The organism is Alteromonas sp. ABD4_190 (genome assembly GCF_056160105.1).
The window spans coordinates 1,441,789-1,499,459 of record NZ_JBSWWN010000001.1 but is presented as its reverse complement, the minus strand read 5'-3'; the positions used below and the strand labels follow the sequence as shown (position 1 = coordinate 1,499,459).

Annotated in this window: 45 protein-coding genes (1 of these 45 running past the window's edge); 28 read left to right on the top strand and 17 right to left on the bottom strand. The window is 45.5% G+C overall.

Going from position 1 to position 57,671, the window contains the following annotated elements; all coding sequences use genetic code 11:
* The 6 genes from putA to ACXAFM_RS06495 form a co-directional block, all read left to right on the top strand.
* Positions 1-2,584, top strand: partial view of a bifunctional proline dehydrogenase/L-glutamate gamma-semialdehyde dehydrogenase PutA gene (putA, locus tag ACXAFM_RS06520; protein WP_474833867.1) — the 3' portion only. Its footprint begins 1,214 nt before the window's first position; 2,584 of the gene's 3,798 nt are visible here — the last part of the coding sequence; its start codon lies beyond the left edge, outside the window; the stop codon is at positions 2,582-2,584.
* Positions 2,585-2,837: 253 nt separating this feature from the next.
* On the top strand, positions 2,838-4,286 hold the full coding sequence (locus tag ACXAFM_RS06515) for a TolC family protein (protein ID WP_474833865.1): 1,449 nt from the start codon (positions 2,838-2,840) through the stop codon (positions 4,284-4,286).
* Positions 4,283-5,803: an efflux RND transporter periplasmic adaptor subunit gene (locus ACXAFM_RS06510; RefSeq protein WP_474833864.1), complete on the top strand. Its 1,521-nt coding sequence runs from the start codon at positions 4,283-4,285 to the stop codon at positions 5,801-5,803. Before ACXAFM_RS06515 ends, ACXAFM_RS06510 begins: the two co-directional genes overlap by 4 nt.
* Positions 5,793-9,020: an efflux RND transporter permease subunit gene (locus ACXAFM_RS06505; protein WP_474833862.1), complete on the top strand. Its 3,228-nt coding sequence runs from the start codon at positions 5,793-5,795 to the stop codon at positions 9,018-9,020. The genes ACXAFM_RS06510 and ACXAFM_RS06505 overlap by 11 nt, the downstream gene beginning before the upstream one ends.
* Positions 8,992-9,732: a response regulator transcription factor gene (locus ACXAFM_RS06500; RefSeq protein ID WP_474827965.1), complete on the top strand. Its 741-nt coding sequence runs from the start codon at positions 8,992-8,994 to the stop codon at positions 9,730-9,732. Before ACXAFM_RS06505 ends, ACXAFM_RS06500 begins: the two co-directional genes overlap by 29 nt.
* The gene (locus tag ACXAFM_RS06495; RefSeq protein WP_474833860.1) at positions 9,726-11,060 is read left to right on the top strand and encodes a sensor histidine kinase; all 1,335 of its coding nucleotides are present in this window, start codon (positions 9,726-9,728) and stop codon (positions 11,058-11,060) included. Before ACXAFM_RS06500 ends, ACXAFM_RS06495 begins: the two co-directional genes overlap by 7 nt.
* Before the next feature lie 171 nt (positions 11,061-11,231).
* Here ACXAFM_RS06495 and ACXAFM_RS06490 read toward each other — a convergent pair whose 3' ends face one another.
* Positions 11,232-11,834, bottom strand: a complete 603-nt coding sequence (locus ACXAFM_RS06490) for a TIGR04211 family SH3 domain-containing protein (RefSeq protein WP_474827961.1) — start codon at positions 11,832-11,834, stop codon at positions 11,232-11,234.
* 172 nt (positions 11,835-12,006) lie between these two features.
* On the opposite strand from ACXAFM_RS06490, the gene ACXAFM_RS06485 reads away from it, so the two are divergent.
* Both ACXAFM_RS06485 and ACXAFM_RS06480 read left to right on the top strand, forming a co-directional pair.
* A complete protein-coding gene (locus tag ACXAFM_RS06485; RefSeq protein ID WP_474833858.1) occupies positions 12,007-13,512 on the top strand; it encodes a CYTH domain-containing protein in 1,506 nt (501 codons plus the stop codon).
* Between the two features lie 59 nt (positions 13,513-13,571).
* Complete coding sequence (locus tag ACXAFM_RS06480; protein ID WP_474833856.1) at positions 13,572-14,645, top strand: helix-turn-helix domain-containing protein; 1,074 nt, start codon at positions 13,572-13,574, stop codon at positions 14,643-14,645.
* Positions 14,646-14,708: 63 nt separating this feature from the next.
* Here the strand turns inward: ACXAFM_RS06480 and mutH are convergent, their stop codons facing one another.
* Positions 14,709-15,386, bottom strand: a complete 678-nt coding sequence (gene mutH / locus ACXAFM_RS06475) for a DNA mismatch repair endonuclease MutH (protein ID WP_474827955.1) — start codon at positions 15,384-15,386, stop codon at positions 14,709-14,711.
* 113 nt (positions 15,387-15,499) lie between these two features.
* Here mutH and rppH point away from each other — a divergent pair, with 113 nt between their 5' ends.
* From rppH to ACXAFM_RS06440, 7 genes are all read left to right on the top strand, one after another.
* Entirely contained in the window at positions 15,500-16,042 is a 543-nt protein-coding gene (gene rppH, locus ACXAFM_RS06470) for an RNA pyrophosphohydrolase (protein WP_474830530.1), read from the top strand.
* Between the two features lie 133 nt (positions 16,043-16,175).
* Positions 16,176-18,467, top strand: a complete 2,292-nt coding sequence (ptsP, locus tag ACXAFM_RS06465) for a phosphoenolpyruvate--protein phosphotransferase (RefSeq protein ID WP_474835550.1) — start codon at positions 16,176-16,178, stop codon at positions 18,465-18,467.
* Between the two features lie 3 nt (positions 18,468-18,470).
* On the top strand, positions 18,471-19,277 hold the full coding sequence (locus ACXAFM_RS06460; protein WP_474833855.1) for a sulfite exporter TauE/SafE family protein: 807 nt from the start codon (positions 18,471-18,473) through the stop codon (positions 19,275-19,277).
* A gap of 4 nt (positions 19,278-19,281) precedes the next feature.
* Entirely contained in the window at positions 19,282-20,094 is an 813-nt protein-coding gene (lgt, locus tag ACXAFM_RS06455; RefSeq protein WP_474833853.1) for a prolipoprotein diacylglyceryl transferase, read from the top strand.
* Positions 20,095-20,102: 8 nt separating this feature from the next.
* Complete coding sequence (locus ACXAFM_RS06450; RefSeq protein WP_474833851.1) at positions 20,103-20,936, top strand: thymidylate synthase; 834 nt, start codon at positions 20,103-20,105, stop codon at positions 20,934-20,936.
* 9 nt (positions 20,937-20,945) lie between these two features.
* Positions 20,946-22,016 carry a response regulator gene (locus ACXAFM_RS06445; RefSeq protein ID WP_474833849.1) on the top strand — a complete coding sequence of 357 codons (1,071 nt, stop codon included), beginning with the start codon at positions 20,946-20,948 and terminating at the stop codon, positions 22,014-22,016.
* Entirely contained in the window at positions 22,013-23,005 is a 993-nt protein-coding gene (locus ACXAFM_RS06440; protein ID WP_474827946.1) for a GGDEF domain-containing protein, read from the top strand. The genes ACXAFM_RS06445 and ACXAFM_RS06440 overlap by 4 nt, the downstream gene beginning before the upstream one ends.
* Here ACXAFM_RS06440 and ACXAFM_RS06435 read toward each other — a convergent pair.
* The 7 genes from ACXAFM_RS06435 to ACXAFM_RS06405 all read right to left on the bottom strand — a co-directional run bounded on the left by ACXAFM_RS06435 (position 23,002) and on the right by ACXAFM_RS06405 (position 33,372).
* On the bottom strand, positions 23,002-25,179 hold the full coding sequence (locus ACXAFM_RS06435) for a response regulator (RefSeq protein WP_474833847.1): 2,178 nt from the start codon (positions 25,177-25,179) through the stop codon (positions 23,002-23,004). The genes ACXAFM_RS06440 and ACXAFM_RS06435 overlap by 4 nt on opposite strands.
* A gap of 105 nt (positions 25,180-25,284) precedes the next feature.
* Positions 25,285-26,631 carry an AmpG family muropeptide MFS transporter gene (locus ACXAFM_RS06430; protein WP_474827942.1) on the bottom strand — a complete coding sequence of 449 codons (1,347 nt, stop codon included), beginning with the start codon at positions 26,629-26,631 and terminating at the stop codon, positions 25,285-25,287.
* Between the two features lie 100 nt (positions 26,632-26,731).
* A complete protein-coding gene (locus ACXAFM_RS06425; RefSeq protein WP_474827940.1) occupies positions 26,732-27,055 on the bottom strand; it encodes a hypothetical protein in 324 nt (107 codons plus the stop codon).
* Between the two features lie 143 nt (positions 27,056-27,198).
* Positions 27,199-28,086 (bottom strand): DUF3530 family protein, encoded by an 888-nt coding sequence (locus ACXAFM_RS06420; RefSeq protein WP_474827938.1) that lies wholly within the window; start codon positions 28,084-28,086, stop codon positions 27,199-27,201.
* Between the two features lie 153 nt (positions 28,087-28,239).
* Positions 28,240-28,956 (bottom strand): bifunctional tRNA pseudouridine(32) synthase/23S rRNA pseudouridine(746) synthase RluA, encoded by a 717-nt coding sequence (gene rluA / locus ACXAFM_RS06415; protein ID WP_474833846.1) that lies wholly within the window; start codon positions 28,954-28,956, stop codon positions 28,240-28,242.
* Between the two features lie 50 nt (positions 28,957-29,006).
* On the bottom strand, positions 29,007-31,868 hold the full coding sequence (gene rapA, locus ACXAFM_RS06410; protein ID WP_474833844.1) for an RNA polymerase-associated protein RapA: 2,862 nt from the start codon (positions 31,866-31,868) through the stop codon (positions 29,007-29,009).
* A gap of 88 nt (positions 31,869-31,956) precedes the next feature.
* Complete coding sequence (locus ACXAFM_RS06405) at positions 31,957-33,372, bottom strand: gluzincin family metallopeptidase (protein ID WP_474833842.1); 1,416 nt, start codon at positions 33,370-33,372, stop codon at positions 31,957-31,959.
* Positions 33,373-33,893: 521 nt separating this feature from the next.
* Here ACXAFM_RS06405 and ACXAFM_RS06400 point away from each other — a divergent pair.
* Positions 33,894-35,291 carry a PhoH family protein gene (locus tag ACXAFM_RS06400; RefSeq protein ID WP_474808821.1) on the top strand — a complete coding sequence of 466 codons (1,398 nt, stop codon included), beginning with the start codon at positions 33,894-33,896 and terminating at the stop codon, positions 35,289-35,291.
* Positions 35,292-35,403: 112 nt separating this feature from the next.
* Here ACXAFM_RS06400 and ACXAFM_RS06395 read toward each other — a convergent pair whose 3' ends face one another.
* The 3 genes from ACXAFM_RS06395 to ACXAFM_RS06385 all read right to left on the bottom strand — a co-directional run bounded on the left by ACXAFM_RS06395 (position 35,404) and on the right by ACXAFM_RS06385 (position 39,959).
* Positions 35,404-36,447: a hypothetical protein gene (locus tag ACXAFM_RS06395; RefSeq protein WP_474827929.1), complete on the bottom strand. Its 1,044-nt coding sequence runs from the start codon at positions 36,445-36,447 to the stop codon at positions 35,404-35,406.
* Positions 36,448-36,653: 206 nt separating this feature from the next.
* Positions 36,654-38,039: a siroheme synthase CysG gene (gene cysG, locus ACXAFM_RS06390; protein ID WP_474827927.1), complete on the bottom strand. Its 1,386-nt coding sequence runs from the start codon at positions 38,037-38,039 to the stop codon at positions 36,654-36,656.
* A 129-nt stretch (positions 38,040-38,168) separates the two neighbouring features.
* The gene (locus tag ACXAFM_RS06385; protein ID WP_474827925.1) at positions 38,169-39,959 is read right to left on the bottom strand and encodes a DEAD/DEAH box helicase; all 1,791 of its coding nucleotides are present in this window, start codon (positions 39,957-39,959) and stop codon (positions 38,169-38,171) included.
* A gap of 305 nt (positions 39,960-40,264) precedes the next feature.
* Here ACXAFM_RS06385 and prsT point away from each other — a divergent pair, with 305 nt between their 5' ends.
* On the top strand, positions 40,265-43,039 hold the full coding sequence (gene prsT / locus ACXAFM_RS06380) for an XrtA/PEP-CTERM system TPR-repeat protein PrsT (RefSeq protein ID WP_474827923.1): 2,775 nt from the start codon (positions 40,265-40,267) through the stop codon (positions 43,037-43,039).
* A 127-nt stretch (positions 43,040-43,166) separates the two neighbouring features.
* Here prsT and ACXAFM_RS06375 read toward each other — a convergent pair whose 3' ends face one another.
* Positions 43,167-44,003 carry an ion transporter gene (locus ACXAFM_RS06375; protein ID WP_474827921.1) on the bottom strand — a complete coding sequence of 279 codons (837 nt, stop codon included), beginning with the start codon at positions 44,001-44,003 and terminating at the stop codon, positions 43,167-43,169.
* A 188-nt stretch (positions 44,004-44,191) separates the two neighbouring features.
* On the opposite strand from ACXAFM_RS06375, the gene ACXAFM_RS06370 reads away from it, so the two are divergent.
* Positions 44,192-44,344, top strand: a complete 153-nt coding sequence (locus tag ACXAFM_RS06370) for a hypothetical protein (RefSeq protein ID WP_474827919.1) — start codon at positions 44,192-44,194, stop codon at positions 44,342-44,344.
* A 117-nt stretch (positions 44,345-44,461) separates the two neighbouring features.
* Here ACXAFM_RS06370 and tolC read toward each other — a convergent pair whose 3' ends face one another.
* Positions 44,462-45,859, bottom strand: a complete 1,398-nt coding sequence (gene tolC / locus ACXAFM_RS06365; protein WP_474827918.1) for an outer membrane channel protein TolC — start codon at positions 45,857-45,859, stop codon at positions 44,462-44,464.
* 296 nt (positions 45,860-46,155) lie between these two features.
* Here tolC and nudF point away from each other — a divergent pair, with 296 nt between their 5' ends.
* The 5 genes from nudF to parE all read left to right on the top strand — a co-directional run bounded on the left by nudF (position 46,156) and on the right by parE (position 50,737).
* Positions 46,156-46,782 carry an ADP-ribose diphosphatase gene (gene nudF / locus ACXAFM_RS06360; RefSeq protein ID WP_474827916.1) on the top strand — a complete coding sequence of 209 codons (627 nt, stop codon included), beginning with the start codon at positions 46,156-46,158 and terminating at the stop codon, positions 46,780-46,782.
* Positions 46,779-47,219: a DUF1249 domain-containing protein gene (locus ACXAFM_RS06355; protein ID WP_474827914.1), complete on the top strand. Its 441-nt coding sequence runs from the start codon at positions 46,779-46,781 to the stop codon at positions 47,217-47,219. The genes nudF and ACXAFM_RS06355 overlap by 4 nt, the downstream gene beginning before the upstream one ends.
* Positions 47,216-48,019, top strand: coding sequence for a metallophosphoesterase family protein (locus tag ACXAFM_RS06350; RefSeq protein ID WP_474827912.1), 804 nt, complete (start codon positions 47,216-47,218; stop codon positions 48,017-48,019). The genes ACXAFM_RS06355 and ACXAFM_RS06350 overlap by 4 nt, the downstream gene beginning before the upstream one ends.
* A 127-nt stretch (positions 48,020-48,146) precedes the next feature.
* Positions 48,147-48,728, top strand: a complete 582-nt coding sequence (locus ACXAFM_RS06345) for a YqiA/YcfP family alpha/beta fold hydrolase (protein ID WP_474827910.1) — start codon at positions 48,147-48,149, stop codon at positions 48,726-48,728.
* A gap of 113 nt (positions 48,729-48,841) precedes the next feature.
* Complete coding sequence (gene parE / locus ACXAFM_RS06340) at positions 48,842-50,737, top strand: DNA topoisomerase IV subunit B (protein WP_474827908.1); 1,896 nt, start codon at positions 48,842-48,844, stop codon at positions 50,735-50,737.
* A gap of 110 nt (positions 50,738-50,847) precedes the next feature.
* Here parE and ACXAFM_RS06335 read toward each other — a convergent pair whose 3' ends face one another.
* Positions 50,848-51,522, bottom strand: coding sequence for a hypothetical protein (locus ACXAFM_RS06335; RefSeq protein WP_474827906.1), 675 nt, complete (start codon positions 51,520-51,522; stop codon positions 50,848-50,850).
* A 229-nt stretch (positions 51,523-51,751) separates the two neighbouring features.
* Between ACXAFM_RS06335 and ACXAFM_RS06330 the strand changes: the two genes are divergently transcribed.
* Positions 51,752-52,453, top strand: coding sequence for an HAD family hydrolase (locus ACXAFM_RS06330; RefSeq protein ID WP_474827904.1), 702 nt, complete (start codon positions 51,752-51,754; stop codon positions 52,451-52,453).
* Between the two features lie 177 nt (positions 52,454-52,630).
* Positions 52,631-53,926, top strand: coding sequence for a hypothetical protein (locus tag ACXAFM_RS06325; RefSeq protein WP_474827902.1), 1,296 nt, complete (start codon positions 52,631-52,633; stop codon positions 53,924-53,926).
* A gap of 97 nt (positions 53,927-54,023) precedes the next feature.
* Here the strand turns inward: ACXAFM_RS06325 and priC are convergent, their stop codons facing one another.
* Entirely contained in the window at positions 54,024-54,356 is a 333-nt protein-coding gene (gene priC, locus ACXAFM_RS06320; protein WP_474827900.1) for a primosomal replication protein PriC, read from the bottom strand.
* Between the two features lie 278 nt (positions 54,357-54,634).
* Between priC and ACXAFM_RS06315 the strand changes: the two genes are divergently transcribed.
* Positions 54,635-54,826 carry a hypothetical protein gene (locus ACXAFM_RS06315; RefSeq protein WP_474827898.1) on the top strand — a complete coding sequence of 64 codons (192 nt, stop codon included), beginning with the start codon at positions 54,635-54,637 and terminating at the stop codon, positions 54,824-54,826.
* Between the two features lies 1 nt (position 54,827).
* Here ACXAFM_RS06315 and epmB read toward each other — a convergent pair whose 3' ends face one another.
* Entirely contained in the window at positions 54,828-55,853 is a 1,026-nt protein-coding gene (gene epmB, locus ACXAFM_RS06310) for an EF-P beta-lysylation protein EpmB (protein ID WP_474827896.1), read from the bottom strand.
* A gap of 36 nt (positions 55,854-55,889) precedes the next feature.
* On the opposite strand from epmB, the gene efp reads away from it, so the two are divergent.
* Together efp and epmA are read left to right on the top strand one after the other, a co-directional pair.
* Entirely contained in the window at positions 55,890-56,459 is a 570-nt protein-coding gene (gene efp / locus ACXAFM_RS06305) for an elongation factor P (RefSeq protein ID WP_179982333.1), read from the top strand.
* 89 nt (positions 56,460-56,548) lie between these two features.
* Positions 56,549-57,517, top strand: a complete 969-nt coding sequence (epmA, locus tag ACXAFM_RS06300) for an elongation factor P--(R)-beta-lysine ligase (protein ID WP_474833840.1) — start codon at positions 56,549-56,551, stop codon at positions 57,515-57,517.
* Positions 57,518-57,671: the final 154 nt, after the last annotated feature.

Genomic DNA, 57,671 nt, shown 5'->3' with positions numbered 1-57,671 from the left:
TGCTACGCATAATGCTTACACAGCATCTGTTATTGTTGAGCTTGCTGGCGATGACAAAGAAGGCTTCGAGTTCCAGTGCCTGCACGGTATGGGCGATACCCTTTACGATCAGGTGGTGACCGAAGATAAAATTCAGTGTCGCGTGTACGCGCCAGTTGGTGAACACGAAGACCTCTTGGCCTACTTGGTGCGCCGTCTTCTTGAAAATGGTGCGAACTCATCATTCGTTAACGCGATTGTTGATGATGAGAAGCCAGTTGAAGCCTTGCTTGAAGATCCTGTAGAGAAAACGCAGCGCTTGAAGGTGCGTTATAACAAGTTAATTAAAACGCCACGTGGGCTGTATGCGCCTGAGCGCGATAACTCGCGTGGTTTAGACCTTACCGACACTAATTCGGTAACAGCACTTAAACATGAACTTGAACGCTGGCAGGATTACTACAAAGCGAAAGGCGATATTCCTGCAGGCGCTACACCTGTTGTAAACCCTCTAGATCACAACGACATTGTGGGCTACCACCACTACGCAACGCCCGATGAAATGCGTAAAGCGTTAGATGACACTGATGCAGGTTTTGATGCCTGGTCTAAGCGTGATGTGAGCGAACGTGCAGAGATCCTGAATCGTACGGCAGATGCGCTTGAGCGCCATATGGCTGAGCTTATTGCCATTTGTATGCGCGAAGCGGGTAAAGTTGCGCAAGACAGCATTGATGAAGTACGCGAAGCGGTAGACTTCTGTCGCTATTATGCAGTGCGCGCTGAAGAGCTTGCTGAAGACCAGCGCTTAAAGCCTCGTGGCGTAGTACTTTGTATCAGCCCATGGAACTTCCCATTGGCCATATTCCTTGGACAGGTTACAGCGGCCTTAGCAACGGGCAATACGGTTATTGCTAAACCTGCTGAGCAAACCAGCATTGTTGCACAGCGTGCAATCGACATTATGCACTCGGTAGGTTTACCGGAAGATGCATTAAAGCTTATCGTATCGCCAGGCAAAGAAGTGGGTGAAACCTTATTGCCTGATGAGCGGATTAAAGCGGTAATGTTTACGGGCTCAACGCAAACGGGTACGTTGATTTCACAAGTGCTTGCAGAGCGCGGAGGCGAACAGGTACCGCTTATTGCAGAAACGGGCGGTCAAAACTGTATGATTGTCGATTCGACGGCACTGCCAGAGCAGGTCGTTGACGATGTGATTCGCTCAGGTTTCCAGAGTGCTGGTCAGCGCTGTTCTGCACTTCGTGTGCTCTATGTACAGGAAGAGATTGCAGATGATCTTACTGAAATGCTTATTGGTGCAATGAAGGAGTTAACGGTAGGCGACCCCACGCAGCTAGCAACTGATGTAGGCCCTGTTATCGATGAGAAGGCACTTAAAAGCCTAACAGACCATCAAAAAGCAATGGAAGATAAAGCAAAGCTACTTTATCGCTCACCATTACCTGAGCAATTTGAAAACGGTACCTTCTTCCCACCGACCCTGTATGAAATCAAGAACATTGATGTGTTGGAAAAGGAAGTATTCGGCCCAGTGGTTCATATTGTGCGCTTTAAGTCGAAAGAGCTTGATGGCGTACTAGAGCAAATTAACGGCACGGGCTATGGCTTAACAATGGGTGTTCACTCGCGCATTGAAGAGCGTGCTAATGAAATTGCAGCAAAAAGTCGCGCAGGTAACGTTTATATTAACCGCGATATCATTGGCGCTATCGTTGGTGTTCAGCCGTTTGGTGGCCGAGGGCTATCTGGTACGGGTCCAAAAGCAGGTGGTCCTAATTATTTGTCTCGCTTGATGATGGAGCGCGCTACGCCTAAGCCTTCACATATTGATGATGTAGACGGCACTGATACTGCACTTGTAGGTGATGAAAAGATTGCCGAACGTGCTCACGTTATGATGGATAGAGCGAAAGCAGTGGAAGTGCAGTGGCGTCATACGCCGTTGAACGACCGCATCTCTATGGTACGCCAACTTCTAGCGAAAATTGCGAAAGTAGACATTGTTGACGAGCTAGCCGACGATCTAAACCGTACACTTGCGACGGCGCGTCAGCAGCTGATCAGCGTTGAGCGCAAGTTAGCAAAACCACAAGTTCTGCCGGGGCCAACAGGTGAGTCGAACAAACTTTACTTAGAGCCGCGCGGTATCTTGGTATGTTTTGCCGATAAAGAAGTAACCTTTGAATATTGGTTACTCTCTGTTGTAACAGCACTTTCAACCGGCAACCCAGTAGTGTCAGTTGTGTCTGAAATCTTTTATGATGAAGCCGTAGAAATTCAGAACAAGTTTGAATCGACAGGCGCACCAAAAGGCTTATTCCAAGTAGCGCGCCTTGCCCACTTAGATACCCTGTTGATGGATGAAGATTTATCGGGTGTTGTAGTGGATTCGAGTACTGAACGTACGGCGAGAATCTCGGCCATGCTGTCTTCTCGTGAAGGGGCTATTTTGCCGGTGATTACCGCGGAATATAACGATAACCTTATTCAGCGTTTGATGACCGAAAAAACTATCAGTATTGATACAACGGCATCAGGTGGCAACACGTCGTTGATGACCCTAGTTGAAGATGATGAATAAGCGGTAGCGTTTGCTTCAAATAGCTAATTAATTAAATAGCGATTGTATCAATATATTAGGCCAGCTTGACGCTGGCCTTTTTTATTTGACTTACTCCAGGCTTCATCTAAGCCTTTCCCCTCTTTTTCTTAGCTCTTTCTCATGCCTTAACCCTGCCTTAACCCCGCGTTTGAAATACTAGCGTCAGTTAATTTAAACAAGTTGCGTATAGGCCTTAAAAAGTAAGCTATGCGCCAAGTAATAGGCATAAGTAATGGGCAAGATAAAACTTACGGTAAATAGTATTACCCTTTGTATTTTATTGTCTGCATGCACAAGTACTGATGACAGAAGGTTGAGCGAATCAGCATCCCTTACAACGGGAAATGATGTTGTGTGGCAGTCCCAAGCGCAGCAACAAGTCTCAGCGCAAACCCTAGTGTTAAATTCAGACGCTGGGTTAACCGACGTAATAGATCTCAATCAGCTTCCGCATTTAGCAGACTATATTGATGAAGCTTTGTCTTCCAATGCAAGTCTGCAGCAGGCGTTAATCACGCTTCGAAAAGCACAAGTTGCTATCGATAGCGCAAAAGCAGACAGAAACGTGAATGTGGACACAAGTTTCTCAGCATCAAAAAGTGAAACTACAGGCAGCAGTTCATCTACTAATACGGACGTAAATACAAGTAATCAGCTAAACAACCCGAGCTATAGCGCAAGTTTAAACGTAAGTTGGGAGCTCGATTTGTGGCAGAAAATTAGCGACGGCATAAGTGCTGCAAACTTAGATGCCGCGAGCGCCAGAGCCAGCTATCAATCGGCCAGAGATTTATTGGTTGCTAGCGTAATAAGAAGCTATATCGATGTACTCACTCAACAGCAATTACTAAATATCGAACAGGCTCGGTTATCGGTACTAGAAAACAACGAAGCAGTGATCTTAACGCGCTATCGCACCGGGCTTGAAAGCCTAGACGATTTAGATACCGCGCGTACAAGCAGTGCAAATACCCGAGCTTCTATTGCCCAGTATGAATATGCTCTGTCATCAGCCAAGCGCACATTGGCAGTACTCCTAGGCAGACAAGACCAATCGCTAAGCGAGCTTGATACGCAGGTGAATTTTCCAGATATTTTGTTGCCGCTTACTAATCTGCCAAAACAAGACCTTGCCCGCAGACCCGACCTTCAGGCGGCCTTCTATACGATACAAGCAACAGAGTTTGAAGTTGATGTGGCCTATAAAGCTTTACTGCCCAGTATTAGTTTATCGGCATCGCTATCTGATTCTGCCTCTACACCCTCACAAGCTTTGTTTACAAACCCTGTATGGACATTGCTTGGACAGATGACGGCACCTCTTTTTCAGGGAGGCGCATTGAGGGCCCAAGTAGAAGACGCAAAACTTACCGCAGCAAATGCTTGGTGGCAGTATCGCGAAACGCTATTAACTGCGGTGCAGGAAACCCAAAACGCACTAGATAGTGAAACTGCCTACAGTGCGCGAATTGGCCATACAAATGTGGCGCTCGCCAATGCTGAGCGCAGTGTAGCTACCATTGAAGGTCAATATCGACAAGGTCTTGCTGATATCTTGGACTTACTTTCTGTGTATGACACGCGCTTTGACTTACAAGCTCAAGCTGTTGAGCTTCACGCCCAAAAATTACAAAACCGAATTGACTTAGGTCTGGCTCTTGGCCTTGGAGTGTCGCAATGAGAAATAAACGAATTATCGTAACCTTGATCGCGGCTGCGAGTATTGCGCTGGCAGTCATGTATACCATGATGAACATGGGGGCTCAGCATCCTGGCGCTCGGCCGCAAGGGGCCTCTGAATCAACCCCGCCAGCTTCACCATTACCAGATGATACTGAGCACTTACCCGATGATGCTGAGCAATTAAAAGATGACGCTTCAACAATGAGACCAGCAGGTGGTGGAAGACCGTCAAGAGGTGACACGGCTGAAGGCACTAAGCTTCGTCCATCTAGGGGAAATGAGAACGAAGTAGCTAAAGAATCAGGTAAAAGGCCATCTGCAGATAGCCCTTCTTACCGAAGCCAAAACGTAAAACAAAGTGCTGATTCTCAGCTAGCTCAAGTCGGGGTTATTAAGGTAACCGCCAACAGCTACAAGGCCAAAGTAAAGGGGTATGGTCAGGTAGTTCCTCAAGATAGCTTGAGCTTAGTCGCACAGGTTAGCGGGCAAGTTACTCACTTATCGCCAGCTTTTAAGACTGGCGCGTTAGTTGAAAGTAACACAGTTTTAGCGCGCATTGATGACACCAGCTATCAGCAGGCATTAGCAAGTGCCAATGCGACCTATCAGACAGCTGTAGTAAGCCTAGAAGAAGAGCGCTTACAGGGGATGCAAGCTAAAGACGAGTGGACACGTTCGGGGCTTGAAGGCGAGCCACTATCCGCGTTGGTTTTAAGAGAGCCACAGCTTAAAGCCGCGCAGGCGACCTTGGATGAAGCCGAGCAGTCGGTAAACTCAGCCAAGCGAGACTTAGCTTTTACAGCATTACGTTCACCTTTTAATGCTGTGGTGGTGAGCCGTGATATAGCGTTGGGAAGCTTTGTTCAGGCCGGCAGTGCTGTCGCAACACTTTATTCTACTGATGCTGCCGAAGTTGCTATAGGGCTCTCTCCGAGCCAATGGACTCAGTTACCTTCGGTTTCTGGAGCGCAGCTCTCTGATGATGCTATTAATTGGTCGGTCACGCTGACCGATACCACCACAGGCAATAAATGGGATGCCAACATCGCTCGCGCTGAATGGCATCAAAGCGATACAACGCGCCAGCGCAACGCTATTGCAGTTATTGAAAAGCCATTAGATCAAGCAAATCCGCTTTTATTCGGCAGCTTTGTGCAGGCAGAAATTGAAGGAAGACAGCTCGAAAATGTATGGAAGCTACCGGCTTCTGCCATTTCACAAAAACAAGAAGTATGGTTGGTAATGCCGGCCACCGGGCAGCTAGCGAAGTTTACTCCCTCAGTGCTTTTTGAAAGCGATGGCTATGCCTACATCACTCCACCTAAGGCGAGTGATATTACTGGCGACATTACCAATGAGTCTAGGAGCAATACGGGCAGTGAAGCCGTGCCAGAACGTGATGGGGAAATTCGCCAAGCGATGGTCGTTGCGCGCCCTTTAAACAGTTACCTGATCAACACGAAAGTTAAGCCTGTTGTGGAAGGACAAACGGGAGGGCAAGCCAATGACAAATAACCGAAACGGCGGGCCTTTTGATGGCAGCGAAGAGCCTAAAGGTAATAGAAATAACGGGAAAAGTCCTCGGGGAATTATCGCTTGGTTTGCACAAAATTCGGTGGCGGCCAATTTACTGATGGTCAGTCTTATCGTACTGGGTTTAGTTTCCATGAACGATATCCGCAAAGAGGCGTTTCCAAGTATGGAGCCACGCTTTGTTACCATATCGATGACATATGACAGCGGTGACCCCAAGCAAGCCGAAGAAGGCATTGCCATCAAAATTGAAACTGCGCTAGAGGCCATTCCCGGCATTAAGCGAATCACGTCTACCTCAAATGCCAGCGGCGCCAGTGTGCAGGTAGAAAAGGAAACCGAATACGATTTAGACACGCTTTTCAACGACATCAAAACCGAAGTAGACAGTATTTCTAACTTCCCGTCGGATGCTGAAAACCCGGTTATCAGCAAAGCGCGCCGCCAAGAGCATGCTATTTGGGTGCAGCTTTATGGTGATGTCGACCACGCTACGCTTCAGTACTTGGGCGAACAATTAGAGCGCGATTTGCTGGCAAAGGAAGACATTCGGGAGGTCAGCGCGGGTAGTTTTGTTGACCCCATGATGTCTATTGAAATAGACGAGGGCAAGCTTCAGGCCTATGGTTTAACGCTATCTGATGTGGCAGATGCGGTAAACCAAGAGTCTAATACCGCCCTTACAACCAGTTTGCGTAACAAAGAAAAAGTAATTCGATTAAAAGCCTCTGAGCAGTCTTATTGGGCGAAAGATTTTGCTGACATTCCCCTTATTGCCGATACCAGTGGTGTAATACTTTCCGTTGGCGATGTGGCGACGGTACGCGATATGTTTGCCGATGACAGCTATCACTTGTCTCGTTACAACGGAACCAATGGATATGGTATTCAGGTGCTAATGGATGAATATGGCGACGTAACGAAAATGGTGCAGCAGGCCCACGAGGTAGTGGATGCGTGGCATGATAAAGGTTTACTACCTCAAGGTGTCGAACTCGAAACCTGGTATGACAAAAGCACGCTCATTACCGAGCGCTTGGAATTGCTTACCAGTAACGCACTAATGGGCATAGTGTTGGTGTTTGTTACCCTTGCTGTGTTTCTTAATTTGCGTGTGGCATTTTGGGTGGCGGCTGGCTTGCCGTTTATTTTCTTCGGCACCTTGTACTTCATGACCGATAGCTACACGGGAATGACGCTAAACGAGATGACCACGTTCGGCTTTATAATGGCACTTGGCATAGTGGTAGACGATGCCGTAGTGGTAGGAGAGAGCGTTTACGCCACGCGAAAACAGCATGGCGATACGTTACATAATACCATTTTAGGTACGCATAAAGTGGCGGTGCCCACACTGTTTGGGGTATTGACAACGGTGGCAACCTTCTTCGCGCTATCGAACGTATCTGGCGGCTTAGGTACCTTGTACTCGCAGTTTGGCACTATTGTTACTTTGTGTTTACTGCTCTCGGTGGTGGAGTCAAAGCTCATTTTGCCCTCGCATTTAGCCCACTTGCCAACCAAACAGAAAACCCGAAAGGGAATAGGCGGCCTGTGGAATAAAGTGCAGCAAAAAGCGGATGGTGGACTTCAATGGTTTAACTACCGAGTCTATCAACGCTTGTTGAAGGTCACTGTAGCCTACCGCTATGCAGCCGTTTTATTGTTTATCGCGCTTTTTATCTTGGTTGTTAGTTTACCGCTAACGGGCGCTGTACGTGTAAGCTTTTTCCCCAGCATGCAAGATGATACTGTTTCGGCGAATATGTCCCTTTATAGTGATGCTAGCTATGGACAGAACGAACGTAACTTAATGCTGCTTGAGAAAAATGCGCTTGAAGCAGATCGGCAGTTATCGCAAGAAAACGGCACTAGTGAAAGCGGTATTAGTAGTTTACAAGTAACGGCGAGTGGCGACCAAAGTGGCACAATCACCATATCACTCGATGAAGACTCGCCTTATTCTTTGGATGAGTTGTCTGCACGCTGGAATGCCTTAACCGGCAGCTTAGAAGGCGTAAAAAGCTTAAAGATACGCTCTCGACGAGAAATGGTAGACGGGTTTAACGTTGAAATTAAAAGCATTAACGACGATACCCTGACAGCTGCTAACGATGCTTTTGTTGAGGTGCTTAACAATATTGATGGCGTCTATGCAGTAGAAAGCTCGCTTACACCCGGCGAAGCCATGATGCGCTTTGAACTTACCCCTGAAGGACGAGCCTTGGGGTTAAATACCCAAAGCCTATCGCAGCAGCTCTTAAAAGCGTTCGGTGGAGAAATTGTTCAGCGCTACCTGCGCGATAAAAACGAAGTGAAAGTGCGGGTACGTTACCCTGAAAAGGATAGGATGAACCCGTCAGATGTAATGAATACCCAGGTACGCCTGGATGATGGCACTGTGGTACCACTTTCCGTAGTGGCGAATGTTATTCAAGATGTACAAGAAAAACAGGTAGTGCGTATAGACGGTTTGCGCGCCTTAACGGTAAGTGCGTCGGTGGATAGCGATGTTATTACTTCTACAGAATTGGTTAACTATCTCAATAGTGAGTTTGTACCCCAGTTAGAACGTCAATACCAAGATTTATCGCTTTATTTTGCCGGTGAAGCCGAGCAGCAAGCGGAAACGCAAAGCTCAATGCAAAGCGTGTTCATACTCGCTTTATTGTCTATTTTTGCATTATTAGCGATACCGCTTAGATCCTATGTGCAGCCGCTCATTATAATGACTGCAATTCCCTTTGGTATCGTGGGAGCCATTCTTGGACACTGGTCAAATGACCTTATGATAAGCCTTCTGTCGTTAAACGGCATATTGGCGCTTAGCGGTGTAGTGGTAAACGATAGCTTGTTGTTAGTTTCACGATTCAACGCTTTACGCGAAGACGGAATGACTGTGAATGCGGCAGTAATTGAAGCGTGCACCAGTCGCTTACGTGCTGTGCTTTTAACTTCAATTACTACCTTTGTAGGTTTGTACCCCATATTAGGGGAAACCTCGGTACAGGCGCAGTTCCTAATTCCGGCAGCTGCCTCATTGGGTTATGGTATTTTGTTTGCCACTCTTATCACGCTTTTATTAATTCCGGCATTGCTGTTAATTTATGAAGATATAAGCCGTTTAATGGCAAAGTATTTGGTTAAACCCTCAACGGAGAGTATGGTTAATGATCCGCGTGTTACTAGTGGAAGATGATATGGGCCTAGCAGGCAATATCATTGACTATTTAGAGCTTGAAGATATGGTGTGTGACCACGCTGCTAATGGCGTGGCAGCACTTACGTTTATGCAATCTAATCCGTATGATGTTGTGGTCTTAGATATCAATTTACCAAGACTTGATGGCTTAAGCGTATGCGAAAAAGTGCGCGGTGACGGCAACGATACACCTATCATTATGCTAACGGCCCGTGACCAGCTAGAAAATAAGCTCGAAGGGTTCCAAAAAGGGGCCGATGATTATTTAGTAAAACCCTTTGATATGCCTGAACTGGTTGCACGAGTTTCAGTGCTGGCGCACAGGCGCTCATCGCAAGTGAAAAGGCTAAACTTCGGTAATGTGAGCTTAGAATTAGGTAGTGAAGTGGCAAGTGTTGATAACACGCCTATTAAGCTAAGTCCTACTGGCTTTACCTTGCTAAAATCCTTATTGCAGCAGCAAGGAAAGGTTATGCCACGGGAGCGTTTACTCGATGCGGTGTGGGGGGAGGACGCGCCCGAAAGTAATGCGCTAAAAGTCCACCTTCACAATTTGCGCAAATCGTTGGCTCAAGCTGAGGCAAACATAGAAATTAAAGCCGTACCGGGCACAGGGTTTTGTGCTGCGCTAAAAAGTGACCAAACGTCGAGCGAGGGCTTTGATAATACATTGTCGTCAAATAAAAGTAAGGACACTGATCAATGGTAAACGGCCTTCGCATCAGCTTAAGACGCTATGTCTTATGGTCGTTACTAAGTTTAGCGACAATAGTCATTGTGCTGTTTTCTATACAAAGTAGCGATAGCTTTTTTGATGGTATGGACGGCATGCTCAGAAATACCATGGTTCGGGCGGCACAAAGTGCAGAGCTTGATAAAAGTAATCATGCGCAGATCCTCGATTTACATGTTTATGCTCATTACAATGACTTGCCTGATGAAGTGAAGAAAAGCTTTTCCAAAGAGCGCTTTGAGCCATATACCCTATTAAAAGATATCAATAAGCCAGATTGGTTTTCTCGCCCAGTTTCGGCGCACTTTGCTGTGTTGGTCCCTCTGGATGATGGAAGGCTTCGATACGTTTCCCAAGTGTTCCGAGCGCCGCCCTCAGATGGTCAAAAGCACTTTAGAATTAACCATGTTATCTACAGTGCTATTGTAGGTTTTGTCGCACTTATTTCCTTTTCTGTCGCACTACTATTTTTAATGCGCAGCGTGTCTCGTCCTATAGAATCATTACAACGCTGGGCAGCCTCTCTTGATGAGAAAGAGCTCGATAAGCCTATTCCTGAGTTTCGCTACAAAGAGCTCAACGCGCTTGCGGCGATAATTCACGGTAGCTTGCAAAACGTACGTACTACGCTTAACCGAGAGCGGGAGTTTGTTAATCACGCCAGCCATGAGCTTAGAACGCCTATTGCCGTTATTAGAAGCAGTGCGGCTTTGCTGCATAGAGTGATCGATAGCGGAAATACCAAAGGCAACAACGCTCTAGCGCGGGTGGACCATGCCTCAAAAACCATGGCGGATTTGACAGAAACATTACTGTGGTTAGGAAGAAATGAAGAGACAGTGCTGCCTAAAGAAAAAGTGAATCTAAAAGCTATGGTTGAGGCACTTAGCCAAGACTTAATGTATTTGCTGTCAGGCAAAAATGTGAATGTGCAATTGTACCTGAATGAGTGTGAATTGATGCTGCCTAAAACCGCAAGCGAAATAGTGATTGGAAACGTAATTCGAAACGCTTACCAGCATACCCAGCAAGGTAAAGTCACTATCACGCTTTCAGGTGCAACGCTTACCGTACTTAATGAAGAAGATGGCATAGAGCAAAACGAAAGTGCCTCTTTGCCGGTAACGCCAAATAGTGAGTTAGATGGCGGTTTTGGAATAGGCTTAAAGCTTATCGATAAGCTATGTACGAAGTTGGAATGGGGATATTCTCACAAGAAGGTTATTGCACCGGTTACACAGGGCAACCACGGTGAGATGGACTCTGTGGCGAGAGGGTATAGCGTTGTTCTTACGCTTAAGTAACACGTAAAAAGGGTAGGTGCTCATAAGTTTATGCACTTTTTTGCTGGTCTATTCTTGCCTGTCTATTTTTGGAAATATTTTACTAAACTTTCCAAGGGCACCTACAAAAAACGCCGATGTTTAACATCGGCGTTCTTTTGTCTGTTTAAGCGCTCATTTTAAATGCTAGCACTACATCCATTCGCTGTTTCTACGTTTGCGCTTAGGAAGGTAAGTGAGCATTACACCAAGCAATATCCCCACGCCTGCCACTATACCACCGCGAGTAAACCAAGTAACAAGCTCATCTTTATTCGCGCTTTCAACCTTGGCGGTTAAGCGAATGATTTGAGATGCTTGTTCGTCGTTTGTCGTGGTAAGTTTAGACACCTTTTGACGAGCATCGTTAAGCTGCTGACGAAGTCTGGCGTTTTCTGACTGTGCAGCTTGCAGATCACTTTGGCTCTCAGCAAGCTTCTCACTAACAATAGGCAACTGCTCAGCCTGCGACATTGTGTTTGACACAAATCGGCTTTCTACCCAGCCTTTACGTCCTTCATCGTCGGTAATTTGCGTGAATTCGGCATCATTGTCGCGCGAAATTACCGTAATAGGGGTGCCAGCTTCAATTGAACCTTGGATACGATAGTTACGACCAGGTCCAGTATGCATAAAGATAAACAAGTCATCTCTTATGTAATGCGAAGAAGACGCTTCTAAGTCAGCGGTATCTTGTAGCGAAAATGCTTGAAAAGAGCATGCAATAAGGGCTGCTGCTAACCACTTTCGAATCATATGGAGTCCAATTTTAGAATTTAAAACGTGAAGATGGTATTGGTTGACCGCGATAAAGGCAAGTTTGTTCCACTTTTGTCTAATTTAAGCGGCTTGTTTAACAGCAGCAACATTGCGAAAAGTGATCGACAAGGGTAAGGTGTCAGCATCATAAGCTGTGCTTAGCGCAACCATGTCAGAAATAGAATTAAAATTTGTAACGGGTGACAATGCTCACCAGGCGTTTACCCAACGTGTACTCCCTCTTTTTGAAAAACACAATATCCAAGTTAACTCTCATCGCGAAATGCGCTTAGAGAACGATTATTACGATACGGATCAGCTCGATTTTCAAAACAATAAAATGGGCTTTCGAGTACGTGGTAATAATGGCGAGTACGAACAAACGTTAAAAACCAACGGTGTAGTAAGCGGTGGCTTGCACAAACGCATGGAATATAACGTAAGTCTTGATAACGCAAGGCCGGATCTCACGTTATTCGAGTCGAATGTGTGGCCCGAAGGTTGGGACATCACAACAAAGAATGCGAGTCTTTCTAAACAGTTCAGTACACACTTTACGCGCAATGCCTATGTGGTTGCTTTAGGCGATAGCCAAGTTGAAATTGTCTTAGACTGCGGTCAAGCTAGTACGGATAAAGCCAACTCCCCCATCAATGAGATTGAGCTTGAATTGATGTCAGGTGACATCAACAGTCTGTTTTCGTTGGCTGTGCTTATTAATGATAATATGCCGGTGCGTCTAAGCGATGTGTCAAAAGCCGCTCAGGGCTATCAGTTGCTACACGGCTTTAACGCTAAAGTTCGCCACCTACCAGACTTTCTAGCCCTTGAAGAGACCACCACCACAGAAGAGGCATTCGGCCAAGCAGTGCAAACCGCTTTGGCACATTGGCAGCATCACGAGCATGTCTTCTGCGAGAGTGGCTCTATAAAAATGCTGGCTGAGGTTGCTAAAAGCGTTAGGTTGCTACTGCAGAGTGTGTCGCTTTATCTACCCGTATTGCAGTGCCCTGAGCTATTAGCCCTGCACAAGAAACTAGTAAGCCATGCGCAAAAGTGGGGCTGGCAAGACGATTTACAAAGTTTGCGCTACTTGCTGTCTAAAAAGAGCATGTTTAACAAAACACTCAGCAAACATCCTGCGGTTGTAAGTTACCTACAAGGACGGCAAACAGGCTTAATGCAGGCCCATGAGCCTGAAAAACTGTTTTTCGACAATGATGCTACAGACATTAAGCTTCACGCTATAAGTCTTATACAGAATAAGCCTTGGCAAAAGGTGGCAACGGGATTTGATCACCCTGTACTTGACCATGCCAAAGGGTGGCTGTCGCAAGGTTGGCAAACTGTTCAGCAAAGTATGCCGCTAAGTAAAACCATGGGGCCTGCCAATTATAGCGCTGTAGAAGTGATGCTTAGGCAGACATTATGGAGTGGTTTTTTGCTTGGTGACCTATTCGTTGAAGAGCGAGGTAACTTTCGTGCGCCCTGGTTAGATTTACTTACCGGCATTGATGAATTAAACGCATTGCTCATGCTAAAGCAATCAATAGACGATGCGGAAGTGGACTCTCACGATGAGGTACGCAAATGGACAGCAGAGAAACTCAGTACGTTAATTCGAATTATGGAGCGAACGCGCACTGTGGCTATGCAACGTGAAATCTACTGGTAACCCATGTCGGTGGACACGTATTGCGTTAGTAAATTTTATCTCAGGGAAGGAGGGCGCTGATGACTTCAAGCTACTTTGATTATTTTCTTTATGCGCTACTAGGCGTTTATATTTTCTGTTTTGCGCGCCTGCTCGTCCAAAAAGTGAATTTAAACAGCATGCGCTGGCTAGTTGGCGCCTTTATCTGCTGGCCACTATTTATGCTAGATGAATGGCTGCGAATAGCGCAAGCGAGCTCACTAGCTATCTTGTATGGTTTATCAGATGTATTTGCCGTCATCGCAATTACTTGTTGTTATCGTGCCATAAAGCCCATGTTATTGGCTTATCCTACGGCAAGAAAGCGGCTATGGTGCCCCGCCGTGGTAACGGCAATTTTTCAATGTACCGTTTTACTTATTCCAGTGGGTGACAAACAGCAATGGCTTTCATCGTCGCCTACTGGCGAGCCTCTATTGTTATGGCCAGCCTATTTGGCCTCACTTTTAACGGGTTTCAGTGTATTGCTTATAGGTATCCTTATCACTGAACACATTCAAATGTACCACAGACATTTACCTGAGCAGGCGGTGGACACTAAAAACTTGAAAATGCCTAAGCTTGCCGGAGTAATGGGAAGCTTGGTCGGTGTTGCCTTTATGAGTATTTTACTTGTTACCGCCGCAACCTTTGGTTTTTTCCCCGTACCTTTTTGGGAAAGCTTTCATCACTTAATGATTGGCTGTGCACTGTTAGTGGTATTGTTTTCACTAACCTTTATTCGCCGAACAGCGCCGTCGCCATTGAACTACGAGCGACTGGACGAAGGCAAAGCCACACCCTACGAGATAAGCAGTATTATTTCTAAAGCAGAACGCTATACCATTGAGTCAAAGGCCTATAAAACCCGCTTTCTTACGCTAAGTGAGTTTTGCAAAGGGGCGGATATCGACCCTACATCTTTCGCTATTGCGCTTCAGCTTACTGAGAAGAAAAACTTCAGGCGGTTTATTTTTCACTACCGATTGGAATACGCAAAAAACGTACTGCTTCGCAGCGACGCTAAGCTTGAAGCCGTGGCAAAACGTATGGGCATAAATTCAGAAAAGTTTTTGAGTGAGTATTTGGTCAAGCACTTAAATTCTCGTTCTTAAAAATAACAAAGATGTTTTACCGGGTGCTTACGCCTGTGAACTACCAACATGATCCATCAACCTTCACCCACCAAATGCATTGCGCAGTATTTGATGGGTGAAGGTTTTGCGCAAATAAAAGCCTCTAGGACGAGTTTTAATACGTTGGCCCTCTGGTCCTAATGCATCGGTAAGCACTTTGCCATTAGCCGCTTTGGGGCGAATATGAAGTGCTTCACCTTGTCGAGAGGTAATAGATTCCACCTGTCCCGTAGCGATTTGTTCTACCAATTCTTCCCAGTCATTTCTGAGAATTTCGTTTTCATCCTCATTTGGACGCCAATAAAACCCGGTCGCCACACGCCTGTATGCTAACGGAATGGCTCTGTCGCCTTCTATGGGTAACCATAGTACTTGCTGTAGCTTGTTCCGAACATTTGAGGTTTCCCACGTGATCCCCGGTGCCATTAAAAGCGGCGCAAAACAAACATAAGTGGTTTCTAATGGTGAAAAGTTAGCATCGATTGGGATGGTTTTAAGTTCTATGCCTAACTCGGGGAAGTCCTGCTGTGGCTTTGAACCTGCACTGGCCCCAAGCCATTTCTCAATAAGCATGCCTGGCCACCCTTTGTGACGCTGTAAATTCGCAGGGATGGCAACATTGGCCATGTCAGCCAGTTCTCCTAAGGTTAAACCTGCAATAGCGTGGCATCGCGCTAAAAGACTATCTGGCGAAGATGGAGGTGATGAAGGAGGCTGCATAAAAAGTGGTTAATTTCCTGTTTAAAAGCGAAGGCGAACATTAAGACTATGATTGGAGCATAGTTTGTGGAAGAATGAAAACATATACAAGTATAGTGTGCCCGGGAGTCTATGTGATAGATGCCGATGGATTCCGTGCGAATGTGGGCATAGTGATTTGCAACAAAATGGGTCAAGTATTTTGGGCAAGACGTTATGGTCAACATTCATGGCAGTTCCCTCAAGGCGGAATTGATGAAGGGGAATCTGCTGAACAAGCTATGTACCGCGAGCTTCACGAAGAAGTAGGGCTGACACCGAAAGATGTCACCATTTTAAGTGTTACCCGTAACTGGCTTAGATATAAGCTACCAAAGCGATTAATTCGACAAGGCAGCAACCCTGTTTGTATAGGGCAAAAACAAAAATGGTTCTTGTTGCAGCTAGATTGCAACGAGCGCGACGTTAATGTGCTTAAAACAGGCCATCCTGAATTTGATGACTGGAGGTGGGTAAGTTACTGGTACCCCATTAGAAATGTTGTATCGTTTAAACGAGATGTATACAGACGAGTTATGAAAGAGTTCTCGCCGGTAGTTATGTCTGTGCAACATCGACCTCAACAGCGCCCAAATGTAGCCCCGCACAAGCGTGGTAAAAAGCGCAGGCGCGGTTAAGGCGATAATGGAAAAAGTGTAAAGGGGCAGAGATGTTAAAGGTGTCAGAGGCAGCGATGTGCAACACTAAACGACTAGCAAGCTGCAATTACACAAGGATAAACTAGTGAGCCCTCAGAGCCAGCAAGGCGCTATGTTAACTACATTGAAACGTATCGTGCAGGAAATGAATCAAATTCCTGCACTCGATACCGCTTTGTTTAAACTGGCCTCACGTGTAAAGCACACCCTCAGTGTTGACTCATGTTCTATTTATCTTGCCGATTACGACACGCAAGAATTCATTCTTAAAGCCACCGACGGCCTTCACCCCGATGCGGTAGAACAAGTTCGCATCGGTTTTTCGGAAGGTCTTATCGGTTTAGTTGGTCAACGTGAAGAACCGCTTAATATCGTAAACGCGCACAACCACCCTAGATTCAAACACTATCCCGAAGTAAAAGAAGAAAAGTATAATGCTTTTTTAGGTACGCCCATTATCAATCAAAGGCGTGTACTAGGTGTTATCACACTTCAGCAATCTCAGATGCGACGCTTTAGCGAAGATGAAGAGGCGTTTTTAGTTACCCTTGCTGCACAGCTTGCGTTAGAGATCACTAATGCTGACATACGCGGCGCATTGACACTCTCTAACTCCACCGACAACATTGCTCGACAAAAAAATGTGCGTGGCATTCCAGGCTCTCCTGGTTTAGCTATCGGTATCGGCGTATCGCCAGATAAATCGATTAACCTCAAAAACTGGGTAGTAAAACGCACACAGTCGCCGCAAGATCAAATTCAGCTTTACCGCAAAGGTGTTGAGGTAACAAGGGGGCATGTTGACGCCCTGTCTCAGCGATTGGATGACGGAATCCCCGATGACGTTAAATCCATTTTCCAGCTGTACCATCACCTATTAGATGCCAATAGTCTTGGGCGCGAAGTAGAAGAAAAAATTCGCAAAGGTTGGGATGCTGCATCGTCGTTGAAAATGGTAGTCGAAAGCTACGCAGCTCGTTTTCAGGCTATGGACGACCCTTACATGCAAGAGCGCGCTATTGATATTGTCGATTTATCCGACCGTATCCTAGCCAATATTTTGTATGAAGCGAATGGACAAAAAGTTTCTGAGCAGGTTATTACTGAGGCCAGTATTTTAGTCGCTGATGAAGTGTCAGCTCCCATGCTTGCTGAGTTTCCGCGAGATAAGCTCAAAGGCATTATCTCTATTCGTGGCTCGAACAACTCTCACGCAGCCATATTAGCAAGGGCTATGGGCGTGCCTGCCGTAATGGGCTGTCAAAACGTTACACCAGCGCTACTTGAAGACAAAGAAATACTGCTTGATGGCTATTCTGGCGAAGTCATTGTTTCTCCAGAACGTAATATTAAGACTGAGTTTATTCAGCTTATTGATGAAGAGTCTGCCATTGCAGAGAAAATTGACGCAGAGGCAGATAAACCGTGTGAGAGTGTTGATGGTTGCAGAATGTCCTTATACATCAACGCGGGTCTTTCTGCTGAAGTAGAGCTAAACGCTGAGCAGATTGGGGCAGGCGTGGGTTTATACCGCACCGAAATTCCCTTTATGCTTCGCGAGAGATTTCCTTCGGAGCAAGAGCAAGTACTGTTGTACCGTCAAGTACTTGAGGCGGCACCTTCGTTACCCATCACCATGCGTACACTCGATGTGGGGGGCGATAAACCACTGCCTTATTTCCCAATCAATGAAGAAAACCCGTTTTTAGGGTGGCGTGGCATACGTCTTACACTTGACCACCCAGAAATATTCTTGGTTCAGGTTCGCGCTATGCTTCGGGCAAGCGCAGGGCTAAGCAACCTTCAGATTATGCTGCCTATGATATCTACGGTATCTGAAGTGCAGGAATCTAAGCGCCTTATTAATCAGGCGTTTTATGAGATATCTGACGAAATTGCAGAGTCTGGACAAAGCCTGATTAAGCCAAAACTGGGTATTATGCTTGAAGTGCCGTCGGTACTTTATCAGCTACCTCAATTGGCCAAACACGTCGATTTCTTTTCAGTGGGCAGTAATGACTTAACCCAATATCTATTGGCGGTGGATAGAAATAACACGCGAGTGGCGGGGCTTTATAATAGCTATCATCCTGCCGTTTTAGGGGCGCTTTATGATGTAGTTCAAAAAGCTAATCAAAGCCAAGTGCCTGTTACTATCTGCGGAGAAATCGCGGGAGAGCCCGCGGGGGCGTTGCTGCTAATGGGAATGGGCTATCGCCGATTAAGCATGAACGGCTTTAACTTAAGAAAAATAAACTGGCTTATTAGAAAAGTCACGCTGGATGAATGTAAGCAGCTACTATCATTGGCACTCACCTCTGTAAGCCAAGAAGAAGTTTTTGTGCACTTGAATCAATACCTTGAAACTAAGGGCCTAGGAGGCCTTATCCGAGCAGGTGCCTAATAAATGGACCCATTTGTAGTAATTATTGTCAGCTGTTTGATCTTGGGCTCTGTGGTTGGAATTCTGGCGGGTATGTTAGGTATTGGGGGCGGTTTAATTATCGTACCTGCGCTGTCATACTTACTGATTCATTTTCTGGGCATGACTACTGAAACAGTTATGCCTGTCGCTATCGCAACATCCTTATCTACCATCATTTTCACGGGTATGTCGTCGGCTTTAGCACATTATAAACTGGGTAATATTCAGCGTCATATTGTGCTTTATACAGGGTTAGGGATTGCATTTGGCGCAATTGCCGGTGCCCAGGTGGCAAGTCATATTTCAGGTGAATTGCTAAAGGACGTGTTCGCCGTCCTGGTTATATTGATAGCTCTGCAAATGATTTTTGGCAAACAAAAAGCGTCTGAAAATGAAGCGTCCAAAGGGGCGTTAGCCGCTGTTGGTGGCGGAGCAGGCATGCTAAGTGCGCTAATGGGAATTGGCGGTGGCGCATTATTGGTGCCTGCTTTAGTGTGGTTTCGTGTTAATGTACGCGCGGCTATAGGTTGCGCCGCTTTTTGCGGGCTAGTTATTGCCGTTTTTGGTACCACCAGTTTTGTTATCGCTGGGTGGGGTGAGATAGATGTACCAGAATACAGTATGGGTTATGTTTATCTGCCTGCTACAGCTGGTATTGTTGCAACCTCCATGTTTACCGCAAACATAGGGGCAAAGCTCGGGCAGCGCGTTAATATACGTGTGTTAAAAGCGATGTTGGCTTGTTTACTTGTTTTAGTAAGCATTAGAATGATTTTAGGAATTGAATAAAATAATGGAACAGAGCAGTTATCTGGTATTTCCCAGTATCGACCCCGTTATCTTCAGTGTCGGTCCATTAAGTGTGCGCTGGTACGGCTTAATGTATTTGGTGGGCTTTATTGCCGCATACTTGCTGGCACAAAAGCGCCTTTCACAGACTAACTGGAGCCGTGAGCAGCTAAGCGATCTGCTTTTCTGGAGCTTTGTGGGCGTGATTTTGGGGGGGCGCATTGGCTATGTGTTCTTCTACCAGTTTGGCATGTTCTTAGACGACCCTCTGTATCTATTTAAAATTTGGGCGGGTGGAATGTCTTTCCACGGCGGCTTGTTAGGGGTATTAGCTGCCCTGTTTTGGCGCGCAAAATGTATGAATACCACCTTCCTACGTTTAGGGGATTTCGTTGCACCACTTGTACCCATTGGTTTGGGGGCTGGTCGAATTGGCAATTTCCTAAACGCAGAGCTATGGGGGCGCACCACGGACGTACCTTGGGCTGTTATTTTTCCTAACGCAGGTTATGTTCCTCGTCACCCGTCTCAGCTATACGAATTTGCGCTAGAGGGCGTGTTGCTCTTTGTTATCCTATGGCTTTATTCTGCCAAGAAGCGCCCGGTAGGGGCGGTGAGTGGTTTATTCTTGCTCGGTTACGGTAGCTTTAGGTTTATCGTTGAGTACTTCAGAGAGCCTGATGCTCATATTGGCTTATACCAAATGGGCCTAAGCCAGGGGCAACTTCTTTGTTTACCTATGATAGCTTTAGGAATAGGATTAATAGTCCGCGCTTATATGCGCGGGAAAGACCGTGTTGAACAACAAAAAATATAAGAATAACGATGAAAGAATATCTCGCATTAATGCGCCATGTACGTGATACGGGTGTGAAAAAGGAAGATCGAACTGGTACAGGTACATTAAGTGTATTCGGCTATCAGATGCGTTTTAATTTACAGGAAGGTTTCCCTTTGGTGACAACAAAGAAGTGTCACTTAAAATCAATTATTCACGAACTACTTTGGTTCTTAAAAGGCGACACAAATATTGCCTATTTAAAAGAACACGGCGTAAAAATTTGGGATGAATGGGCTACAGATGAAGGCGAGCTTGGCCCTGTATATGGCCATCAATGGCGTAGTTGGGATCGCGGTGACGGTACCTCTGTTGACCAAATTGCCGAAGTGGTAGAGCAAATTAAAAATAACCCTGATTCACGTCGTCTCATCGTTAGCGGCTGGAACCCTGCGGTATTGCCTGATACTAGCTATTCACCCAAAGAAAATGCGGCAATGGGCAAGCAGGCCCTTCCTCCATGCCATACGCTTTTCCAGTTTTACGTTTTAGAAGGCAAGCTAAGCTGCCAGCTTTACCAGCGTAGCGGTGATATCTTTCTTGGCGTTCCGTTTAACATTGCAAGCTACGCACTGCTTACCATGATGATTGCACAAGTATGCGACCTAGAGCCGGGTGATTTCATCCATACTTTAGGTGACGCACACTTGTATTCAAATCATCTTGAACAGGTAGAACTTCAGCTTAGTCGCGAACCGTTTGCCCGTCCGACGATGGAAATTAACCCAGATATAAAAGATATCTTTGGGTTTTCGTACGATGACTTCACGCTAAAGAATTACCAATCACACCCACACATCAAAGCCCCTGTAGCTATTTGAGGAGTTACCATGAGTACTCCCATATTGATTTGCGATGACTCGGGCTTCGCAAGGCGACAAATGGCGCGCAGTTTACCTGATGGGTGGGATGTCGATATCTCATTCGCCGAGAATGGCGAACAAGCCCTAGCTCTTATCCGAGAAGGTAAGGGCGACGTGGTGTTTCTCGACTTAAACATGCCGGTAATGGACGGTTATCAAACTATGGAGGCTATCCGTCAGCAGGACCTACCGTGTTTAGTGGTAGTGGTCTCCGGCGATGTCCAATCGCAAGCGCGAGAAAAAATGCTTGCCCTGGGTGCTTTAGATTTCATTCGAAAGCCAATTGATAATGAAAAGCTCAGCCACATCTTATCTTCCTACGGTATTTATAATGGTGAGAGCCATTCATCAGGGGCTAGTTTACAAAAGGCGCAGAGGCAAAGTGAGTCAAGTGCGCCTAAAGCCAAGGGCCCAACGAGCAACGAAGAGCAGTTAGACGCATGCCGTGAAATGGTCAATATCGCCATGGGTCGCGCGGGAGAAAATCTTGCCCAGCTGCTAGGTGAGTTTATTGACTTGCCCATACCTAATGTTAACTTAATTGAAAGCAACGAACTGTCTATGGCGATTGCCGAGATTAATCGTAATGACAGCGTTTCTGCGGTTTCTAAAGGGTTTATTAGCGAAGGTATAAGTGGTGAAGCTCTGGTTATCTTTAACGATACAAATACGCAAAACATTGTTGAGTTGTTGAAATACCCTTCGTCGGCATCGTCAGACAAGCTCGCTCTCGAAGCCCTTATGGACGTGTCGAATATTCTTATAGGCGCTTGTTTAAATGGCTTGTCAGAGCAGCTCAACGTCGCTTTTAGTCATACGCATCCTATTTTACTCGGCCGGCACCAAGGGTTATCAACGCTTCTAAGTGATAACGTACAGCGCTGGGGAAAATTAATGGCCATTGAGATTGGCTATGCGATAAAGTCGAGAGATATTTCCTTCGACCTTCTGTTGTTGTTTCCCGGTGATGCTATGAATCACATTTATGCACGGCTGTTCGATGATGGTTCGATAAAACAAGACAAGGGAAGTCTATGAATGCTTCAACTGGTACACTCGCTGCAGAAACCCTCGTTAGTTCATCTCACGTACCTGCAGAATTACTCGACTCAATTGAAGTAGGGATTGCGGTAATTGATCGCAACTTCAACGTGCAGGTCTGGAATAAATTTCTTGAGGATCATAGCGCTAAGAAAGCGAACGCTATGGTTGGGACTAGCTTGTTTTCTCACTTTCCTGAAATAGAAGAGAAGTGGCTTAGAACCAAAGTTGACCCTGTATTTAATTTAAAAAGTCCGGTGTTTATCATTTGGGAGCAGCGCCCTTACTTATTAAAGTTCGATTGTAATCGTCCGGTTACTTGCGCCGCTGAGTTTATGTACCAAAACGTGACCATCTTCCCTATTGTAGATAAAAGCGGACGTGTAGAGCGGTTCTGTATGCTGGTTTACGATGTGACCGAGCAGGCCCTGGGCAAACTGGGAATGCAGCATCTTAACGAAGAGTTGAAAACCGCAAGCCGAGTCGATGGGCTTACAGGGTTATTTAACCGCCGCTATTGGCAAGAGCGCTTTGATGAAATGCACAAGTTGTGTGTTCGGCGAGAAAAGCCTAGCACCGCCCTTATGTTAGACATCGACCACTTTAAGCGCATTAATGACACCTACGGTCACCAGGCAGGCGACAAAGTCATAAAAATGCTTGCTGCCCTGATTAAACGTTGTGTACGGGAAACCGATCTGGCGGGGCGTTATGGCGGCGAGGAGTTTGCAATTATCCTTAACGATTCAACGGTAGACGATGCAAAAGCGGTAGCCGAGCGTATCCGACAATTTGCACAGCGTTTGGTGGTTGAGCATGAGGGCGAATCAATAAACTTCACTGTAAGCCTTGGTCTCGCCCAGTTCTCTCCCGACTTTAAAGAACCGATGGCCTGGCTTGAATGTGCCGACCAAGCCCTTTACCAAGCCAAAGAAAATGGTAGAAACCAGTACCGCATTTACCGCTTAGACCAGAGCGCACTTTAGGAAAGCGCAAGGCGCAAGGTATTTCTAAGTTCCTGAAAGGTAACCGGCTTTACAAGGTGATAGCGAATGCCCGCTTGCAGTGAAGCCTCTTTATCATTTCGGTGGGCGTTAGCGGTAAGGGCAATTACAGGGAGGGTAGGGTGCCCTTCTTTCATTATTTTTGCTACTTCCAAACCGTTAATATCTGGCAGGTTGATGTCGAGTAACACGCAGTCAAAGACGGTTTCGTTAACTCGGCTAATGGCATCGTCGCCGGTATAACTCACCGTCACATTGTGACCCATACTTTGTAGCATATACTCCACCATCTCGGCGTTAATCGGTTCATCTTCAACAACTAATATGTTGGCCTTAGCTACATCTTTTATGACTTTTTTATTATTTACCGTTAGTTGATGAATGGCGTCTACAAACCGGTTTCTGTCGATGGGTTTAACAAAGCTCTGATATATGGGTAGCTCGCTGTTGGCGATAATATTTGCAATATCCGGTGTTGCCGATAATACGATGACCGGTGGCACTCGCTCTCCGTAAATGGCGCGCAGTGTTTTCACCAATTCAAGCCCATTCATCCCAGGCATATATAAATCGGCAATAATGCCCGAGAATTGAAGCACTTCTTCGTGAAGGTTCAAAAGGTTGGCGCCAGACGAAAATGCTCTTACGCTATACCCTTCTCTGGTAATAATGGACTGAAGGTGAAGCCTTGATATTTCTAAATCGTCGACAACCGCGAATTTGGCATTTGAAGGGGTAGATGACACCGATGGTGAATCTTCTAGGGGCTTTATAGGCAGTGCTATTTTAAATTCCGAACCGACGCCGACAGTACTATTAACCTGAAGAGTACCGCCAAGTCTATCAATACTGCGCTTGGCTACTGATAAGCCAATTCCTGCACCTGGGTAGCGCTGGCTTTGCGAATGCTCTCCTCTATAAAAGCGCTCAAACATGCGTTTCTGTGTACTATCATCAATGCCAATGCCAGTGTCATTTACGATGATTATTAGAAATATCCCCTTGTTTTTAACGAACGTTGTGACGGTTACGTCGATTAGACCCGTGGACGTGAACTTGACGGCATTGTCGAGAATATTTGTAACGACTTTAGAAAGAGCCATAGGATCGGTTTCAGTATAGCTAGGTACGCTATGACTGCAGTGCATGTTGAACTCGAGTTTTTTGTCTTTAATTCTAATCGAAAATGGGGATATGCATTCGTCTAACAAGCTGATCAAGTCCACCTTTGCAAGTTGTAGGTCATCCTCTATGTGATTATTGAGTATATCAGTAAGGTTGTTGGTTAAATTTAGCAGTCGATAACTGGATTGCTCTGCTTGTTGAATTAACCGAGTACGCTGATCTTCCAAATTAGGAATAAGCTCTAAGGCACTAATTATGGCGCTAATCGGGGCCCTAAACTCATGGCTGATAAGCTGTAAAAACTCTTTGCTCTGTAGGTCTTGATCATTATCAGCAATAGCAAGCCGTACCTTTGACTTGTTGAGTTTTCGCAGAGATTTCTTGGGTGAGCTTTTACTAATAATCCACGCACAAAGATACCAAAGAACCAGAACAACTGCGCCAAATAAAGTGGTTATCAACATCTTTTGCCGCAGTGCCTGTACACGGAGTAACGCCGCATTTTCTTCCGCTTGTAAGGTGCTTAGAAGAGGAAGAAGGCTAAAGCCATCATCAATATAAGGCTTCATTTCAGTAGGGGGGAGCGCCATAAGCGTATAAAGCAATATTCGCGTTGTTTTGGCGCTTTCTTCGGCTGTGGCTCTATTTAAACCTTTATATGCCTTTGTAAACTCTTCCTTAGAAACGGGCGCAGGAGCGTCGCTGACCCTCCATCTGTCTTGTAAATATCGATGTAACCCCTGGTACGTTACCTGTAACTGATGGGCTAGAGCGGTATGATTGCCATTATCGCTTTGAGTTTGTCTATTGAATTGGTGAATTCGATGTTCAGCGGTAATTATACTGTCTACTAAATCACTCTTTTGCTCAAGGTTAGTAATGGAAGACTGCTGTTTGGTGTTTAACACAAACAAGATTGAGATAATAATGGCCGCGAAAAACATAGCCGTGGCGTTTACTTTTGAAAAGGTAAAAGCGGCAAATGCCAATGATGACTTGCGTTGCGGTGGATCAGCCTTGTTTGCGCTCAAATTTCTTCCTTGCAAGAGTTTGTATTAACTACCTTCTTTAAATGTAGGCAACTAATACAAACTTGCAAGGTCACTAAATGTAGATAGCAACAGGGTGTAAGGAATTTATGGCGCTTCGACGCGCTTTATGTGCTCTCTTATGGAATATAAAAAGCAAAGGCTTGGGACCACCATGACAGCGGTCAAAATGAAAAACAAACTCCAGTTTCCATTAAGACTATCGACAACTAAACCACTGCTAGAAGCAACCAATGTTCGTCCTGCAACACTTAGTGAGGCCATAAGTGCATATTGAGTTGCGCTAAAAGCGCGGTTACATAAGAGTGATATAAAGGCGACCATGGCAACAGTGCTCCATGCTCCGGTAAAACCATCGACAATTACAGTGATGGCTAACAGTGAAGTTGAAGGTCCTGTTTGTGCGATAAGAGCAAACAGAAGGTTTGAAGCCGCCATGGCAACACCAGCAATCATAAGCCCTCGGTAAATACCATAGCGGATGTTCACTAACCCGCCAAGTAAAGAGAATATAATGGTCACCCACCAGTTAAGTAACTTTGAGTAAGTGGCGATATCGCTATTTGAAAAACCCACTTCTTTATAGAAGACGATGCTCATACGACCTAAAAACGCTTCTCCAATTTTAAAAAGAAAAATAAACAGTAAGAATGAAGCAGCCAGCTTGATGCCATTGCGGTTAAAGAACTCCGAAAATGGTGTTATGAGTGTTGTTCTTATCCAGTTAATTGCTGTAGAGCTGTTTGCGCCTACATCCGTTACTTGCTCAAGCAAAGCTTCCCTATTAACTGCGGGTTCATTAGCAAACCAGGTAGCTACTGCCAAAGAGGCCATAATAGCGCCAAGTAATAAGTAAATATCTGGCCAAGTCCAGGAAGTGAGGTCTGCTAAGAAAAAGGGGATAGCGCCAAGGCCACCGTAGCCCGTCCACCATCCAGCTGTTGCTACTGATGAGGCAGCAGACATACCATCTTTATCTTCTTTTTCAATACAATCAATACGAAAGCCATCAATAGCAATATCTTGGGTGGCAGAAGCAATGGCGATGAGTAAACCAATCAAGGCTACGTAGAATAGGTCTTGGTTTGCGGTAAGTTGGGACATGGCCAGACACAGGAAAACAACAGCGCTTTGCATCAAAAAGATCCAACCGCGTCTTTGTCCTAACAACGGCGGCTTAAGCTTATCGACAAGGGGCGACCATAAAAAATTAAATGAGTAGGTGGCGAAGATGATACCGAAAAGACCAATAGCCGAACGCGATAAACCTTCATCTTTTAGCCAAGCCGATAACACTGAACCAATCATGATCCAAGGAAAGCCGCTGGAAATGCCAAATAGAAAAATCGCTAGATAGCGTTTGTCGTTGAACGTTTTTAATGCAGTAAGCAATACTTCGGCCTTCGGCGTTGACTCAAAAGTGTATTGAGCCATGAACCATTGTGTTTAGCAATAAAACTGTGGGGGCATGATGAAATTTTAAGCGATACGTTTTAACCCAAGGGGGGAGTATACCGTTGTAAGTGAGCGGAAATTAGGGGCGGATCCCGACGCAATCCAGAGGGCAGTGCCCTAAACCTTCCAGAAAGTTAACACAGTTTGTTAACTCATCAACAAGAAACTGGTCTTTTGTTAGTTTATCTTCATTCCAGTAATGCACTTGATGAAGCAAATGCCAAAAAACACGCTCTTTTTGCGTATATGGCTGGGTTAATGTGCATTCAATTTGCCCCCATTCTTCCATACTATCCCAAAAGAATAGCTCGATCTCCTCGATAGGAAGCTCTCCCTGCCAAAATGCTCGCAAATAGAAACACAGCTGTTTCGCTTTGTTATCTACAAAATCTTGAACATTCACAAGCCACTCAACCGTCGTTGTTTGCTAAAAAATAGTATAGTCCATAACAAGATTACCATTGACTTCAGCACCCCATTATTCGTGTGAATAAAGGTAGGTAACTGTTTTGGATACTGATTTAGCCTAATCCCAAGATTGAGGAATTACCAGCCTAGATGTCTGGTCCAGCCTATAGTGCTATTTGCAACCATTTGAATATAAGATGTTTTTTCAATCGCCTTTATACTAAAGATTGAAGAATTATTTGGAATGATAACTTGCCTGTAGTGTAACTTTAGTTCATTTTTTGCTCTAACTTTTCTTTTCATTGTGGTGATGCCCTCCCAGTCATTGAAGTCGCTGAGGGTTAAGTCGAGCACAGGAAAGTTCGCTTTCGCTATGGTATCAATCACTAAATTGTTTGTATTTTCCTCTGGCCAAAACGGTGAAATAGCCACAAACGTGTCAGGCTGTAAATTAGGCTGTGTTTCTATAGAAGACAGGTAAGTGGTAGCAAGCATACCTTGCGCGATTACCATGCGATATCCGGTTTTGTCTTGTAAATAATTATCTAAAGCGTTGAGCTGCAATGTCAGGGCTTCTGTTGCCGCTTCAAAGTTGAGGTATTGCGTCAGTTGGTTACTTCGAGGGTGAATGACTAGCGCAGTTTCAGTCGGTGACGAGGCTTCCTCTGTCAACATTTCGCTGTCCTGTTCACCACTGGTTTCGGCGTTAGACGAGCTTATGGGCATATTGAAAGGGCTTATGATGACGTTCCAGCCTTTATCAGCAAGCATGTTAGCAAGGCTATTTCCTTGCGCCAAAGTAAGGCTAGACGGAAAGGGTTCAGTAAGCACGATAGCAACACCTAAGGGAAGCGGTGTTTTTGACTCTACTTCAATGATTGGGGCTTCCATTTCGCCTATCATAAGGGCTTTTACTTCACCTGGCAGATAAGCATTTTTTACGTCCGTAAAAAAGTCGCAATGAGCCGTCATAGGCAGCAGCGAAACAATCAATGCATAGGTTAAAAGGAGAGCGTGCCTTTTCATAAAAAATGGTATGCCTTTAACTATCACCTTGATACGGACAGTTTTGCCAGCATCAAATCAGTTTATAAACGAATTCGTTCTATTAAGATTATCGGCAACGCCCTTTAAAACTAAAATAATGTTGTTTAATAAAGGCCGAGACGCATTAAGGGGCTACTCAATGCGCTCTGAAAGTGGAGGTGGGCAATACGGACTAAAAGGGATGGTGACATTAAAGTGCAGCCAATGACCAAGTATTGGGTGGGAAAAACTCAAGCTTTCTGCATGTAGCTGTAAGCGAGAGGCCATGGATAGCGCTTCTTCATGGGCATAAAGTCTGTCCCCTAAAATAGGGTGGCCTAAAGCAAGCATATGCACGCGCAGTTGATGAGAGCGACCTGTGATGGGATAAAGGGCAACTAAAGAGTAGGGCAATCCATTTTCATCATGGTTACGCTCGACAACGTCAAAACGCGTCACTGCTTTCTTACCGCGCTCGAAATCTACCATTTGCTTCGGTCTGTTCGGCCAGTCGCAAATAAGGGGAAGGTTAACTTCTCCGCTGTCTTGTTCTACATGCCCATGAACTCGGGCGAAGTAACGTTTTTTAGTTTGCCGAAGTTCAAACTGTTTCGAGATATGGCGATGGCTGTCTTTATTGAGCGCCAGCACCAAAATACCTGAAGTCGCCATGTCTAAGCGATGTACTACTGTGGCGGTGGGATAAACACGGTTCACCCGGCTGATCAGCGAGTCTCGGTGCTCTAATGCCTTTCCTGGCACGCTTAACAGCCCGCTAGGCTTGTGCGCTACCACCACATCCTCATCTTGATACAGGATATCAAGATAAGGCGTCATAGGCGGGTTATAAACAAAACTCGGGTTTGCCATTATGTACTCGTTACTTCAACGTTGTTCTTTCAGTGCTTAACATTTTGCATTTACGGGTTGTTCACCACAATACGTATTGCGTCTAGCTGAACATCTGCTTCCTGAATGACCTTATCGAGCGCATTCATTTGCGTTTCAATAAATTCAATTTCGCTATCGCGCACAGCAGGGTTGCGCTTTTGAAGATCGCGTAAGCGCTGTATTTCATCATTCAATGTGCTATGCATATCGTTAAGGGCATCATGCTGCTTTTGGTTAGCTTGCTGATGAGCAAGCTTACGCGCCTTTTCTATGGCAAGCTCAAGCGGCTGTTGCAAGGCTTTTAGAAGCTGAGCCGAGATCTTACGTCCAATTTTACGCTTAACGTCGAAGCTTAATTCAGACAGGTTTCCTTGCGCATCTAAACACACTCGCACAGGCGTTTGAGGTAAGAAGCGACCCAACTGAAGCGCTTTAGGCGCTTGCGCCTGCAGCACAAACAACGCCTCAACCCAATAAGCGCCTTTTGGCAAAGACGGCTCGGCAATGAAGCCCATGCTGCTCTTTCCGTGTACGTCGGTGAGTACTACGTCCATGGCGGTATGCACAAGTGGATGATCCCAACTTAAAAACTGCACGTTTTCTAGCGTGGTGGCAACACGGCGCTTGTAAGTAACCGTCATGCCTTCTGGGTCAAGACCTGGAAGCTGGCTCACCATCGACTCGGTTGGCATAAGAATAAAGCAGTCATTGCCTTTTTCGTCCTGCTGAACACCAATAGCATCGAATACGCGACCCATAAAGCGCGACAAATCTTGTTCGCTATCAAGGGTAATAATGTCTTCAAGCAGTTGTTCTACGCGGCCCTCTCCCGAAGCATTAAGCTCTAGAAGACGATCGCGACCGGCTTCAAGCTGCGCCACTAGCTGACTGTTTAGCGTAACACTCATGTTCACAAGCTCGTCACGGGCGCTCATATCGTCAGGGTGTAAGCAGGCGCCAATAAGCAAAGGCTTAACGTCGTCGAACACGCCAGAGCCGGTTGGACAGGTCTTCTCAAAAGCATTCAGCCCTTCGTGATACCAATCTAGTAATACGTGCTGCGCGGTTTTCGCTAAATACGGCACGTGAATTTGTACGGTTTGGGTTTGGCCAATACGGTCAAGGCGACCAATACGTTGTTCAAGCAGATCTGGCGTGATAGGCAAATCGAACAGCACCAAATGGTGAGCGAACTGGAAGTTACGACCTTCGCTACCAATTTCACTACACAGTAGAATTTGTGCGCCGTCTTCCTCATCAGCAAAATAATGGGCCGCCTTGTCGCGTTCAACAATGCTCATGCCTTCGTGGAATACACTATGGCGAATTCCGGTTTGCGTGCGAATAACCTCACCTAATTCTTGCGCTGTACGGGCGCTTGCGCAAATAAGCAGAATCTTTTCTGGCTTAACGCTTTGCATGAAATCAAGCAGCCATTCAACGCGCGGGTCTTGCTTGGTCCAGCTGTTAACCACGCTTGCCATACGTTCAGGATACAGTGAATAGGTTAAGTCACCGCCGCTCACTGCCTCTGAATAAACCTCAGGTAAAGCCAATTCATATGCACTTAGTTTACGCTCTGGGAACCCTTCGATATTGGCACGGCGGTTTCTGAACAACATGCGACCTGTACCGTGACAGTCGATAAGTTGATGCAGCAACGCATGACGATTTTCCGGCGAGCTTAAATCACCTGCATGGTCCATTACGTCAGGCGCGAATTCTGCGAGTTTGCTGCGTTGTTTGTCGTTAGGCTCGGCGTCTGAAAGTAATGGCGCTACCGCATCGGCGAGCTGGCTGTATTTCGATTCTTCATCTAAGAAAGCGTCGTAGCTATGGAAGCGGGCCGGGTCGAGCAGGCGTAAGCGTGCAAAGTGGCTTTCGTGACCAAGTTGATCAGGCGTGGCGGTAAGTAGCAATACGCCAGGCGTTTGGTTGGCTAGCGCTTCAACACATAGGTATTCGGCAGAGGGAGCTTCACTTGACCACGCAAGGTGGTGGGCTTCATCGACAACCATTAAATCCCAACCTGCGGCTTGAATTTGCTGCTGGCGTTTTTCGCTCTTACTGAGAAAGTCGATACTGCAAAGTACCAGCTGGTCGTTTTCAAATGGATTCACAGCGCTCGCGTCAGACGTTTCGTCATCTCCTAAGCCTTCACTCTTCTCTATCGCTTCGCAGCGACTTTCATCGTAAATGGCAAAAGGAAGGTTAACGCGACGAAGCATTTCAACTAACCATTGGTGCATGAGCGAGTCTGGAACCAAAATAAGCACGCGCTCTGCACGGCCTGTTTTAAGCTGCTGGTGAATAATCAACGCGGCTTCAATGGTTTTACCAAGTCCTACTTCATCGGCAAGTAATACGCGCGGTGCGTGTCTGCCGCCTACCTCTGACGCAATGTGGAGTTGGTGCGGAATAAGCGATATGCGCGCACCTGCAAGACCAATGGTGTTTGAACGTAAGTAATCGTATTGATGATCTAAAGCACGCTCGCGCAAATCGAACCATTTAGGGTTGTCTAATTGCTGACTGAACAGGCGCTTTTCAGGTTGGTTCAAGCGAATGTGGCTGTCTAGCATGGTTTCAGGTAATCGCGCTTGCGCTTTGGTGTCTTCGCGAAACCCGTGATAGATGAAAAGATCTTGGCTTTCTTCTTTTTCAGTAATGGTCATTTCCCAGCCGTCTTGGCTTTTGACCGTTTCGCCAATTTCGAATATTAGTCGGGTAAGCGGCGCGTCTTGCTTTGTGTATTTTCGCGCTTCGCCTGTTGCCGGATACAACACTTCAACTGAACGGAAGTCGCTACCAATAACGACACCTAACCCCAGCTCTATTTCTGTGTTGCTTAACCAACGCTGACCAACTGAAAATTGACTATCTGAACTCATAAATCACCAACCTATTTTTCGGGGGGCGGTATTGTACGCATTGCGTTGTGATAAGTCATTAATACTAGACCATTGGTTGTCATTTTTACTACATGGGCGAAGAGGGGGTCTGATGCATCTGAAAAAGGTTTTCAATTCCTTGAATGGCTTTTGCTGCATCATCACTCGTTGCACTGTTGATGGCTTTTATAAGCTCAGGTGCATGGTATCGTTCTAACAAGTTTAAGAACGTCTCTGTGCCAGGCGGCATACCATTATTCACTGCTTTTTGAAGTCGCTTCCATACAGTGAACAGCGACTCCTCACCTAACGTTTTTTGTTGCACCACGCTATCGATGGCGCGGTGCATTATCATCCCGCATGAATAATAAAGATTGAAGAGCCCGTTTTTATAAGCACGAGCCAGCGTTGTCTTCGCCAGCCCTTCAGTACAGCTCTCGAAAGCGCGGGTCATTCGGCTTTCAACGTAGCTATTGACGTCTTCGTAGAGGAAGTTCATGGCGATTGCCGCAAAGTAGTCGGCGTTGCCCTCGTGCAGCCAAGACTGCTCCTCGTTTTCTGATACACCTTCGGTACTGCCGGGCTGATATAAATGGGCGACTTCGTGAGCAAAGAACCAAAGTGTTTGGTTAACAAAGCTGCTGTTATCGGCCTGCTCATTTAAGTCTTGTCTGTTCCAATGCATAAATATCTGGTTAGGTAGTGTGCCGCCTTGTGTAGAGTGATCGTTTACGTTTGCATAAGAGGCAAGTAACATGGGCTTTTCGCCCTTAAGCGGATTAAGAGAATGGGAGAAAAACGCCATCATGTTGGGTATATCTTCTTCTAGCGAAGCTTTAATGTTTTCAGGAAGCCCGGGATCAATTAGGGCAACTACATCATCGGTAATAATTGGCTGTTGCCTACCCACATACACGGCTCTTCCATCATTGTTATCTGTCCACGACACGCTGCTTTTCATTACTTTGCCATTCAACACTATGTGCTCATCACTGGGAACATTGAGTGTCAGCTGCCATTTGTTATCTTCTTCAGTACAGGCATTAGCACAAGCAAACAGTCGCCCAGAGTGAAAGGCATTTCCACCATCAGAAAAAGGAGAAAATGGTGCGTAATCTTTTCCCAAGTGTTTATAGGTGGGCGTCAGTAAAAATGACACGGTAGAGAGGGGCCTGCCTGACTTCGAACGTACAAGTTCTTGGTGTTTGACGTTATCAAAGACGATTTCTATGTCGTTGTCTTGCGCGAACCAACGTGTTGTTCTTGATGTATCTGGGTTTCTAACAAAAGCCAGCGTTTTGGCTGGCGTAGTTAATGTGTAAGTGACTACCCATTTTTCAGACGTATCAGCCGTGCTTTTCTCAACCTTGATTAGAATGGTAGAAAGGGAAGAATCATTGTGCGCTTGGCTATTCGCCCATGCAACTTCAACGTTAAAGCACGCTAGTAGCGCTAACGTCATGCTTATGGCTGTTTTTATTTTTGTGATGTTAAGCCAATTCATAGCTGATCTTTCCCTGAGTGTTATTAATTTAAACGCATCCACTTTATTGGGGGTTGTGGCATTGGGTTAGCCCCCGTGTTTAATTCACCGCTTCAACAAGTACACCTTAGCGTATTTGGGTATTAAAAACGCAGTTAAAACTACGCTAACTGTCGTTAAAGTGTGAGCATTTGTTACGAACCAAGTATGCCAGTTTCTTCTTTTTATCAAAATGGGAGCGCTGTGCTATCTCATATAACGTGAAGGGACTGTTCGCCGCTTCTCACTTGCTCTAACGAAAAATAAAAAAGAAAAAACAGTGCTAAATCTCAAAAACTGGATTATGGTGGAATTAAGGGTTCGCTAATTTAACAAACGAACCTTTGAGGCAGAAAGAGTAGTACTGCTTCTCAGTCGACGCGAGTAGGGGAAGAAGTCCTGTTTCGAGCGGCATTCTCCTACAACCGTAACTGTAGCTTGTTAGCGCGTGCGTTCATAAATGAACAATACGTCTAACCTGGCTTTATTTACCGGAGTGAAGGATGCCAAAAAAAAATTCTACCGATACTAAGATTTACGTCCTCGATACCAATATTCTGCTGCACGAACCTCACGCTTTTCTCTCCTTTAAAGAACATGACGTTGTTATTCCAATGACCGTATTGGAAGAACTCGACTACATCAAAGACAGCAAAAAAGATGTGGCGCGTGATGCACGGGTATCCATTCGGGCTATGGAGGATTTACTCCACGACGCAACGCCAGAAGATATGCTAGCGGGTGTATCGATGGAAGGGTTGGGCGCGGGTCAAACGGCACCTACAGGGAGTCTATCTATATTCGCCGACCTCAACATGGTTGAGGCTCAGCAAGTGTTTACCAGCAACGAGAATGACAACCGCATTATTAACGTAGCGCTGCACTTGCAAAAGACGTTCGCGCCGCAAAAAGTGGTGTTGGTTACCAAAGACTTAAACATGCGCCTTAAAGCGAAAGGGGCAGGCCTCGCTCATGTTGAAGACTACCGCACCGACCAGCTAATTACTGACATCAAATATTTATCTCGCGGGTTTCATACCTTTGAAGGTAATTTTTGGGATAGCGTAAAAAGCGTGGATAGCCGCAGCGAAGGGCGCGACACCATTCACACTATCCCCAAGTCTATGTTGCCAGAAGCGTATGTAAACGAGTTTTTGCTCGACGAAACGAAGCAGTTTGCAGGTTTAGTAGAAGAGATCACCGACGATCATTTAGAGGTGTTGGATTTAGGTTACGAACGCTTGATGGGTCGTCACGCCTGGGGCATCACACCCAAAAATATAGGGCAGGCCATGGCGCTTCATGCGCTGCTAGACCCACACATTGACATGGTTATTCTCACAGGCCCTGCCGGTAGTGGTAAAACGCTCCTTGCGTTAGCGGCAGCCCTTGAAATGGTGGTAGAGCGTAACATGTATGACAAAATCATTGTTACGCGAAGCACGCCGGAAATTGCTGAGTCCATCGGCTTCTTGCCGGGAACGGAAGAAGAAAAAATGTTGCCTTGGTTGGCAGCAATTACTGATTCTTTGGAAGTACTTCACAAACATGACGAAAATACCAAAGGCTCTATGAACTACATCATGGAAAAAGCCAACATTCAGTACAAGTCGGTGAACTTCATGCGAGGTCGAAGCATTCAAAATGCCATAGTGATATTGGATGAGTCGCAAAACTTAACGGCATCACAGCTTAAAACCATCATCACACGTTGTGGTGAAGGAACGAAGCTGATAGTGGGCGGTAACTTGGCCCAGATTGACAGTAACTATCTGAGCGCCGTGACCTCTGGGCTTACTTACTTGGTTGAGAAGTTCAAGGACTTCTCGGGCAGTGCCACCATTAACCTAGACGGTGTAGTAAGAAGTCGACTAGCGAGCTTTGCAGAAGAAAACCTCTAGCGAGTAACTCTTCCCAAGAATTTTATTTGAAGCGCCTTAATCGAAAAGGCGCTTTTTATTTTTACATTCAGTGAAGACATACTTCCAATACCCTAAGGAGGGATAAATCCTATTACTCGACGGTTTCCACTTGATAGCGCCCGGTGACAATGTGGCGTTCGGTATCTTCAGATACTTGTCCAAATGGAATAAGTGCCGGGCCAGTTGGATCATAGAGCACGTAGGTGTCTCCCTCGTGCTGTATAGTTCTGTCATCTGCCTTAGGCGTCAATGCAATACCGAGCAAGGCATGATTTGGTAAAAATACCATGATCATTTTTGTAGAAGGTAAAAACGCGCGCACCATTGAAGACGCCAGTACTGCCTTACTATCGCAATCACCAAGGTTCTGCATAAGTACGCTTACAGGGGGCGCATAGCCAGAGCCATTACTTACTACTCTGTCTTCCAAAGTGTCGTAGGGGATACTTTGAAGCCAGCTAAGAATGAGCGAAAAATAGGCCCTAGAGTCTGACTGTGAAGCCACTTTTTCATAAAACGCTTGTGATGCTGCTACTAAAGGCTTTACCGACTCAGCAACATATCGCACGTGGTCTGGTTTTACCGCCTTTTGATTAAACAAGGTTGTAAAGCGGGTAAAGTAATGGTCTCGCAAGTACTTATCGTACTCTTGTTGCTGAATAGCTTTTAAATTGCTGAGTATTTCTTCAACTTGCGCTTCGTCTGAGCCTGTAACCTGGATATCAATAGACTCTCGTTTGGGTGTTATCTTCACACGCGCAACTTTAGGGTCTATTTTTTTTGCTTCTTTGGTTAATGCAACAATGATGTATCGCTGTGCTATTTTCGGTTTGTAATTCGCTTGCTGAGAGGGGGCTTCTTTTAATGCACTATTAGATAACTCAAAAGAAATAGATTGTCGCGTGTCATCGTTATCCAGCCATTCGTAGCTAAAATTTACCCCAGTATCCGTGTTAACTTTGCTGTATTTGAGCTGTTCGCCGTGTGCAGCAGCCACTAAACAGAGGCTAGAAAACAGCATAAGCATGCTGGCTGGTTTTACTGTGCTAAATCCGTGAAATTGAGACACGAATACATATTTTTTCAACGCATTTCTAATTACTGTCTGTGCACCGCACTTCACACTGTTTACCACATCATATCCCACATATTCATTACATTACTGAGTATGCGCACCTATGTGTAAAAAACAAGTTTATGCTGAATTTGGTCTAAGGGGATTGAGAGACGAAGCCACGTTAAGGTGTTCTTTGGATAAAACGCAGCCTTCGGCTGCTAGAAAAAATAAACCCCTCCGGAAAAAAGAGGGGTTTATCATCAATCTGAGGTGACTTATGTCGCCTATTCTTGAAACCAGTTCAACTCATCGTGAAGGCTTACTACGCTACCCACAATAATCAGTGTTGGCGGCTGAAGCTGCGCTTTTTCCTGCTTAGCCACAATGTCGTCTAGCGTACCGGTTAACACCTGCTGCTTTTCAGTGGTAGCTGACTGAACCAGCGCAATAGGTGTAGAAGCATCTAAACCGTGCTCAATCATTTTTTCGCAAATAATAGGCAAGCCTGTTAGTCCCATGTAAAACACAGCAGTTTGATTTTGTTGCGCGAGGGCAGGCCAGTTAAGGTCAATTGTGCCGTTTTTAAGGTGACCGGTGGCAAACACCACAGACTGTGCATGGTCTCTATGAGTAAGCGGAATGCCCGCATAGCTAGATGCCCCGCTTGCTGCGGTAATGCCGGGAACCACTTGAAACTCAATACCGTGCTGAATAAGGGTTTGAATTTCTTCTCCACCGCGACCAAATATGAATGGGTCGCCGCCTTTCAAGCGCACCACGCGATTACCTTTTTTCGCTTCATCAACCATTAGCTGATTAATATCGTCTTGAGGGAGCGTGTGATTGCTTTTAGCCTTACCCACATAGATTTTCTCAGCATCGCGACGCACAAGCTCAAGAATTTGTGGTGAAACTAAGCGGTCGTAAACAACAACGTCAGCTTTTTGCATTAAGCGAAGGGCGCGAAAGGTAAGTAAGTCTGGATCGCCAGGACCTGCGCCAACCAAATAAACCTGTCCCTCGACTTTTTTGTCTTCAGCGGCAGCCTGCAGCGCTAAGTCAAACGCTTCATCAGCTTTTTGGTCTTGGCCCTTTTCAACCATTTCTGCAATGTCGCCGTCAAGAACGTCCTCCCAAAAGTAGCGTCTTGCGGTAACACCGTTAAGCGTCTGTTTTACTTTTTCGCGGAATTTTTCAGAAAACGCGCCCAATCGACTTAAATTGGCCGGCAGAACAGTCTCTAATTTTTGGCGCAAATAACGCAGCAGAACTGGCGCAACACCGCCACTACTCATAGCAATGATAATAGGGGAGCGGTCAACAATAGAAGGGGTAATAAACTGGCATAGTGGCGTGTTATCTACCACATTAACCAACACTTTGTTGGCGCGAGCTAAGTCATGAATATGCTGGTTAACATCGCCCTTGTCGGTGGCAATAAACACCATGTCTTTATGGGTAAGGTCGCTATCTTCAAACTCACGTTCAATCAGCGTGACTTTCTCATTTAACGCTAGTTGTTTAACCGTGTCACAAACCCAAGGTGCAACCACGGTAATGGTTGCAGGCGTCTTCATAATAAGCTCTAGCTTACGGGCTGCCACTTCACCGGCCCCAACAATAAGGACATTGAGTTTTCTAGCGTCTAGGAATAGCGGAAAGTAATCCATAAAGGTTTTCTTAGCTTTAAATACAAAAAAAGAACTGACACTATTTTGCGCCAATTCTTTTTAATAAGAAAACAACGAAAACAGCCTTCATATTGCAATTAGTTATATAAAGGCTGAATGTGTTGCTATTTAGTTCTTACGCTTACGGTTTTCGCGATCTCCGCGATTGCCACGGTCTTCACGGTTGCCGCGAGGCGCTCTGTCGCCGCGATTACCACGATCGCCACGACCTTCTCGCTTAGCTGGTGGCGTATCAGACCATTCGCGAATATTTAAACGCTGACCCGCAACACGGGTGCCCTGCAGCGTATCGCGCGTTTCCTTTGGCATGCCATCTGGAAGGTCAACCGTGCTGAAGTTGTCATAAATTTCGATAGCGCCAATGTGCTTCGAGTTTATGTTTGCTTCATTAGCAATAGCGCCAACGATGTTACCAGGCTTAGCGCCGTGAACATGACCCACTTCAATACGGAAGCGCTGCATGCCTTCTTCTGGCTTGCGGTTACCACGTGGTACTCTTGGCTTTCTTTCGCGTCCATCACGAGAGTTTCTATCACGATTATCGCGCGGAGGCTTGCTATTGATATCTGGTCGATCCGATTCTTTAAGAATTAACGGCTCATCACCTTGCGCAATTTTAAGTAGCGCAGCCATCAAGACTTCGGGCGATGCTTCGTTTTCTTCTTTGATCATCTCAACGATTGGCATTAACGATTCAATGCTATCGTCTTGAGCAGCTTCGGCAACCGATTGTTTGAAACGGCTTAAACGTGTCTCATTGATTTCGCTGATTGAAGGAATAGGCATCGCTTCAATAGGCTGCTTAGTGGTTTTCTCGATAGAGAACAACAAGCGTTTTTCGCGGTGAGAGATAAATAGGATTGCATCACCTTGACGACCAGCACGACCAGTACGACCAATACGGTGTACGTAAGACTCACTGTCATACGGGATATCGTAGTTGATAACGTGACTTACACGCTCAACGTCAAGACCACGGGCAACTACGTCAGTAGCAACGAGGATATCAATTTTACCTTGTTTAAGCTTTTCAACAGTACGCTCACGGGCAGCCTGAGGAATATCACCGTTTAGCGGCTCTACATCGTAACCACGGGCAGACAGTTTATCTGCTAATTCAACAGTAGCTGTTTTCGTACGTACGAAAATGATCATACCGTCGAACACTTCTACTTCCATAATACGCGTTAGCGCTTCAAGTTTGTGGTGTGGTGCAATTTGGCAATAGCGCTGGCGAATAGTGCTAGCCGTACTTACCTTAGACGCAATTTTAACGTGCTTAGGGTCTTTTAAGTAACGCTGAGTAATTTTCTTAATTGGACCAGGCATAGTTGCCGAGAACAGCGCAGTTTGGCGCTCTTCTGGTGCGTGGCTAAGAATAAGTTCAACGTCATCAATAAAGCCCATGCGAAGCATTTCGTCAGCTTCGTCTAACACTAAGAACTTAAGTTCGCTTAAGTCTAGTGTTTTGCGCTTTATATGGTCGATGATACGGCCTGGTGTACCCACAACCACTTGAACGCCGCGCTTAAGCTGGCGAATTTGGTTGTCGTACGACTGACCGCCGTATACTGGAAGTACTTTAATTTTTTGACTAAAGCTCGCATAAACCTGAAACGCCTCTGCAACCTGAATAGCTAGTTCACGGGTTGGGGCCAATACCAGTAATTGCGGCTTACGTTGCTCAGGATCGATATTTGCCAACATAGGCAGGGCAAACGCAGCGGTTTTTCCTGTCCCTGTCTGTGCCTGACCGAGTAAATCGTGCCCTTCAAGAATAAGAGGAATACTCTCAGCCTGAATAGGAGACGGTTTCTCGTAGCCAACTTTTTCAAGGGCTTGTAAGATTGGTTCTGGTAAATTGAGGTCTTTAAATGTCATGTCGACAGTTGTTGTCATTAAGGGTCCTGGTGCATTAAGTAAGGAGGGTGCGGCATACGACTAAACCGTACTTTTTCGGTTTATTATCGCAAGACGCTATACAGCGTTGAACTGGCCTGTCCGGCGAGTTAATGAAGCGTATTCTTAGCGTATTTCGCGATATGCTTGCCAGCAGTGTTGCAAAAAACCGTATTATATTCGAATAATGGACAGGTTGCCACGAAATTGCACAAATTCGATGAAATAATAAGCAGTTTAGTCAGTGCTTTTGACAAAGAGCAGGTATGTGACGACAAAAATCTGAGGAAGGGCAAGGAATTACAATGACAAAGCATAGAACTAATAAATTAATTAAACGGACCACGTTAGCGGTAATGTTAACCAGTGCACTTTTGTCAGGGTGTAGCGAGAAGTCGATGGAAAGCCATTTGGCTGATGCGAGAAACTATGCCTCTCAACAGCAGCTTGATGCCGCCATTGTTGAGTACAAAAACGCTATTCAGAAAGGCCCTAATGCGGCCGAGCCTCGTTTTGAGCTAGGAAAACTATACCTACAACAAAACAATTATGCGGCGGCAGAAAAAGAACTTAACAAGGCAATGGATTTAGGCCATCCCGTTAGTCAAGTTATTCCATTGTTATCTGTGGCCTATCAACAGTCAGGAGCGGAAAATGCCCTCGCTGAAGTAGATTATCGCGCAGAAGGAATGACCGCGGTAGAATCAGCAGAAGTGGGCTTTTATAAGCTTCAAGCACTGTTGCAGCTTGGTAAAAAAGAAGAGGCGCAAGCGCTTCTAACCGATCTTTCTACCCTAGATACCAGTTCGGTTTACAAAGGCCTTATTGATAGTTATGCCTTTGTGCTAGAAAACGATATGGAAGGCGCATTAGCTGCAACAGAAGCCTTGCGCGAGCAAGCGCCGACCAACAAAGACGTATTGCAACAACTTGCCAAAATTTATCTGCAAAATGGCGAACCAGAGAAAGCTGCAGAGGTATATAGCGTTTATGTTAGACAGTTTCCAGATGACGTTACCAGCAAATTTGCGTATGCCGCGCTTCTCATTGAAATAAGAGATCTGGATAAAGCTCAGCCTATTGTGGATGATTTGTTGGTGCTAAACGAAAACCATCCGCTGCTAAATACGTTCAAAGGCATTATTGAGTCGGCCAACGAAAATTACGCGAAAGCCCTTGAGCACTTGGAAATAGCCGTTCAAAACGGTAGGAGCGATCAGGTTGTGCGTCTGGTTGCGGGTTTTAGTGCATATCAAATACAAGATTTTGAGGCGGCCCAGCGGCATTTAACGATGGTGGCGTCTAGCTTGCCTGATAATCACCCTGGTCTTCGAATGCTAGCAGACAGCATGCTTCAACTAGGTGAAAACGATGAGGCTCTTGAAGTGCTAGCAAGAGTCGAAGGTGAACAAGGTGTTGATGCTGCCTTGTTTTCGAAAGCCAGTTACCAGTTGCTTAGAGAAGGCAACGTTGTTGGCGCTCAGCAGATGATAGAAAAATCAGAAGGGGTCAGCACAACAGCCGAAGACTTATCTCGTTTAGGTGTGTTACAACTTTCATTAAACGACATTGATGGATTAGTAAATCTTGAACAGGCGGTTGAGCAAGCGCCTGAGTCTGTTACTTCACAAGCAACCTTACTGCGCGCCTACATAGCGACTAACCAGCTTGAAAAGGCAAAAAGTGCGGCAAAAGAGTGGCATGAAGCGTCGCCACAGACAGCGGCTCCCTTAATTTATTTGGGAAACATTGCAACGGCTGAAGGCGCTTATCAAGAAGCGGCGCAGTACTTAGACAAAGCGAGCGAGCTTAACGACGCTGGTAATGAGGTTACGTACTCCAGAGCTAAATTGCTTGTCGCCGAGGGCAAGAAACAAAATGCAGTCGCGTTTATCCGCGCTTTTATCGACGAGAACCCTGCTGACGTTCAAGCGCTGGCGCTATGGTTTGGGTTGGCAATGGAAAATGGGAATGCAGATACCGTTCTTAAACATGCACAAACGCAGTTTAATGCTAATGAAGACGATATAAACCTACGCCTTTTACTCGCGAGAATGTATTCACTAACTAGCCAGTTAGACAAAACTGTATCGCTTTTAGCCGATGTTGAAGGTGACGAGTCATCTCCTCAGACTTTTTGGAACTTAAAAGGTCAGGCTCTAATTGCTACGAACAACGTAGAAGATGCAACGGCTTTCTTTGACCGCTGGCTATCATTTTACCCACAAGATAAAAATGCGGTATTAGGAAAGCTGCTTATTGTCGACTCACAAAAGCAATTCAAGCAAGGTCTAGCGTTAACAAACAAGGTGCTGTCTAAGCGCCCTGACCCCCAACTAACGCTTTTGAAAGCGTATTTTCAAAGCCGTCTTGGACAGTCAAAACCGGCATGGGAGATCATCAACAGCGTCTCTGATGATGTTAAGGCATTGCCGTTCGTAAGGGGCGTTATTGCCCGCTTACACCTTATAGATAAAGCGCCAGAACAGGCCGTTGACCACGCAAAAGCGGCTTATGACGCTACTTCAAACTCGGACAATGCTTTGCTGTTAGTTGCCGCCCTTGAGATGTCAGGGAAAAAAGAGCAAGCATTTAGCTTTCTACAAAAGCACGTAAATGCGCACAATAACGACGTACAAAGTGCAATGTTGTTAGCTGAGCGTCAAATAGGTAATGATAGAGCCGCAGCTATTGATACTTATGAGCTTATACTTACAAAAACGCCTGATAATTTTGTGGTGCTTAACAACTTGGCGTATTTAGCATTTGAAGATAAAGACTTGAAGAGAGCAGAAGAGCTAGCGAAAAAAGCGGTATCGCTGCAGCGAGAAAATGCTGATGCTGTGGATACATTGGCTCAGATTTATATCGCTAAAGGTGAGAAAGAAGAAGCGCTAACCCTTTATGAGCAAATATCGACAGGGTCCATTGCTAGCGATGAAGTGTATTTAAATCACGTCGCCTTATTGCTTGAACTTGATAAAAAAGAGTTAGCAAAACGACGCTTAGCAAGTAGGGAGTTTACTTCTGAAGCCGCGAAGCAAAGAGTAGAAAACCTCAAGCATCAATACGGCGTGTAAGGCGCTTTAATAAAGGTTTAGCTAACCCACTTAGCTTTCTTTAGTAACAAAAAGTGAAACGAAAGAAGGCCACTTTGTATTGTGGCCTTCTTTTTATGTTAGCTAAGGCAGCTACCGTCTTAGTTATCTACGCTTTACTATTTTGTGACGCAACCTGCGCTTTTAGCTCTCGCAACTCTTTGATCACGTCATGCAGCGTAGGCTCGATATTGCCTTGTGCGATTTGCTCTTCAAGTAGGGCGGCTTCTTTTTCTGCTCTTGCCTTTTCGTTTTCTCTTTCCATCACATTTACCACAATGCCAATGACCATGTTGAGGAAGGCAAACGCGGTAAAGAAAATAAAGGTTAGGTAAAAAATCCAGCTTAGTGAGTAGACTTCTTGAGTTTCGTACATCACATCAGTCCAATCTTCGAAGGTCATGATCCTAAAGAGTGTCAGCATTGAGATAGTAATATCGCCCCACAGAACAGGGTTAATATCTTCAAACAATGTGCTACCTACCGCTGCGTATATATAGAAGATGATAAACATCAGCAGCATGACATAGCCTAGCTGTGGCAAAGCTTTTACTAGAGAAACAAGTAATATTCGAAGCTCTGGAATGATTGAAATCATACGAAGCACGCGGAAGACCCGCACTAAACGCGCAATTAGCGCTAGTTCAGTGTCGTCTGCCGGAATAAGACTGATAACTACAATGAGGGTGTCGAACCAATTCCAGAAACTTTTGAAGAAATAACGCTTTTGCTTTTCCGCTAAGAAGCGAATTGTGATTTCAGTTAAAAAGAACGCGCTTATAAACCAGTCTAAAAACAAAGTAATAGATGACATGCCGGTAGGTAATTCATAGGTCTTCGCACCGACTAATAACGCCGATATCACGATGACGCTGATAACAAAGGCTTCAAACCATTTATTTGCTCTTATGCGCTCAAATTTGTTTTGTAGTTCAGAGGCTTGCATTTTTATTTATCACTCAAGAAAAAAACAATAAACCAAGAGGCTTGTCGTAAGCTTACTTGGCGTTATACTAAAGTAGTTGTTTGCACCTATTATATGGCAGAATGTAGGGTCAAAAAGGCGACTTTAAAGCCTTAAACTCGGCAAAAATAACATCACTAAAAATAGAGACAAATCCAAAGGGCATAATCATGGATGATGAGTTACAGCTGTTGCAAGAGAAATTACGCGTCGTTTCAATGCGTTTATCTAATTTTGTAATGACTAAGCAAAATGCCGAGGCATTGTGTGCAGAGTACCGGCAGCTGTTAGGTGCTTTACAGAAGTTTTCTTGCGCCAGATAAGCATCTTTTTACACCGCAACACATGGGCTATAAACGCTAAACACGCACAAAAAAGGGTAGCCAGTAGCCACCCTATTTACAGCATTATCAAACGCTTACCTTGCGATATAAAACAATCTATTTGTTGCTATCGCTCTCAACTGGCTTAAGACCTCGGTTGATCATAGCCACGTCTTCCCCTGTCAATGTACCTGCCGCTTGCTTAAGCGTAATTACTGACTGAATAAAGTCGTAGCGTGCGCCCGCAAGGTTACGACGCGCATCAAACAGGTTACGGGTGCTATCAAGTACATCAACGATAGTACGAGTACCTACATCAAAGCCCGCTTCTGTGGCCTTAAGTGCGCTATCTGCAGACACCACTGACTGCTCAAGAGCGCGAATAGTAGAGATAGACGCTTTTACGTTATTAAACGAGCTACGAACTGACTGTACCGTTTGACGATACGTCTGCTCTGCAGCTTGGCTGGCTGCTACGTAGTTGTACTTCGCTTGCGACGTTTGCGCGCTTACGCTACCGCCTTGATAGATTGGAACGTTCAGCGTAATGCCAATTGATTGGTTATCCAAGTACGGCGTTTCATACCCGAACGGTGTGGTAGAGCCGTCGTCATTTAATACTTCAGCATCAACATCATCTTTCGAGCGACCGTAGCTGCCAGACAGTGATAATGTTGGCAAGTGACCAGAGCGCGCAATAGCAATATCTTCTTTTGCTACGTCCATGGCCAAACGGTCAACTAATAATGCAAGGTTTTTGTCTTGTGCAGTTTCTAGCCAGCTGTCTACAGTTTTTGGTACTGGCATAGTCGCAGAAAAATTCTCTGTATTTAGACCGAAAAGGCGGTCGTGGTACTTGCCGGTAATAACACGAAGTGCTTCAAGGGCAAACTCAAGCTGGTTTTTCGCTTGGATTTCCTGAGCTACTGTACTGTCGTAGTTCGCTTGCGCTTCGTGCACGTCAGTAATAGCCGTTAGACCTACCTCGAAGCGCTGGCGTGTTTGCTCAAGCTGACGTTCAATGGCGCGTTTTTCAGCACCTACAAATTCTACGTTGTCACGAGCGCGCAATACGTCAAAGTAAGCTGTAACCGTACGCACAATAACGTCTTGCATACTAGCAGCAAGTTGTGCATCGCTTTGCTCAGCTACTTTCTCTGCGCGGTCTAGACCCAACCAGTTTGCGTGGTCGTATAAAGACATTGAAAGTGATAAACCGTAGTTAAGCGTGTCTACTTCAGTATCTGTTGTGAATACTTGAAGGCCGTTGTCACCAGCCGCTTGTTGGAAGCGTTCTGATTCAGATTGGGTGTAACCCACAGAGCCAGAGATTTGGGGTAGTAGGCTTGCGCGGCTAAGACTGATTCCTTCGAACGCAGCATCACGTTGCGCTTTCGCTTGGTTTACCAATGGATCGTTCGCCAGTGCTTGTTGATATACCTGCATTAGGTCATCGGCTAGCGCACCAGTTGTCATCGAAACACCGATAACTAGCGACAGAAGTGTTCGTTTCATGCTTACGTCTTCCTGTTGTGTTCAAGTTGCGTCGTCGTTTATTCGTTGAGACGACTTATTAAAACCAAGTGTATGAAAATTCAACCACAAACCGAAAGTCCAAACTCGTAACAGTATTCGATTAACTGTAACAGAATATGTGATCTACCCACGCAATTATTATAGTAATAGACGACTTGTAATATGAGTTTTCTGTTATTCGCTCACACGCCGTATCGCATTTTTCATGCGTATACATGGTTGGTGTGTAAATGTACTATGTATGATAAATCTATTTGAACCATAAGTGTCAGCAAATGAGCAAGGAATTCCTTTCATTTACCTCAAATGACGTCGAAATCACCGACATTAAGCCAGTGTATCGTGGTTTCTTTACCATGAATCAGTATCAATTTAAGCACAAGTGTTTTAATGGAGAATGGAGTGACACGGTCACGCGAGAAATATTTGAACGCGGCCACGCGGTGGGGGTTTTGCCCTACGATCCTATTCTGCAAGAATTCGTGCTAATTGAGCAGGTTAGAATTGGGGCGTTAGCCACATCTTCAAGCCCTTGGTTAATAGAAATTATCGCAGGCATGATAGATAAGGGGGAAACACCAGAAAATGTATGCCATAGAGAGTCGATGGAAGAGGCGGGAATAGAGTTAAAAAACTTGACCAAGGCCTTAAGCTATTTATCGAGTCCAGGTGGTACCACGGAAAGATTACATATATTTATAGCAAAGACTGATGCAAGCTTGGCACAAGGTATCCACGGCCTAGAAAGCGAGTCTGAAGATATTAAAGTGCGTCGCGTAAAAGAGAATACCGCTCTTGAATGGCTAGAAAATGGCCATATAGACAACGCCGCAGCGGTAATTGCGCTACAATGGTTCTTTATGCATAAAACACAACTTCTGGAGCAGTGGCAGACATCGTGACACAACGCAATCAACGAAAATACATCCCTCATCTTCCGTCAATGCAGGCGCTTTGCGAACTGAACTATGCTTATGTTCTTAGAATGCTACCTGATTGCGATACAGAAGACTTGAGTTATGAATTTTCCGTTGGCATGGGGTTGGCCTATGAGATTAGGATCGTGGACTCTGCTCGCTACACCAGTACGCTAAGCATCAAGCAAACTACTAAAGACATGCCGTCATACCTAACGCCAAGTATGACGGTTCGCCTATATCATGATGCGCGCATGGCAGAGGTTATCAATAGCCAAAATACGGGGGCGCTTGAACCTTCGTACGAATATCCGAATTTAAAAATGCGCCAGCGTAACGAAAAGCACATGGTGAATATCTTTTTAGCTGAATGGCTAAATTTCTGTTTGCAACATTCCTCAAACGTTACTTCTGAAGCGTGATTACACTCATTCAGCTAAGTGATTGCCACTTACTAAAGGACAAAGATAAGACGGGATATGCGGGCATCGCGCCTTATGATTCACTAGCCCGTGTGCTTTCTAATATTCAAGTCCACATTGTTCAAGAAGTCGCCAGCGAGCCAGAGAATAGGGCAAAGCACCTAGTAGTCGTGCTGGTTACTGGGGATATTAGCGGCGATAATTCCCCTGAGAGCTATCAGCATTTTATTGCATTGATGGAGCAACATATTGAGCCAGCAAATATAGAATGGCTTGTGCTGGCGGGAAACCATGACAATAATCCGTACTTCGAAAAATACGTTGGCAGTCGGCACTTACAAAGCAATGACTCGTTAAGCTTGTGCAATTGGCAAATACACGGCATGGATACCCGCGCTATAAGTAATATGCATACGGCAGCGGGGAAAGTAAAAGAAAGCGATATACAGGCGCTAGAGCAATCGTTAACTACGTCGCCGCAGACAAATCATCTTGTTGCGCTTCATCATCACATATTGCCTTCAAACAGTTGGATGGATAAGCACTCTTTGGTTGATGCTCAGCGGTTAGTATCGCTTACAGATGAATATCCGCAAATAAAAGCTTTCCTACACGGACACGTACATTCGCCATTACGCCAGCAGATAGGAAAGCACAATACGCCTTCTTACGGCAGCCCTTCTACGTGTTGGCAGTGGGAAATGCGGCCCGAGTTTGGTGTTAGCAATGAAACGCCGGGGTATCAAGTGATGAATTTAATGGATGACGGTACGGTAAACGTTACCGTTGTTAGGGTTTAGCTCAGTCGAGCTTGGCTTTGAAGGATGCGCTAGGCGCGTTTGGCGTTAAAAACCGATTCATACTTGCATCGAGTTTAGCGAAAACAAAGAAACAAAAAAGAACAGAGAACACAGAATAGAGAAAAATATGCAGCACATTTTATATCTTCATGGCTTCTTGAGCTCGCCGAAGTCCATAAAGGCCCAAGCCACTAAACAATATTTTGAGCAGCATCACTCAAACGTCACCTTACATATTCCTGAACTGTCTAACTTTCCTAGCAAAGTTGAAAGTCAGCTGCTTGAGCTTATTGATAGCACCCCAGCACTGCTTGAAAACGGGCTTAAACTGATTGGTAGTTCAATGGGGGGTTATCTCTCTACGTTTTTGCTTGAAAAGTTTGGTGGCAAAGCCGTGTTAATCAATCCCGCTGTTCGCCCTTACGAGCTATTGCAAGGCTTTATCGGTACCCACGAAAACCCTTACAGCAAAGAAAAGTTTGAAATAGTAGAAAGCGATATGGGGGTAATCCAAGCATTAGAAGCTGCTTCAATTAAAACGCCAGGCAATTACAAAGTGCTGCTTCAGACAGAGGATGAAACACTGGATTATCGCTTAGCGGCTGAAAAGTACGCACAAAGTCATCTGGTTATTGAAGAAGGTGGCGATCACAGCTTTGTAGGTTACGAAAATCACTTGCCTGCTATTGCCGAGTTTTTGCTGAAATAAGCGCATTGCCAGTCTGTACTCGCCCTGCTAACATCAAACCTATGCTGTGCAGCGCTTTGCTTAAGCGCCGCGTACCTCTTTCTTTGTCGCTGGCTTAAATAACAACCATAACTATGTCAAATCAATATAATTCAGAAGCTATCGAGGTTTTAAACGGCCTTGACCCCGTTAAACGCCGTCCTGGTATGTATACCGACACCACCCGTCCAAACCATTTAGGGCAGGAAGTCATCGATAACAGTGTGGATGAAGCGCTAGCCGGCCATGCCTCTAATATCAAAGTTATTTTGCATGAAGACCAATCGTTAGAAGTTATCGACGATGGTCGTGGTATGCCGGTGGATATACACCCTGAAGAGGGAATATCAGGCGTAGAGCTTATATTATGTAAGCTTCACGCAGGCGGTAAGTTTTCAAATAAGAACTACGCCTTCTCTGGTGGTCTTCACGGAGTGGGGATCTCGGTCGTTAACGCGCTTTCAACTCGCGTCGAAGTAACTATTCGACGAGACAGTAACGTATATCAAATCGCCTTTGAAAACGGCGACAAAGTAGAAGATTTACAAGTTATTGATACCTGCGGTAAGCGCAATACAGGTACCCGTGTACATTTTTGGCCCGACCCGCAATATTTTGATTCTGCAAAGTTCTCTGTTAGTCGTCTTGTCCATAATCTGCGTGCCAAAGCGGTATTAAGTCCAGGTTTGCGTATACGCTTTGACAACAAAGTTACCAAAGAAAGCCAAGAGTGGTATTACGAAGATGGTCTGAAAGATTACCTCTACCAAGCTGTGGAAGAATTTGAAACTTTACCGTCAGATACGCCATTTGTAGGCACGTTCAGCGGCAATACTGAAGCGGCGGATTGGGCAGTGATGTGGTTGCCCGAAGGTGGTGATTTGGTAACAGAGAGCTACGTTAACCTTATTCCTACAGCACAAGGTGGTACCCACGTTAATGGACTGCGTCAAGGCTTGCTGGAGTCGATGCGTGAGTTTTGCGAATTTAGAAACTTAATGCCCCGTGGCGTTAAGCTATCGCCAGACGATATTTGGGACCGCTGTGCCTACATTCTTTCAACTAAGATGCAGGACCCTCAGTTCGCGGGCCAAACCAAAGAGCGTTTGTCTTCGCGTCAGGCCAGTGCGTTTGTATCGGGTGTGGTGAAAGACGCATTTAGTTTGTGGCTAAACCAGCACACTGAAATTGCTGAAGCGCTGGCTGAAATGTGTATTAACAATGCACAGCGTCGTCTTCGACAGGTGAAAAAAGTCGCCCGTAAAAAGGTTACTCAAGGCCCTGCATTACCGGGTAAATTAACCGACTGCTCGTCACAAGATATCTCTTACTCTGAGTTGTTTTTAGTAGAGGGTGACTCGGCAGGTGGCTCGGCTAAACAAGCGCGTGACCGAGAGTTTCAGGCAATAATGCCTTTGCGCGGTAAAATCTTAAATAGCTGGGAAGTCGACTCTTCTCAGGTGCTGGCATCACAGGAAATTCACGATATTTCTGTGGCGCTGGGTATAGATCCAGATTCAACCGACCTGTCTGGTTTACGCTACGGTAAAATTTGTATTCTTGCCGATGCTGACTCGGATGGGCTACACATTGCAACCTTGCTATGTGCACTCTTTGTACGTCATTTCAGAGCCTTAGTAGAGCAAGGCCATGTGTATGTCGCTATGCCGCCGCTATTTAGAATAGATGTAGGCAAAGAAGTGTATTACGCCCTAGATGAAGGTGAAAAGCAGGGAATTCTTGACCGAATTGAAGCGGAAAAGAAACGGGGCAAAGTGAACGTACAGCGCTTCAAAGGCTTAGGTGAAATGAACCCGCTACAGCTTCGCGAAACGACCATGGACCCGAACACCCGTCGCCTTGTTCAGCTGACTATTGAAGACGCTGAAGAGATGATGGAGCTAATGGATATGCTGCTTGCTAAGAAGCGTTCTGGCGATCGTAAAACCTGGCTTGAAAGCAAAGGGAATATGGCAGAAGTTGCGCTATAGCGTACGGCTCTAGCGCTTGTAAGAGTTAACGCACTGAATGAGCGACGATGCTTTAAAAGCTGGTTAAAAACCAAAGCGTCATAAAAACGCGAATAGAAAACGCCGAGATACTATCCTGAAACATGGAGTTCTCGGCGTTTTAGTTTGTGCATCTGCAGTAAAATACTGCCGCGCATTATGACACTGGTGCCGTTTAAGATGAGTAGCGGCCAGCTTTGGCTTAACGGCATTGTTAAGCCGAACATTAAGGTGCTAACGTCTTTTATTAAGATGTTTCGAAATAACGCGAAGGACAGCGAACCTACTTTTTGTCTGCGCTGCAACACAAGCCACTGATGTAGCGAACCTTGAGATAATATGACGGTGACTACCAGCATCAACGTGTTTGCGCCAAGTTGCGCAAGCATTGGGAAGGGACGAAAAGCAATGGAAAGGGTACCGCCAACTAGCGCAAGCACAGCAATAGCGGCAACGTAGCCTGAAATAGTAGTGCGCCTATGTTGCCATATTTTCCAAATTATTATGAGCGTAAGAATGAGCGCGCCAAAACGCGTCCAAACCAAGTAATGGTTAAAAGGCTCTACCGAAATACCGAATAGGAAAATAGAGAAAAACGCAAAATAGCTAGATCCAAACTGGTTTAGCGACAGGCTGTGGTTCGCATCGCTTTTCTCGCTTGTAACGGACACTTGATGGTGCGTCATAGCTTTAATTTGTGACCATAAGCCTAACCATGTTAGTAAAAAAAGCGCGGCACTGGCAAAGCCTAAAATGTGGTAAAGCACGCAGTTAGCTCCACGTAAAAAATTTTCAAACTGGTGAGAGGCTCTCAGTGTACCACAGGAGTGGCTGGCCTAGTCTCTGCATCATTCGTCATTGGTAATGACTACGTTGTTTCACCTTCTCGAAATGAAATAACAGACAATAGACAGGATGATATCGGTTTTTCAGTGCCGATAGCGTTCTATGTATTCTCAACACCGAAATTTAGTTTTAATAGCAAGGAGGTTTATTTTGGCATTGCATTCAGTTTCTTCATCTACACGCCAGTTAGCGGTGAGCGATAACACCACAACGCTATTATTTGACCACGATGGTACCCTGATTGACTCAGAAACCGTACATTTTGACCTTTGGAAAGACATTTTATTGAAATATGATGTTGAGCTAAGCAAGGATTTTTATTGCGAAGTAATGGCAGGGATACCGGTCAAACAAAACGCAGTGGACTTAGTTGAGCATTTTAATATTGATATAGAACCGCAGTTGCTGGCTCAGCAGAAACACAAAAGCGTGAGTAACTATCTCGATAAGCAAGCTTTTCCTTTGATGCCATATGCTAGGGAGACCATTAAACAATGTGCAGACAATGGCTTTACCATTGGTATAGTGACCGGGGGAAGTAAAAAGGCTGTAGAAAAAACGTTATCTCAATATGAGTTGAGTGATTATATTTCCTGTGTGGTCGCCGTAGAAGATGTTGAAAACAGTAAGCCCGCCCCAGATTGTTACGCGCTTGCAATGGATAAGCTAGGTAAATTGCCTAGCGAGTGTGTAGCCATTGAAGACACGCAAACCGGCATGACAGCGGCACTTGCTGCAAACCTAGCCTGCGTCGTAATACCCACGGAGTTGTCGAAACATCATGACTTGTCTGGTGCTACAGTGCAGTTTACAAGCTTGAAAGACTGGGTGGACTGCGAACTCGTTTTTTAGCGAATGCTGTGAAGAATAATTACCGACTTGTCGTGCCACTTGTCACTGGTGGCGCGAAAATAGATAACGTAGTATAACCAGCACGTTAGGGCGTAACCTTCTTTGTTTTACAGCAAAGAACGCCAGAGGCGTTAACTTATTTTTATAAATTGTTATGACAGGTACAGCTAATTTCTCATGATTTTGCGTAGCGTAAAATGGCTTTTGATTACTATTGCCATCATTGTTGTTTTGCTTGTAGTAAGCGTTGCTACGGTTACGATTATGGCTGTGCAAAAAGCGCCGTTAGTCGCATCGACAGCGCCTACACAGCTTGATGGTGCTGATAGTGTGAACGAGCTACTAGCTCAGCTGCAACAAGCGTTTTCCCGCCGAGAAAAGGGGCATCAAGTTACGCTTACCGAAACTCAAGTCGAAAGCTTAGTGGGTGTGTTGCAGCGCGCATTACCTGACTTTAAGGGCGTAGTGAATATCACCCCATGGGGAGGCACCATAAATGTTACTTACGCCATTGATAGTACAGGTTATTACATCAATGCCTCGGCATTAGTATTACCTGGTGATAGCTTACGTATAGAGCAAGTCAAAGTTGGCGACTTAACCATTCCAGGCCGTTTTTTACTCGGCTTTTTAGAACGTACGGTAAACTATTACACGCAATCCGAAATAGCCACCATTGCGCTGTCTCGGGTAGAGCGAGTAACAATGGGGCGTGGTGAACTAACCCTTGATGTTGGGCGTTTAGATGAGCTGCTAAGTGAGCTAAACGTGGTGGCGTCGAACATGTCTGTAAGCGAACAAACTGAGCTTCAGCAGTTATCCGCGTACTATTTGCGTTATTTGTCTGGTAGAGAAATAGCCTTATCAAATCAACCGGTATCCCTTACTGAATACTTGCGTGAAGGAATGGCACGAGCGCGAGAGCAAAGCCAAACCCCTGAAGATGCAGTACTGCATAATAATGCGGTAATCCTCGCTTTAGCGGTTTACGTTGGGCATCATCGTGTTGGGACTCTGGTGGGCGACATACAGCCAGATTCCGAAAAAGCATTAAAGCCTCGCAGAGGTGCGGTGCTGCACAAGCGCAACGATTTGGCTCGTCACTTCATTATTTCTGCTGCATTAGAGTTAATGGCTGAACAAGGTATGTCCCTAGCAATTGGCGAGTTTAAAGAGCTAATGGACCGGGGCAACGGTGGTTCGGGCTATAGCTTTGTAGATTTAGCGGCAGATATGTCAGGTACTGAGTTTGCTAAAGTCGCTACCAACCCAAGTACCGCGATAGAAGTACAAAACGCGATGGCGCGCATCCAAAGTGAACTTGAAATTATCCCGCCTATTGAAGGCCTGCCTGAAGGCTTAAGTAAGCAAGCATTTATCGAGCAGTATCAGCGGGTAGACAGTAAATCCTATTTGAAAGAAGTACAGGAAATTAAGCGTAGAATCAGCTTGCTGCCGCTTTACCAAAAATAAGCGCTTAGGCATGTGAGAGCGTGGCGTAAGTAAGAAATTAATCTATAAAAAGCCCGCTATTATAGCGGGCTTTGTTTTACTCACTTGTAGTTCTAGGCTACTTTTTAGCGAGAGACTGCTGAAACTGTGCAATGGTTACAAGGGCCAATTCAATTTTTTTAACCAAAGGTGCAAGTGCCTGCTTAGCGGCATCGTCATCCAGTTCCTTTAGCGATTGCCAGTCGTTTGCAATCTCTTGCACATAGGGGCCAAAGCGCTTGGCTGATGTACTAAACCCACTGTCATCTGCGAAAACGGCTGCAAACTTTCCTTTTTGATCGCGCTGTAAGTTATCTAAAACTAGGTCGGCATCAACGGCTTTGCGGTGCAGCGTTTGAAGTGTTTCTTGAAGTTGTTGATGGACAGCTTGCATCTCTTGGCTCTGTTGCATAGTCACGCCTTTTGTTTCTAATGTAATCCGGTGCACGTGTTAGCCGCACACTTAATGTTCATATATATTGCGCAGCTATCATTTATGCTACGCCGAATGTATCACGGTAAATAATGATTAAAGTTTCGCCTTTCAAGGCCGATAACTTATCAGTGTTGTAAACTACAACACCTGCGGTTCACTAAAGAACTTGCTGGTTTCGTAACGTTCAACACATCGTAAGGGTGGGCAATTCTGCCCATTTTTTTACTTTGCTACAAGCAACAAAGGAAAATGGTATGGATCTACAAGGTGCTAGTGCCTCTGGAACGTCCGGTGCGTCACTTGAGTTGGCCTCTCTTAAGTTGGCAAAAAGCCAACAAGAGCAAGAGGGTAAAGCGTCGCTTCAGCTGCTGGAATCAGCCGCTGACGTACCAAAAACGTCATCTTCAAACCCCGCGTTAGGCGCCAACGTCGATACCTACGCGTAAGTTAGGGATGCAAATGTAAGTCGATAGGCGTTTTGCCGGGTTGACCGCCAATTTCTCTTACCAGTTTTGGCACCAAAAAGCCCGGCAGGCGCTTTATCGCTTCTTCCATGATTCGACGACCTTCATTATCACTCACATAAAAGTGACTTGCTCCCTGCACTTTATCCAATACGTGCAAGTAATAAGGCAGTACACCTGCTTCAAACAGTGTTTCACTTAAATCACTAATTGCATCGCCGGAATCGTTCACACCTTTTAGCAATACCGATTGATTGAGCAAGGTCACACCTCTCTCTCGTAATGCGTTTAATCGGGTTTTTAGCGTTTCTGACATCTCATTCGCGTGGTTTGCATGCAGCACCAATACTTTTTGAAGCGGCAATGCGGTAAACCATTCAACAAAGTCATGGCAAATTCGTTCTGGCAGTACTACGGGTAGGCGGCTATGAATACGCAAGCGTTTTATATGGGGAATGGCGGCAATTTCGTTGGCTAACCACGACAAATGATCATCTTTTGCCATCAGTGGGTCGCCACCTGAAAAAATTACCTCATTAATTTTGTTATTACTGCGAAGGTAATCCAGCACATCAAGCCATTGGTGTTTGCTTACTGCATTCTCGGCGTAAGGAAAATGGCGACGGAAACAGTAACGGCAGTTTACCGCACAACCGGTGCGAACCATTAACAACACGCGAGAATCGTATTTGTGCAGTATGCCTTTACCTTCGGTGTCGTGCTCGTCTAACGGATCTTCGCTGTAGCCCGGTGAGGTGAGAAATTCGTCGCTAAGCGGCATAACCTGTAAAAACAGGGGGTCGTTGGGGTTTCCCTTTTCCATAAGGCTAACGAAATGCCGTGGAATACGCATGGGAAAAAGGCGGCGTGCTTTAATGTGTTGAGCGTATTTTTCTTCGTCTAAACCTAAGTGCTGCAACAGTTTTGCAGGATCGGTGTAGCTACTCGCCAATTCTTTTTGCCAGTTATGCTCTACAGAAATCGGTTTTTTAGGTATTATTTGTTCCACGAAACTTTTTGTACCTTATGTTTAGACAGAGGAATTATGGCTAATTACAGCACTAACGAGTTCAAAGGCGGCCTGAAAATCATGCTGGACGGCGAACCTTGCAACATTCTAGAAAACGAATACGTAAAGCCGGGTAAGGGCCAAGCGTTTAACCGCGTAAAAATCCGCAAGCTTATTTCAGGTAAAGTTTTAGAAAAAACTTTCCGCTCAGGTGAATCAGTAGAAGGCGCTGATGTAATGGATACAGAGCTTGCCTACTTGTACACCGACGGCGAATTCTACCACTTTATGAACAACGATACATTCGAACAAATCGCTGCAGACGAAAAAGCGGTGGGCGAGAACCAAAAGTGGTTGGTAGAAAACGACGTTTGTACTATTACACTGTGGAACGGTTCACCTATCACAGTAACGCCGCCAAACTTCGTTGAGCTTGAAATCACTGAAACTGATCCTGGCCTTAAAGGTGATACAGCAGGTACTGGCGGTAAGCCAGCAACGCTTAGCACGGGTGCAGTTGTTCGCGTTCCTCTATTCGTTCAGACAGGCGAAGTTATCCGTGTAGATACGCGCTCTGGCGAATACGTGTCTCGCGCACAAAAATAAGCGCTGTGCGCGCATATTGTTTACGTATAAAAGCCGGTGCCTTCGTGTACCGGCTTTTTGTTTTAGCTTTACTATATAGGTTTTAATAGATGCAGCCTTGGCAGCCGACTACCACACATGATGCGCGTGTAGCGCGTGCAGAATTACTCAGAAGCATCCGCGAGTTTTTTTACGCAAGAAACGTGTTAGAGGTAGATACGCCTTTACTTTCAAACGGCACAGTTACCGATGAGCATCTAGACGCGTTTGATACACAATTCAATTTTGCCTCATCTGGTAAGCCATGTAAGTTGTATCTTCAGACCTCGCCAGAATATGCCATGAAGCGCTTACTGTGCGCTGATAGCGGCAGTATTTATCAAGTGTGTAAAGCGTTTCGCCACGAAGGGGAAGGGCGCTGGCATAACCCAGAATTTACTATGCTAGAGTGGTATCGCTTAGGCTTTGATCACTTCGCTTTAATGGACGAGGTTGACGCCTTGCTGCAAGAAACCTTAAACACGGCTTCGGCCGTTAAGATGACCTATCAGCAAGCTTTTCAAACCTATTTAAATATTGACCCGTTAAGTGCTGATAACGACGTTTTGCTAAAGGCAATGGAAGAGCAGAACATAGATATTCACGCGCCGCAAAATCTAAGCTATGACAGCAAGTTACAACTGTTATTCAGCTATGTAATCGAACCTAAAATCGGTAACGAAAAACCGTGTTTTATCTACGATTTCCCAGCTTCTCAGGCGGCGCTTGCCAAACTAAGCCCAGTTGATGAACGGGTTGCCGAACGCTTTGAGGTGTACTACAAAGGCGCAGAACTGGCCAACGGTTTTCATGAGTTAAGTGCAGCAAAAGAGCAGCGGCTGCGCTTTGAAAGGGACAACGAGAAGCGCAAGGAAAATGGATTGCCCACAAAGCCTATCGATGAGAATTTCTTAAGCGCTCTTGAAGCGGGGTTACCACCGTGTTCAGGTGTGGCCTTGGGTGTCGACAGGTTACTCATGTTAAAAATAGGCGCGTCACATATTAAAGAGGTCATTAATTTTAGTGTAAGCATATCCTAAGCGCTTTAGCTGTATGGCAATGAAAAGTGTCAATTTCGCACTTAAAAGTTCACAAAACATTAAATAACGTTAGATAACTGGTAAGTTACGTTGACCTGCTGTTGACATGAACAGGTCAATGCTGAAAAATGTTATAACATCACTAAATAATGTT

What these genes read in the sequence shown, in the direction of transcription:
- ACXAFM_RS06405 (WP_474833842.1), bottom strand. Translation starts at nt 33,372, where the DNA reads ATGAATTGGCTTAACATCACAAAAATAAAAACAGCCATAAGCATGACG.
- ACXAFM_RS06445 (WP_474833849.1), top strand. Translation starts at nt 20,946, where the DNA reads ATGAGTACTCCCATATTGATTTGCGATGACTCGGGCTTCGCAAGGCGA.
- cysG (WP_474827927.1), bottom strand. Translation starts at nt 38,039, where the DNA reads ATGGATTACTTTCCGCTATTCCTAGACGCTAGAAAACTCAATGTCCTT.
- ACXAFM_RS06485 (WP_474833858.1), top strand. Translation starts at nt 12,007, where the DNA reads ATGTCAGAAATAGAATTAAAATTTGTAACGGGTGACAATGCTCACCAG.
- ACXAFM_RS06450 (WP_474833851.1), top strand. Translation starts at nt 20,103, where the DNA reads ATGAAAGAATATCTCGCATTAATGCGCCATGTACGTGATACGGGTGTG.
- rluA (WP_474833846.1), bottom strand. Translation starts at nt 28,956, where the DNA reads ATGGCAAACCCGAGTTTTGTTTATAACCCGCCTATGACGCCTTATCTT.
- ACXAFM_RS06510 (WP_474833864.1), top strand. Translation starts at nt 4,283, where the DNA reads ATGAGAAATAAACGAATTATCGTAACCTTGATCGCGGCTGCGAGTATT.
- ACXAFM_RS06500 (WP_474827965.1), top strand. Translation starts at nt 8,992, where the DNA reads ATGATCCGCGTGTTACTAGTGGAAGATGATATGGGCCTAGCAGGCAAT.
- tolC (WP_474827918.1), bottom strand. Translation starts at nt 45,859, where the DNA reads ATGAAACGAACACTTCTGTCGCTAGTTATCGGTGTTTCGATGACAACT.
- ACXAFM_RS06495 (WP_474833860.1), top strand. Translation starts at nt 9,726, where the DNA reads ATGGTAAACGGCCTTCGCATCAGCTTAAGACGCTATGTCTTATGGTCG.
- ACXAFM_RS06460 (WP_474833855.1), top strand. Translation starts at nt 18,471, where the DNA reads ATGGACCCATTTGTAGTAATTATTGTCAGCTGTTTGATCTTGGGCTCT.
- ACXAFM_RS06325 (WP_474827902.1), top strand. Translation starts at nt 52,631, where the DNA reads ATGATTTTGCGTAGCGTAAAATGGCTTTTGATTACTATTGCCATCATT.
- ACXAFM_RS06370 (WP_474827919.1), top strand. Translation starts at nt 44,192, where the DNA reads ATGGATGATGAGTTACAGCTGTTGCAAGAGAAATTACGCGTCGTTTCA.
- ACXAFM_RS06480 (WP_474833856.1), top strand. Translation starts at nt 13,572, where the DNA reads ATGACTTCAAGCTACTTTGATTATTTTCTTTATGCGCTACTAGGCGTT.
- ACXAFM_RS06515 (WP_474833865.1), top strand. Translation starts at nt 2,838, where the DNA reads ATGGGCAAGATAAAACTTACGGTAAATAGTATTACCCTTTGTATTTTA.
- ACXAFM_RS06490 (WP_474827961.1), bottom strand. Translation starts at nt 11,834, where the DNA reads ATGATTCGAAAGTGGTTAGCAGCAGCCCTTATTGCATGCTCTTTTCAA.
- mutH (WP_474827955.1), bottom strand. Translation starts at nt 15,386, where the DNA reads ATGCAGCCTCCTTCATCACCTCCATCTTCGCCAGATAGTCTTTTAGCG.
- ACXAFM_RS06345 (WP_474827910.1), top strand. Translation starts at nt 48,147, where the DNA reads ATGCAGCACATTTTATATCTTCATGGCTTCTTGAGCTCGCCGAAGTCC.
- prsT (WP_474827923.1), top strand. Translation starts at nt 40,265, where the DNA reads ATGACAAAGCATAGAACTAATAAATTAATTAAACGGACCACGTTAGCG.
- ACXAFM_RS06400 (WP_474808821.1), top strand. Translation starts at nt 33,894, where the DNA reads ATGCCAAAAAAAAATTCTACCGATACTAAGATTTACGTCCTCGATACC.
- ACXAFM_RS06420 (WP_474827938.1), bottom strand. Translation starts at nt 28,086, where the DNA reads ATGAAAAGGCACGCTCTCCTTTTAACCTATGCATTGATTGTTTCGCTG.
- efp (WP_179982333.1), top strand. Translation starts at nt 55,890, where the DNA reads ATGGCTAATTACAGCACTAACGAGTTCAAAGGCGGCCTGAAAATCATG.
- parE (WP_474827908.1), top strand. Translation starts at nt 48,842, where the DNA reads ATGTCAAATCAATATAATTCAGAAGCTATCGAGGTTTTAAACGGCCTT.
- nudF (WP_474827916.1), top strand. Translation starts at nt 46,156, where the DNA reads ATGAGCAAGGAATTCCTTTCATTTACCTCAAATGACGTCGAAATCACC.
- ACXAFM_RS06385 (WP_474827925.1), bottom strand. Translation starts at nt 39,959, where the DNA reads ATGACAACAACTGTCGACATGACATTTAAAGACCTCAATTTACCAGAA.
- ACXAFM_RS06440 (WP_474827946.1), top strand. Translation starts at nt 22,013, where the DNA reads ATGAATGCTTCAACTGGTACACTCGCTGCAGAAACCCTCGTTAGTTCA.
- rapA (WP_474833844.1), bottom strand. Translation starts at nt 31,868, where the DNA reads ATGAGTTCAGATAGTCAATTTTCAGTTGGTCAGCGTTGGTTAAGCAAC.
- ptsP (WP_474835550.1), top strand. Translation starts at nt 16,176, where the DNA reads ATGTTAACTACATTGAAACGTATCGTGCAGGAAATGAATCAAATTCCT.
- ACXAFM_RS06505 (WP_474833862.1), top strand. Translation starts at nt 5,793, where the DNA reads ATGACAAATAACCGAAACGGCGGGCCTTTTGATGGCAGCGAAGAGCCT.
- ACXAFM_RS06315 (WP_474827898.1), top strand. Translation starts at nt 54,635, where the DNA reads ATGGATCTACAAGGTGCTAGTGCCTCTGGAACGTCCGGTGCGTCACTT.
- priC (WP_474827900.1), bottom strand. Translation starts at nt 54,356, where the DNA reads ATGCAACAGAGCCAAGAGATGCAAGCTGTCCATCAACAACTTCAAGAA.
- ACXAFM_RS06430 (WP_474827942.1), bottom strand. Translation starts at nt 26,631, where the DNA reads ATGGCTCAATACACTTTTGAGTCAACGCCGAAGGCCGAAGTATTGCTT.
- lgt (WP_474833853.1), top strand. Translation starts at nt 19,282, where the DNA reads ATGGAACAGAGCAGTTATCTGGTATTTCCCAGTATCGACCCCGTTATC.
- ACXAFM_RS06375 (WP_474827921.1), bottom strand. Translation starts at nt 44,003, where the DNA reads ATGCAAGCCTCTGAACTACAAAACAAATTTGAGCGCATAAGAGCAAAT.
- epmA (WP_474833840.1), top strand. Translation starts at nt 56,549, where the DNA reads ATGCAGCCTTGGCAGCCGACTACCACACATGATGCGCGTGTAGCGCGT.